This is a genomic window from Streptomyces sp. NPDC055962, from assembly GCF_042270185.1.
In the GTDB taxonomy this organism is placed as follows: domain Bacteria; phylum Actinomycetota; class Actinomycetes; order Streptomycetales; family Streptomycetaceae; genus Streptomyces.
Genome location: NZ_JBHJYN010000023.1, coordinates 1 through 57,671 on the forward strand (window position 1 = coordinate 1; position 57,671 = coordinate 57,671).

At 73.1% G+C, this 57,671-nt stretch carries 37 protein-coding genes, 1 pseudogene and 1 riboswitch (1 of these 39 running past the window's edge); of the genes and pseudogenes, 14 read left to right on the forward strand and 24 right to left on the reverse strand.

The window, feature by feature from the left end; all coding sequences use genetic code 11:
• Positions 1 to 296 (reverse strand): annotated as a pseudogene (locus ACFC51_RS35045) (amidohydrolase family protein); the annotation flags it as partial.
• A 209-nt stretch (positions 297 to 505) separates the two neighbouring features.
• Here ACFC51_RS35045 and ACFC51_RS35050 point away from each other — a divergent pair.
• Positions 506 to 1,174: a GntR family transcriptional regulator gene (locus ACFC51_RS35050; RefSeq protein WP_376532788.1), complete on the forward strand. Its 669-nt coding sequence runs from the start codon at positions 506 to 508 to the stop codon at positions 1,172 to 1,174.
• A gap of 87 nt (positions 1,175 to 1,261) precedes the next feature.
• Here the strand turns inward: ACFC51_RS35050 and ACFC51_RS35055 are convergent, their stop codons facing one another.
• The 6 genes from ACFC51_RS35055 to ACFC51_RS35080 all read right to left on the reverse strand — a co-directional run bounded on the left by ACFC51_RS35055 (position 1,262) and on the right by ACFC51_RS35080 (position 5,615).
• Positions 1,262 to 1,669, reverse strand: coding sequence for an SHOCT domain-containing protein (locus ACFC51_RS35055; protein ID WP_376377417.1), 408 nt, complete (start codon positions 1,667 to 1,669; stop codon positions 1,262 to 1,264).
• 72 nt (positions 1,670 to 1,741) lie between these two features.
• On the reverse strand, positions 1,742 to 2,236 hold the full coding sequence (locus ACFC51_RS35060; protein ID WP_376532790.1) for an FBP domain-containing protein: 495 nt from the start codon (positions 2,234 to 2,236) through the stop codon (positions 1,742 to 1,744).
• A 50-nt stretch (positions 2,237 to 2,286) separates the two neighbouring features.
• Positions 2,287 to 2,787 carry an NUDIX domain-containing protein gene (locus ACFC51_RS35065; RefSeq protein ID WP_376532792.1) on the reverse strand — a complete coding sequence of 167 codons (501 nt, stop codon included), beginning with the start codon at positions 2,785 to 2,787 and terminating at the stop codon, positions 2,287 to 2,289.
• A 63-nt stretch (positions 2,788 to 2,850) separates the two neighbouring features.
• Positions 2,851 to 3,750 carry a hypothetical protein gene (locus ACFC51_RS35070; RefSeq protein WP_376377423.1) on the reverse strand — a complete coding sequence of 300 codons (900 nt, stop codon included), beginning with the start codon at positions 3,748 to 3,750 and terminating at the stop codon, positions 2,851 to 2,853.
• Positions 3,747 to 4,760 (reverse strand): SPFH domain-containing protein, encoded by a 1,014-nt coding sequence (locus tag ACFC51_RS35075; protein WP_376532794.1) that lies wholly within the window; start codon positions 4,758 to 4,760, stop codon positions 3,747 to 3,749. Before ACFC51_RS35075 ends, ACFC51_RS35070 begins: the two co-directional genes overlap by 4 nt.
• 210 nt (positions 4,761 to 4,970) lie before the next feature.
• Positions 4,971 to 5,615, reverse strand: coding sequence for a TetR/AcrR family transcriptional regulator (locus tag ACFC51_RS35080; RefSeq protein ID WP_376532796.1), 645 nt, complete (start codon positions 5,613 to 5,615; stop codon positions 4,971 to 4,973).
• A 167-nt stretch (positions 5,616 to 5,782) separates the two neighbouring features.
• Here ACFC51_RS35080 and ACFC51_RS35085 point away from each other — a divergent pair, with 167 nt between their 5' ends.
• Both ACFC51_RS35085 and ACFC51_RS35090 read left to right on the forward strand, forming a co-directional pair.
• Complete coding sequence (locus ACFC51_RS35085; protein ID WP_376532798.1) at positions 5,783 to 6,595, forward strand: phosphatase PAP2 family protein; 813 nt, start codon at positions 5,783 to 5,785, stop codon at positions 6,593 to 6,595.
• Positions 6,592 to 7,617: a DMT family transporter gene (locus ACFC51_RS35090; protein ID WP_376377430.1), complete on the forward strand. Its 1,026-nt coding sequence runs from the start codon at positions 6,592 to 6,594 to the stop codon at positions 7,615 to 7,617. Before ACFC51_RS35085 ends, ACFC51_RS35090 begins: the two co-directional genes overlap by 4 nt.
• On the opposite strand, the gene ACFC51_RS35095 is transcribed toward ACFC51_RS35090, so the two are convergent.
• From ACFC51_RS35095 to ACFC51_RS35105, 3 genes are all read right to left on the reverse strand, one after another.
• Positions 7,596 to 8,153: a BLIP family protein gene (locus ACFC51_RS35095; protein ID WP_376377432.1), complete on the reverse strand. Its 558-nt coding sequence runs from the start codon at positions 8,151 to 8,153 to the stop codon at positions 7,596 to 7,598. The two genes, ACFC51_RS35090 and ACFC51_RS35095, sit on opposite strands and share 22 nt — an antisense overlap.
• Before the next feature lie 228 nt (positions 8,154 to 8,381).
• Complete coding sequence (locus tag ACFC51_RS35100; protein ID WP_376377434.1) at positions 8,382 to 8,921, reverse strand: PadR family transcriptional regulator; 540 nt, start codon at positions 8,919 to 8,921, stop codon at positions 8,382 to 8,384.
• 33 nt (positions 8,922 to 8,954) lie between these two features.
• Complete coding sequence (locus ACFC51_RS35105; protein ID WP_376532830.1) at positions 8,955 to 10,970, reverse strand: FAD-dependent oxidoreductase; 2,016 nt, start codon at positions 10,968 to 10,970, stop codon at positions 8,955 to 8,957.
• Positions 10,971 to 11,177: 207 nt separating this feature from the next.
• Between ACFC51_RS35105 and ACFC51_RS35110 the strand changes: the two genes are divergently transcribed.
• Both ACFC51_RS35110 and ACFC51_RS35115 read left to right on the forward strand, forming a co-directional pair.
• On the forward strand, positions 11,178 to 11,717 hold the full coding sequence (locus tag ACFC51_RS35110) for a DoxX family protein (RefSeq protein ID WP_376377436.1): 540 nt from the start codon (positions 11,178 to 11,180) through the stop codon (positions 11,715 to 11,717).
• Positions 11,718 to 11,759: 42 nt separating this feature from the next.
• A complete protein-coding gene (locus ACFC51_RS35115) occupies positions 11,760 to 12,602 on the forward strand; it encodes a DUF1206 domain-containing protein (RefSeq protein WP_376532800.1) in 843 nt (280 codons plus the stop codon).
• Positions 12,603 to 12,671: 69 nt separating this feature from the next.
• Here the strand turns inward: ACFC51_RS35115 and ACFC51_RS35120 are convergent, their stop codons facing one another.
• From ACFC51_RS35120 to ACFC51_RS35135, 4 genes are all read right to left on the reverse strand, one after another.
• A complete protein-coding gene (locus ACFC51_RS35120) occupies positions 12,672 to 14,051 on the reverse strand; it encodes a cryptochrome/photolyase family protein (RefSeq protein WP_376377440.1) in 1,380 nt (459 codons plus the stop codon).
• The gene (locus ACFC51_RS35125) at positions 14,048 to 15,559 is read right to left on the reverse strand and encodes an SDR family oxidoreductase (protein WP_376377442.1); all 1,512 of its coding nucleotides are present in this window, start codon (positions 15,557 to 15,559) and stop codon (positions 14,048 to 14,050) included. The genes ACFC51_RS35120 and ACFC51_RS35125 overlap by 4 nt, the downstream gene beginning before the upstream one ends.
• A 130-nt stretch (positions 15,560 to 15,689) precedes the next feature.
• On the reverse strand, positions 15,690 to 15,920 hold the full coding sequence (locus ACFC51_RS35130; RefSeq protein WP_376377444.1) for a twin-arginine translocase TatA/TatE family subunit: 231 nt from the start codon (positions 15,918 to 15,920) through the stop codon (positions 15,690 to 15,692).
• A 137-nt stretch (positions 15,921 to 16,057) separates the two neighbouring features.
• A complete protein-coding gene (locus tag ACFC51_RS35135; protein ID WP_376532802.1) occupies positions 16,058 to 17,032 on the reverse strand; it encodes a sporulation protein in 975 nt (324 codons plus the stop codon).
• Between the two features lie 155 nt (positions 17,033 to 17,187).
• Here ACFC51_RS35135 and ACFC51_RS35140 point away from each other — a divergent pair, with 155 nt between their 5' ends.
• From ACFC51_RS35140 to ACFC51_RS35160, 5 genes are all read left to right on the forward strand, one after another.
• On the forward strand, positions 17,188 to 17,682 hold the full coding sequence (locus ACFC51_RS35140) for a MarR family winged helix-turn-helix transcriptional regulator (protein ID WP_376377448.1): 495 nt from the start codon (positions 17,188 to 17,190) through the stop codon (positions 17,680 to 17,682).
• Between the two features lie 96 nt (positions 17,683 to 17,778).
• Entirely contained in the window at positions 17,779 to 19,908 is a 2,130-nt protein-coding gene (locus ACFC51_RS35145) for an MMPL family transporter (protein WP_376532804.1), read from the forward strand.
• A 128-nt stretch (positions 19,909 to 20,036) separates the two neighbouring features.
• Positions 20,037 to 20,705: a TetR family transcriptional regulator gene (locus ACFC51_RS35150; RefSeq protein ID WP_376377452.1), complete on the forward strand. Its 669-nt coding sequence runs from the start codon at positions 20,037 to 20,039 to the stop codon at positions 20,703 to 20,705.
• Positions 20,702 to 21,478 carry an SDR family NAD(P)-dependent oxidoreductase gene (locus ACFC51_RS35155; protein WP_376377454.1) on the forward strand — a complete coding sequence of 259 codons (777 nt, stop codon included), beginning with the start codon at positions 20,702 to 20,704 and terminating at the stop codon, positions 21,476 to 21,478. Before ACFC51_RS35150 ends, ACFC51_RS35155 begins: the two co-directional genes overlap by 4 nt.
• Before the next feature lie 66 nt (positions 21,479 to 21,544).
• On the forward strand, positions 21,545 to 22,585 hold the full coding sequence (locus ACFC51_RS35160) for an NAD(P)-dependent alcohol dehydrogenase (protein ID WP_376377456.1): 1,041 nt from the start codon (positions 21,545 to 21,547) through the stop codon (positions 22,583 to 22,585).
• Positions 22,586 to 22,656: 71 nt separating this feature from the next.
• Here the strand turns inward: ACFC51_RS35160 and ACFC51_RS35165 are convergent, their stop codons facing one another.
• Both ACFC51_RS35165 and ACFC51_RS35170 read right to left on the reverse strand, forming a co-directional pair.
• Positions 22,657 to 24,153: a SulP family inorganic anion transporter gene (locus tag ACFC51_RS35165; RefSeq protein WP_376373728.1), complete on the reverse strand. Its 1,497-nt coding sequence runs from the start codon at positions 24,151 to 24,153 to the stop codon at positions 22,657 to 22,659.
• A gap of 250 nt (positions 24,154 to 24,403) precedes the next feature.
• Entirely contained in the window at positions 24,404 to 24,685 is a 282-nt protein-coding gene (locus ACFC51_RS35170; protein ID WP_376373726.1) for a hypothetical protein, read from the reverse strand.
• A gap of 1,236 nt (positions 24,686 to 25,921) precedes the next feature.
• On the opposite strand from ACFC51_RS35170, the gene ACFC51_RS35175 reads away from it, so the two are divergent.
• The 3 genes from ACFC51_RS35175 (at position 25,922) to ACFC51_RS35185 (ending at position 48,553) form a co-directional block, all read left to right on the forward strand.
• A complete protein-coding gene (locus ACFC51_RS35175) occupies positions 25,922 to 26,140 on the forward strand; it encodes an MbtH family protein (RefSeq protein WP_376373723.1) in 219 nt (72 codons plus the stop codon).
• A 403-nt stretch (positions 26,141 to 26,543) separates the two neighbouring features.
• Positions 26,544 to 40,982: an amino acid adenylation domain-containing protein gene (locus ACFC51_RS35180; protein ID WP_376532806.1), complete on the forward strand. Its 14,439-nt coding sequence runs from the start codon at positions 26,544 to 26,546 to the stop codon at positions 40,980 to 40,982.
• On the forward strand, positions 40,979 to 48,553 hold the full coding sequence (locus ACFC51_RS35185) for an amino acid adenylation domain-containing protein (protein WP_376532808.1): 7,575 nt from the start codon (positions 40,979 to 40,981) through the stop codon (positions 48,551 to 48,553). Before ACFC51_RS35180 ends, ACFC51_RS35185 begins: the two co-directional genes overlap by 4 nt.
• 30 nt (positions 48,554 to 48,583) lie before the next feature.
• Here ACFC51_RS35185 and ACFC51_RS35190 read toward each other — a convergent pair whose 3' ends face one another.
• From ACFC51_RS35190 to ACFC51_RS35220, 7 genes are all read right to left on the reverse strand, one after another.
• On the reverse strand, positions 48,584 to 49,450 hold the full coding sequence (locus tag ACFC51_RS35190) for an energy-coupling factor ABC transporter ATP-binding protein (RefSeq protein WP_376532810.1): 867 nt from the start codon (positions 49,448 to 49,450) through the stop codon (positions 48,584 to 48,586).
• Entirely contained in the window at positions 49,447 to 50,196 is a 750-nt protein-coding gene (cbiQ, locus tag ACFC51_RS35195; protein WP_376532812.1) for a cobalt ECF transporter T component CbiQ, read from the reverse strand. The genes ACFC51_RS35190 and cbiQ overlap by 4 nt, the downstream gene beginning before the upstream one ends.
• Positions 50,197 to 50,202: 6 nt before the next feature.
• Positions 50,203 to 50,571, reverse strand: coding sequence for an energy-coupling factor ABC transporter substrate-binding protein (locus ACFC51_RS35200; RefSeq protein WP_376373709.1), 369 nt, complete (start codon positions 50,569 to 50,571; stop codon positions 50,203 to 50,205).
• The gene (locus ACFC51_RS35205) at positions 50,568 to 51,281 is read right to left on the reverse strand and encodes an energy-coupling factor ABC transporter permease (RefSeq protein WP_376373707.1); all 714 of its coding nucleotides are present in this window, start codon (positions 51,279 to 51,281) and stop codon (positions 50,568 to 50,570) included. The genes ACFC51_RS35200 and ACFC51_RS35205 overlap by 4 nt, the downstream gene beginning before the upstream one ends.
• A 29-nt stretch (positions 51,282 to 51,310) precedes the next feature.
• A riboswitch (cobalamin riboswitch) is annotated at positions 51,311 to 51,516 on the reverse strand.
• A 444-nt stretch (positions 51,517 to 51,960) separates the two neighbouring features.
• Positions 51,961 to 52,578 (reverse strand): TOPRIM nucleotidyl transferase/hydrolase domain-containing protein, encoded by a 618-nt coding sequence (locus ACFC51_RS35210; protein ID WP_376373705.1) that lies wholly within the window; start codon positions 52,576 to 52,578, stop codon positions 51,961 to 51,963.
• A gap of 202 nt (positions 52,579 to 52,780) precedes the next feature.
• Positions 52,781 to 54,478: an adenine deaminase C-terminal domain-containing protein gene (locus ACFC51_RS35215; protein ID WP_376532814.1), complete on the reverse strand. Its 1,698-nt coding sequence runs from the start codon at positions 54,476 to 54,478 to the stop codon at positions 52,781 to 52,783.
• Between the two features lie 11 nt (positions 54,479 to 54,489).
• Positions 54,490 to 55,818: an NCS2 family permease gene (locus ACFC51_RS35220; RefSeq protein WP_376532816.1), complete on the reverse strand. Its 1,329-nt coding sequence runs from the start codon at positions 55,816 to 55,818 to the stop codon at positions 54,490 to 54,492.
• Positions 55,819 to 55,929: 111 nt separating this feature from the next.
• Here ACFC51_RS35220 and ACFC51_RS35225 point away from each other — a divergent pair, with 111 nt between their 5' ends.
• Positions 55,930 to 56,913 carry a LacI family DNA-binding transcriptional regulator gene (locus tag ACFC51_RS35225; protein ID WP_376532818.1) on the forward strand — a complete coding sequence of 328 codons (984 nt, stop codon included), beginning with the start codon at positions 55,930 to 55,932 and terminating at the stop codon, positions 56,911 to 56,913.
• Positions 56,914 to 56,949: 36 nt separating this feature from the next.
• Here ACFC51_RS35225 and ACFC51_RS35230 read toward each other — a convergent pair whose 3' ends face one another.
• Positions 56,950 to 57,671, reverse strand: partial view of a hypothetical protein gene (locus ACFC51_RS35230; RefSeq protein ID WP_376373694.1) — the 3' portion only. It continues 448 nt past the right edge of the window; 722 of the gene's 1,170 nt are visible here — the last part of the coding sequence; its start codon lies off the right edge, out of view; the stop codon is at positions 56,950 to 56,952.

A 57,671-nucleotide genomic window follows, 5' to 3' on the forward strand; every position in this document is an offset into this window, starting at 1 on the left:
CCGCTCACGCTGAGGCGCTCGGGGCAGGAGACCTTCACCCATACGTCGTGGGAGTCGACGAAGCGGAGGAAGCGGCTGAACTGCGGGCCGCCGACCGGTTGGGTCACGTCCGGACGGCCCAGGTGGTCGATGACGAGGGGCGCGGGCAGGGAGCCGAAGAAGCCCTCCAGCTCGGGGAGATCGGCGCTCTCGAAGTAGAGCACGATGTGCCAGCCGAGCGGGGCGATCTTCTCGGCGACGGCCCTCAGCTCCTCCTTCGGGGAGGTGTCGACCAAACGGCGCAGGAAGTTGAACCTCTTCGAAGCGCCTGCGTGCGGTGCCTGCGCGTACGGAAGGGGAGGCCGGTCCTCCGGGCCCGCCCCGACCGGCCGCCGCCACGCCACCGTAACCGTCGATGAAATTGTTGACAATATGCCTGACGAGAAAGTTTCGGGCATCATCGCTGAGCCGCGGCGTGGAGCCATGCGGCGGCGAGGGTTCTCGACGACGTACGGAGGGTGGAGGGGTGACGTCGGATCAGGTCACGGGCCGGGCGGGCCGGAGCGCGGTCTCCAGCGGTATCCGGGAGGCGCTCGCGGCGGGTGACATGGTGCCCGGGCAGCGCCTCGTCGAGCAGGAGCTGTCCGAGATCTTCCGGGCGACACGGAGCTCGGTGCGCGAGGCGTTGCAGGACCTGTCCGCCGAGGGTCTGGTGGAGCTGATCCCCCGGCGCGGTGCCCGGGTGCGGGTGATCTCCGTCGAGGAGGCGGTCCAGATCACCGAGTGCCGGGCGCTGCTGGAAGGGCTGTGCGCCAGGCGGGCCGCGGAGTACGCGTCGGACGAGGTGCGCCGGGAGCTGAGGGGCATCGGCGCGGCGATGGGCCGGGCCGTGGAGGACGGCGATCCGGACGCCTACTCGGTGCTGAACCGCCGGCTGCACGAGTGCATCGGCGAGGTCAGTGACCAGAAGGTCGCCCAGGCCCTGCTGGAGCGGATGAACGGACAGATGGTCCGGTACCAGTTCCGTCTCGCCCTGCGCCCCGGCCGTCCGGCGCAGTCGCTGCCGCAGCACCTGGCGATCATCGACGCGGTGGTCTCGGGCGACCCCGGCGCGGCGGAGGCGGCGGCGCGCGCGCATGTGGAGAGCGTCGTCGAGGCGCTGCGCGAGACCCCGGCCGCGGTCCGCCTGCACTGACCCGGGCTCCGGTGCGGGCCTCGGCCCGCGGACATGCGGCTCCCGCCCGGTTCGGCTGCTCCGGGCGGGAGGGCGGGGTGTCTCCGGTCAGACGAGGAGCTTGGCCTTGGCCTTGTCGTACTCCTCCTGGCTGAGGTGGCCCTGATCCTTGAGCTCGGCGAGCTTCGCCAGCTCGGACACATGGCCACCGCCGGCGCCCGAGCCGTCCTCCGGCCGGGCTGCCTGCCGTACGTACTTCCGGAAGGCCTCCTCCCGGTCCTCGGCCTGCTTGGCCTCGCGCCGCCCCATGCTCCTGCCTCGGGCGATCAGATAGACGAGCACGCCCACGTAGGGCAGCAGGATGACGAAGACCAGCCAGGCCGCCTTGGCCCAGCCGTTCAGGGAGTGGTCCTGGAAGATGTCGGTCACGACCTTGAAGAGCAGGAAGAACCACAGCACCCAGAGGAACACGTACATCATGGTCAGGAAGAGGTTCAGGAGCGGATAGTCGTCCATGGGCCTACTCCGATCGCGCGGACAGTCCCTTATTCGTACATCTGCTCCCGGCTTGTCGCATGTCTGGGGAAATCAGGCGGACAGCATGTCGAGGAAGGCCGCGAGCTTGTTCCTGGTCCGCTCGACCTGCTGCTCCACGGTCAGCGACTCCTCGAAGCGGCCCCCCGGCGCCGGGGTCTTCTTCCCGCGCACGTACAGCGAGCAGTCGAGGTCGGTGCAGAGGTAGATCCCCACCGAATTCCCGTCCCGGCCCGCCTGCCCCCGCTTGCGGGCGGTCATCAGCGAGACTCCGCGGCCCGGATGCGTGGTCAGGCAGACCGAACACATGCTGCGGTGCAGGAAGCCGCGCTGCGAGGACGGGAAGCGGAGCGTGATGCCGACGAGTTCGCCGCGCAGCTCCGTGACGACGTAGCTCCGGTCGGGCGCGGACAGGTCGCGCCAGCCCAGGAAGTCCAGGTCGTCCCAGTGGCGCTCGTCGAGGTCCCGGGGGAGCGGCAGGCGCTTCGCCTCTCCCTTGGAACAGTTGACGAACGATGCCCGGATGTCCTGCTCACTGACTGCTCTCATGGCATCGACGCTAACGCTGCCTATGACCCCTAGGCAAATAATTATTGCCCCTAGGGCCGTGCCTGGTGTGCCGCGATCCGGAGGACGTGGGCCGGCGGATGGTCCAGGGCGAGACGCGGACGCCAGGCGGCCAGGATCTGGGCCGACGGGTCGAACAACGGGCCGGGGAGGTCGTCGGGGGCGGTCCATCGCCAGGTGCTGATCAGGTGCGGCTCGGTGACCCGGGCGTCCGCCGCCCCCACCTTCACCAGCGCGCCCATGCTGATCCGGTTGATGCCGCCCGCCACGTCGTGCACCATCGCGAACACCTCGACGTCCTCCTCGCGCACCAGCAGCCCCGTCTCCTCGGCCAGCTCGCGGGCCGCGGCCGCCGCGACCGACTCGTGCGTGGGATCGACCTTTCCTCCGGGCAGTTCCCAGGTGCCGTCACGGTGCCGGCCGAGCAGAATCCTGTCCTCCCCGTCCTGCACGACGACACCCACGCCGAACGCGGCCTGGGCGAGCGGTGGGCGAGTGTTGCGGGTCGCCCTGTTCGTGGGTTCGGTGGCCATGCGCTGCTCTTCTCCCGACCGGTGGTTCACGGATCTCACGGACCCGTCATCCTCACACGACGGTCAGGCGACCAGCCGCAGCGAGGTGTCCGAGACGCCGAGGCGGACCGTCTGACCCCATGTCAGCTCCAGTGCGTCGGACTCCATCCCGTCGCCGAAGACCACCATCCGGTCCGACTCCACGGTGAGCCGCAGCCCCTCCCGGCGGCCCAGTTCGCCTGCGACCAGCGAGGTGCCGGTGACCGGCGAGGGCCACGCCTCACGCACGAACCAGACCAGCCGCGGATCGGACGGGGCCGGAAGGCGCAGGGAGCTCCCGCGCTCCAGCCAGAGGGAGCGCAGCCAGCCGGTGGAGCCCGTCCCGGTGCCGACCAGGACGCCCGAGGACGCCTGGGACTCGCCGGCCGACGGTGCGCCGTCCGGGCCGATGCGATAGCGGGCGGTCTGGTGGCCGGGTGCCCCGAGGTAGATCTCGTTGAGCGCGAGCAGGCGCTGCGTGTCGTCGGCGACCGCCTCGGTCATGGTCAGCGCGTCCACCTTCCCGCCGGGTGCGACGGCCGCCCGGCACAGCGCCGCCGTGTCCCGGGCCCGGTGGCGGACGAGGACTCCGGGGTTGCGGCCGGGGTCGGTGTCGATGCCCACGACCGGCTGGCCGGAGAGGTACTTCGCGGCATTGGCGACCAGGCCGTCCTGTCCGACGACGACGACCACGTCCTCGGGGCCGAACAGGAAGCGGTCGAGGTCCGCCCGCTCCACCCGGGTCCTGCGCCACCGCAGCGGCACGGCTGCCGCCACCTCCGTGAGCGCCTGGTCGTTGCGCCGGTGGCGCGCGGCCACCTCCTCGATCGACCTGCCGCGCGCGGCGAGCACGAACGCGGCCTGCCCGTGCGTACCGTGCCGCGCCAGGAGCTCCTCGTACTCGGTCGTGCGGTGCACCAGCACCGCACGTGGTGCCAGACTCACGGCCGCGCCTCCGGCTCCGCCTTGCCGAGCCTGGCGAGCAGGCCTGTCAGCACGTCGGGGGAGAGGGTCAGGCTGTCGATGCGCGGCAGGTTCTCGGCCAGCCGGGTCGCCGCCAGGGCGTGCAGCGTGCCGGGATCCACCTCGGAGTGCGCCCGCAGCCAGGCCGCCTGCGCCTCGGCGCGGGCCGCCCCGACCTCGCGGGCCGCCTCCGCCTCCGCGCGGGCCAGGCGCACGGTGCGGTCCGCCTCGGCCGCCGTGCGCACCCCGTCGGCCGCCGACTTCTCCTCGGCCTCACGCCGGGCGTTGGTCCCGCGCTGGTCGACCAGCTGCTCCTCGCGTCGAGCGAGCTCGATCTTGCTGGCCAGTTCGTTCTCGGCGATGGTCCGCTCACGCTCGACCGCGACGGCCCGGCGCTCGTACACCGACCGGTCGGCCTCCTGCTGGATCTGCTCCCTGGCCGGGGTGCGCAGGGCGCGCTCGACCTCCGCCTCGGGGCGGATGGCGACGACGCGCACGGCGACGACGTCGATCCCGGTGGCGGGCAGCCGGGGCTCGGCCGCCAGCCCCGTGGCGACCCGTTCGCGCACGGATGCGACACCGTCCACCAGGGCGGTGGCGAGCGGGGTGCGGGCCAGGACGTCCAGGGTGTGCTGCTGCGCCGTCTCGGTGAGCAGGGTGGCGATCTGCTCCAGCGGCGCACCCCGCCACACCCCGGTGTCGGGGTCCACCGAGAAGTCGAGACGGGCCGCCGCCTCGGCCGGGTCGCTGATCCGGTAGGTGACCGTGGCCTGCACGGTCACGTCCTGGAAGTCGGCGGTACGGGCGTGGAAGGCCATCGCCAGCTCGCGGTCGTCGACCGGGATCTCGGAGAGCGCCGCGGTGAGCGAGCGGTACCAGAAGCTCAGCCCGGGGCCGTCGTGGACGAGCCTGCCGCGCTTGTGGTGGCGGATGTGGGCGGTGGGCGCGGAGCGCAGGTGCCGCCGGCCGAAGCGGCGGGTGATGTCGGCCATGTCGGGACCCCCTCTTTCTCGTCACGACGACGATAACGAAGGGACCTGAATATCGTCAAGGGGACGAGAAGGGGGGGTTCGGGTACACGTGCGGCCGGCCGGTGGCCTCCGGGGAGACCACCGGCCGGCCGGGGTGTGCGCCGTCCCCGTCCCCACGGTGCGGCGCGCGGGTGGGCCGCCGTCATCCGCTCGGGCGACGGCCCACGTTCATCAGGTCCCGCTTCCCGGAGAGGCGGGCGGGGGCGGGGTGAGGCCGAGTGCGGGAAGTACGGCGCACTCGATGAAGTCGGCGAGGAAGGCGTCCTCCGTGTACCGCCCCTCCAGGAGCGGCCGGGCGCGCATGATGCCCAGCACCTGTGCGGCCACGTAGTCCGCGGCGGGGTTGTCGGCCGTGATCTCGCCGCGCCGTACGGCGCGCGCGACCATCGCGTCGATCGCGGCGATGGCCGGCGTGATCAGGGTGGATCGCATGGCGCAGAGCAGGTCCGGATTCTGCAGTGCGGCGTGGCTGAGTGCGTGCATCAGGGCGGTGTCCTGCCCGGATGCCGCGTCCACCACGCGCGCGGTCTCGTGCAGGTCTCCGCTCAGGGTCCCCGTGTCGATGTCCGAGAACAAGGTCCGGCGGGTGCTGTGCAGCGCGGCGACGACCAGCTCCGGCTTGGAGCCCCACTGCCGGTAGAGCGTGGACTTCCCGCACCGGGTGCGGGCGGCGACGCCCTCCATGGTCAGTGAGTCGTAGCCGCTCTCCCTGACCAGGTCCAGCACGGCGTTGTAGAGCTCCTGCGCCCGTTCCGGTGTGATCTTCGACCGGCGTGGCGCGGATGCGGACTCCTGTGCGGAACCGGGCGACGGCATCTGCTTCCCTCTCTGCGACTCTGCGGCTGGGGACCCTCGATGCGCCAGTGTACCGATACGGGAGTGTACCGATACGCCGCCGTATCGGTACACTGGCGTATCGATACGGCGTGGAACAGCCATGCCGTACGTCGCGACAGCGCACCGTCAGCAAAGGGGCACGGGTGATGCACACCCGCAGTGAGCCTGCGGAGCGGGAGCCGGACATCTCAGCCCGACCGCCCCTCGTCCGCGAACTGCTTCTGGTGGCCGGACTCTTCCTCGTCTACAAACTCGGCCGGCAGGCCGCGAACGGCCACGTCGAGGAAGCCTTCCGCAACGCCGGGCACGTCTGGAGCTTCGAGAGGGCCGTCGGCCTCCCCGGCGAGGGAACCGTGCAGGGCCTTCTGCTGCACAGCCACACCCTCGTGGAGACGGCGAACACCTACTACGCTGCCGTGCACTTCCCCGTGACGCTCGGCTTCCTGGTCTGGCTCTACCTGCGCCGCCCGCGCCACTACGTCTGGGCGCGCCGGATCCTGACCGCGCTCACGGGCGCCGCGCTCGCCCTCCACCTGCTCTTCCCCCTGGCACCCCCGCGGATGCTGCACGCGGCGGGCCTCGTGGACACCGCCCAGGTCTACGGCCCCTCGGTGTACGGAGACACCCCGGCGACGGACTCGATGGCCAACCAGTTCGCCGCCATGCCGTCCCTGCACTTCGGCTGGGCACTCGTGGTGGCGGTCGGGCTGATCGTCGCCACCCGCTCCCGGTGGCGCCTGCTCTGGCTGCTGCACCCGGCGCTCACCCTGTTCGTCATAGTGGGCACCGCCAACCACTACTGGCTCGACGCGCTCGTGGTCTCCGCGCTGCTCGCCGTCGCCTTCGCCGCCCTCAGGCTGCCGCGCACACCGCTCCGCGGGCACCTGACGTGGCCGGCCACTCTCCCTGCCCAGAACTACGCGTCCCCCGCGTACGCACCGTCCGGAGCGCGGCGATGAACGCCACCCTCATAGCCGTCGCCCTCTCCCTCGTCTCCGCCGGGGCCTACGCGGCCGCCGCCGTGGCACAGGCCCGTCTGGCCGGCCGGACGGAACCCTCCGCCGGAGCGTTCCGGATGCTGGGCCGGGGCGCCTGGTGGTCCGCGGTCGGTCTGAACGCGGGCGGCGCGCTCCTGCACGTCGCCGCGCTGAAGTACGGTCCGCTCACGCTGGTCCAGCCGCTGGGCGCACTCACCCTGGTGGCCGCCGTCCCGCTGGGGGCCCGCGCCGCGGGCCGCCGCGTCAGCCGTACGGAATGGCGCGGCACGCTCCTCACGCTCCTCGGCCTCGCCGTCCTGCTCCTGGCCGCGGGCGGCGCCGCGCCCCACGACACGCTGAGCCTCCCCGAGGCCCTCGGGGTCGGCGCCGTGACCATGGCGCTCGTCGCCGGGCTCAGCCGTCCCGGCACCCGTCCGGGCCTCCGGCACGCCGCGGCCTCGGGCATCACCTCCGGGGTGGCGTCCGCCCTCACCCAGACCCTGACGGTGGCGGCGACCGACCACTCCGGGCCGCTGTTCAGCTGGCGGCTCGTGACCGTGGCGCTGCTCGTCTCCTTCTTCGCCCTCGGCGGGCTGATGCTCTCCCAGACCGCCTACCGGGGCGGGCTGGGCGCCCCGCTCGCCGTCGTCACCCTGGCGAACCCGGTCGCCGCCGCCGTGATCGGGCTGGTCCTGCTCGGCGAGCGCCTCCAGGGAGGGCTGCTCGGCCTGGTCCCCGCGCTCATCGGCGCCGCCGCGGCCGTGGAAGGCGTGATCCTGCTCAGCCGGGCCCAGGCGGCCGGCCCGGCCGACGCCACCCCTGCCCCGGCACCACCGGTCCAGCCGTCCCGCGTCGTCATCTCCGGCCCGGGCCCCTCGGTGCCGCGTGCCGCCGAGCCCTTCGTCCTGCATGCGGAACCGGCCGGTGCCCCGGGCGGCTCCCGCTGGGCAGCGCCCGGGGCCGGCCACGCGGCCCCGCCGGATCAGGTCAGCGCGCGCTGGTAGCGGTAGGTCAGGGTGCCGTCGGTGAGGTCGAAGTTGGCCGTGGGCGCGAACAGGCCTGTGCCGGCCGCGCAGAGGTACCTCTCGACGAACCCGGTGCGCGCGGGCCAGCCGGGATAGCTCTCCCCCTGCTTGACGCACGAGTCCTTCGGGACGACCGCCCACAGCTGGGCCTCCGTCATGCCCAGCGAGGTCCGGTTGTAGTGCGACAGTTTCATGGAGGGGGTCTTCGGCTTGTACAGGAACTCGTTGGACTTCCTGTACAACTCGCCGTCGTCGGTGAAGGAGAAGCTTCCGTAGGGGGAGTACTCCGTCCACTCGACGGAGCACAGGATGGAGTCACCGACGACGCCGCCCGTGTCGCAGGCCGCATCACCACCGGCGATCTCCCAGACCTCGTCGAAGGTCATCCCGAACTGGATCTGCTCGTACTTCCCGACGGAGAAGCCGGAGTTCGCCTGAGCGGCCGAAGCCGTCGCGACGACGGCCGCCGCGGCCGCCACGAGGGCGACCCCCGTACGTGCAATCCGTGCCTTCACCACGTGTGTCCTCTCGTCGTCGCCCCGGGTGCGCCGCCGTCACGGACCCGGTGAGAGGTCCGCCCGGTGCGGGGGTCCCCGCGAGCGCGGGCGGGACCACGGGGCCGGAGCGTCGCTGCCCGCCGCTGGGCGCGACGCTATGGTCCGCCGCTCTCCGTCCTGTCTCCCGGCGGCCCCCGCCACGTGCCCCGTCTGCCGGGAGACCGGACCGCCGCCGTGCAGGGGCGCCTACGAGCCCGAGCCGTCCAGGTCCTCGATCGCCCTGCTCAGCCAGCCCGTCCAGAAGGTCTCCAGGTCGATGCCCCCGCGCAGCACCAGGTGCCGCAGCCGGTCCTCCTGCGCCGTCCGCTCCGGCGGGAAGTCCCGCTTCTCGATCTCCAGGTACTCCGCCAGCTGCTCCTCGTGCAGCACGAGGTGCCTGCGCAGCTCCCCGGTGAGGCCGGTGGCGCCCACGACCGCCGCCGCCCGCATCCTCAGGAGCAGCGGATCGCGGACCGGCCGCGGGTCCTCGGCGAGGGAGACCCAGGCCGTCAGCTCCGCCCGGCCCGCGGGCAGCACCTCGTACTCCTTCTTCTGCCCGCGGGCCGGCCGCGCCGCAGGCAGGACCCGGATGTGACCGGCCTGCTCCAGCTTTCCCAGCTCCCGGTAGATCTGCTGATGCGTGGACGGCCAGAAGTAGCCGATCGACCGGTCGAACCTGCGCGTCAGTTCGAGGCCCGACGACGGCTTCTCGAGCAGGGCGGTGAGGATCGCGTGGGGGAGTGACATGGAGTGCATCCTAAGGACGGCGCGACCGGGTGATCACAGCTCCGCGGCCAGCTCCGTGCCCTGGCGGATCGCGCGCTTGGCGTCCAGCTCCGCCGCCACGTCGGCCCCGCCGATCAGGTGCGCGGGGCGGCCCGCGGCGAGCAGCTCCTCGTAGAGCTCCCGGCGCGGTTCCTGACCCGTGCACAGGACCACGGTGTCGACCTCCAGAAGGTGCTGCTCGCCGTCGACGGTCAGGTGCAGGCCCGCGTCGTCGATCAGGTCGTACGAGGCACCTGCGATCATGTTCACTCCGCGGTGCCGCAGTTCGGTGCGGTGGATCCACCCGGTCGTCTTCCCCAGTCCCGCACCGACCTTGGTCGTCCTGCGCTGGACGAGATGCACGGTGCGCGGCGCCTTCGGACGCTCAGGGGCCCGCAGCCCGCCCCGGTCCGCGTACTCCGTGTCCACGCCCCACTGCCGGAAGAAGACCTCGGGGTCCAGGCTCGCCGCGTCCCCGCCGTCCGTCAGGAACTCGGCGACGTCGAAGCCGATGCCGCCCGCCCCGACGACCGCCACCCGCTCCCCGACCGGGGCGCCGTCGCGCAGGACGTCCAGGTAGCTCACCACGCTGGGGTGACCGACACCGGGGATCGCGGGGACGCGCGGCTCGACCCCGGTGGCCAGGACGACCTCGTCGAAGCCGTCGAGCGCGGCGGCCGTGGCACGGGTGCCGAGCCGGAGCTCGACGCCCTCCTCGGCGAGACGGGTACGGAAGTAGCGCAGGGTCTCGTCGAACTCCTCCTTGCCGGGGACCCGCCGCGCCACGTTCAGCTGGCCGCCGATCTCGTCGGCCGCGTCGAACAGGGTCACCGCATGGCCGCGTTCGGAAGCCGTGACCGCACAGGCGAGCCCGGCAGGCCCGGCGCCGATCACGGCGACGCGCTTGCGGGTCCGGGTCGGTGAGAGCACCAGTTCGGTCTCGTGGCAGGCGCGCGGATTCACCAGGCAGGAGGTGATCTGCAGGCTGAAGATGTGGTCCAGGCAGGCCTGGTTGCAGCCGATGCAGGTGTTGATCGCGTCGGCCCGGCCCTCGGCGGCCTTGGCGACGAAGTCGGGGTCGGCGAGGAAGGGCCGCGCCATCGACACCATGTCCGCGCGGCCCGAGGCGAGGACCTCCTCGGCCAGCTCGGGCGTGTTGATGCGGTTGGAGGTCACCAGCGGCACGGAGACCGCGCCCCGCACCTTCTCCGTCACCCACGTGAAGGCGCCCCGCGGCACGGAGGTCGCGATCGTCGGGATGCGGGCCTCGTGCCAGCCGATGCCGGTGTTGATGATGGTCGCGCCGGCCGCCTCGATCGCGCGGGCGAGGTGGACGACCTCGTCCAGCGTGGACCCGCCGGGGACCAGGTCCAGCATCGAGAGCCGGTAGATCAGGATGAAGTCGGGGCCGACCCGTTCACGGACCCGGCGCACGATCTCGACGGGGAAGCGGATGCGGTTCTCGTACGAGCCGCCCCAGCGGTCCTCGCGGTGGTTCGTCGCCGCGACGATGAACTCGTTGATCAGATAGCCCTCGGAGCCCATGATCTCGACACCGTCGTACCCCGCGCGCCGTGCGAGCTCCGCGGCCCTGACGAAGTCCTCGATGGTCTCCTCGACCTCGTCGTCCGTCAGCGCGTGCGGGGTGAACCCGCTGATCGGAGCCTTCAGGGCGCTCGGAGCCACCAGGTCCGGGTGATGGGCGTACCGGCCGAAGTGCAGGATCTGCATCGCGATCCGGCCGCCCGCCGCGTGCACGGCCGCGGTGACCTCGGCGTGCTGGTCCGCCTCCGCCTCGGTGGTCATCTTCGCGCCGCCGGGGAAGGAGCACGCGCGCTCGCCGGGCGCGATCCCGCCGGTGACCATCAGGCCGACCCCGCCCCGCGCGCGGGCCGCGTAGAAGGCGGCCATCCGCTCGAAGCCGCGCTCCACCTCCTCGAGGCCGATGTGCATCGATCCCATCAGCACCCGGTTCGGGAGCGTGGTGAATCCGAGGTCGAGCGGGCTCAGCAGGGTGGGATACGGGCTCATCCGGGTCTCCTCGCAGGTGTCGTCGAGCCAGTTGTAGACCACCCGGCCCTCCTTATGCAACAAGTTGCACAATGGCGTACGTCGCAGTGCTCGCAAGGCGGCGACACGAATGGCGTAACACCTCCCGGCCCCGCTCCGCCGACCGGACGAGAGTGGATTGGTACGGCGCGACGCCGCTGCTCCTCCTCGCTGACGGGAGACACCCCCATGACCTGCATCAACCGACGTGACCTCGGACTCCTCGTGCTCAGGGTGGGCACCGGCGCCGTCCTGGCGGCCCACGGCAGCCAGAAACTGGGCGGGTGGTTCGGCGGCGGTGGCATCGAGGGGACCACCGCGGCCATGGAGGCCATGGGCTTCCATCCGCCGAAGCACAGCGCCCTGGCGGCCGGGATCGGCGAGGCGGGCGGCGGGGTCCTGCTGGCGCTCGGACTCGCCACCCCCGCGGCGGGTGCCGCGGCGGCGGGCACCATGGCGGGCGCCGTCGCCGTGCACGCGCCCGCAGGCTTCTTCGCCATGGGCGGCGGCTACGAGTATCCGGCGTTCCTCGGCTTCACCGCCGCCGCGATCGGACTGACGGGCGCAGGCCGCTACTCCCTGGACCACGCCACCTGCCACGTCCTCGACCGGCCCTGGGTCGTCGCCCTCGCCTTCGCGGGCAGCGCCCTGGCGGCGGCGGCCGTCGTCGGCCGGCGCGCCAAGGGACAGGCGGCGGCCGGGAGCGAGCCGGGTGAAGAGGGCGTGTAGCTCTCCCGCATTGATCGCCGATTCAGGGGCACTCGGCAGTGCATGAATGCGAACGCACTGTCGACGAACGCCCGTGGTCAGGCCAGAAGAGCCGCGCGCAGCCGCGCCATGGATGTGGGGGCCCGCGCCGGGTTCGTGGCACGGGGAGTGATCTACCTGCTGGTGGGCGTGCTCGCCCTGCGCATCGCCTTCTCCGACGGAGGCGGCAAGCAGGCCGACCGCGGAGGCGCCATCGCGGAGATAGCCGAGAAGCCCTTCGGGAACATCCTGCTCTGGGCGCTCGGCCTCGCGCTGGCCGGCATGGCCCTGTGGCGGCTGTCCGAGGCCTGCTTCGGACAGGCGGGCCCCGACGGGGACAAGCCCCACAAGCGGGCCATGGCCGCCGCGCGCTTCGTCTTCTACTCCTTCGTGTCGTACTCCGTGATCTCCTACGCCGCCGGCGACAAGGGCAGCGGCAGCGGATCCAGCGACAAGCAGACCGACGACGTCACGGCACGGGCCCTGGAGTGGACCGGTGGCCAGTGGATCGTCGGTGCCGCGGGCCTCCTCGTGGCCGGCGCCGGCCTCTGGATCGCCTTCCGGGCAGCCGCCCGCAAGTTCCACAAGCACCTGAAGATGGCCGAGATGACGAAGAAGGTCCGTCAGGCCGTCGACGTCACCGGCGTGTTCGGCGGCGTCGTGCGAGGCGCCGTCTTCGCCACGGCGGGCGGATTCGCCGTAGCCGCGGCCGTCCAGCACGAACCGGGCCAGGCCAAGGGCATGGACGACACCCTGCGTTCCTTCACCGAGACCCCCGCGGGCCCCTGGCTGCTCGCGTTCATCGCGCTCGGCCTGGCCGCCTTCGGCCTCTTCTCCTGGGCCAACGCCCGCTACCGCAAGGTCTGAGCCGGGGGCGGCAGCCGGGTCGGCCCGGACTCCGCCGCCCCGACCCGGCTCGTCCCCCGACGGCCCGGCTCAGTCGAGGCCCCGGGCCTCCTTGAACCGGGACAGGCCCTCGGACAGCCCCACCAGCGGCTCCGGGTAGTCGTAGCGCTTCCGCTCCTGCCCGGGGAGCTTCCACGGCTCGTGCACGGCCGCCCCCTCGATCTCCGCGAGTTCCGGCACCCAACGGCGCACGTACGACCCGTCCGGGTCGTACCGCTTCGCCTGCGTCACCGGGTTGAGCACGCGGTTGGGGCGGCTGTCCGTGCCGGTCCCGGCCACCCACTGCCAGTTGAGCTGGTTGTTGGCCACGTCCCCGTCGACGAGCAGGTCCAGGAAGTGGCGCGCCCCGGCCCGCCAGTCCACGTACAGGGTCTTGGCGAGGAAGCTTGCGGCCAGCAGGCGCCCCCTGTTGTGCATCCAGCCCTCGTGGAGCAGCTGCCGCATCGCCGCGTCGACCACCGGATAGCCGGTGCGGCCCTCCTTCCAGGCCGCCGTGTCCTCCTCGGCCTTCCGGCCCGTACGCCAACGGTCCTGCCGTGGACGGTAGTCGGACCGGGCGGCCGCCGGACGGGCCGCCAGGACCTGGTGGTGGAAGTCCCGCCAGCACACCTGCCGCACGAAGGCATCCGCCCCGGGGCCGCCCGCGCCGCGGGCACGGTGGACGACCTCGGCGGGGGAGAGCGTGCCGAAGTGCAGGTGCGGCGAGAGCCGCGAGGTCGCGTCGCCCGCCAGGTCGTCGTGGAGCTCCTCGTACGAGGCGAGCCCGCTGCGGCGCCACGCGGTGAGCAGCCCGCGCCCCTCCGTCTCCCCGCCACCGGCCAGGCCCGGGGAGGTCCCCCGCACGGCGTCCCGCGCGGGCAGCCCGGCGGACGCGGGACCCTCCGGTACGCGCACGGAGCGCGGAGCGTGGAAGGGCCGGCGGAGCCCCTCCTGCGACCAGCGGCGGAAGTAGGGGGTGAAGACCGCGAAGTGGTCCCTGTCCGCGCCGGAGGGGACCACCGCGCCGGGCGCGACCGCGGTGATCACCGCGTCGTGCACGCTCAGCCGGCAGCCCGTGGACGCGAGGGCCTCGCGCAGGCGTTCCTCCCGCCGCTGCGCGAACGCGCTGACACCCGCTGCCAGGTGCACGCTGACGGCCCCGGTCTCCGTGACGACCCTGCCGGTCTCCTCCACCACGTCGCCCTCCCGGACGACCAGGCGCCCGCCGCGCTCGCGGAGTCCCGCGTCCAGGTCGCGGAGGCAGTCGGCAAGGAACGCACGCCGGTTCGGGGTGCCGAAGCCGGTGGCCTCGACGGCGTCGTCGAGCACGAAGAGAGGGACCACCTCGTCGGCCGCGGCGAGTGCGGCGTGCAGCGGCGGATGGTCGTGGAGCCGCAGATCGGAGGTGAACAGGACGACGGCCACGGTCATTTCGTCACACCCTTCGTCCCCCGGACCGCTGCCTGGGCGATGTTGCGCGCCATCCCCCCGAAGACCACCGCGTGGAAGGGGGAGACACTCCACCAGTACGCGTGGCCGAGCAGACCCGCCGGATGGAACACGGCCCGCTGCCGGTAGTGGGACCGGCCGCCCTCGCCCTTCTCCGCGTACATCTCCAGCCAGGCCAGACCCGGCAGCCGCATCTCCGCCCGGAGCCTGAGGAGCCGGCCCGGTTCGATCTCCTCGACCCGCCAGAAGTCCAGGGAGTCCCCGACCCGCAGCCGCTGGGCGTCCCGCCTGCCCCGGCGCAGGCCGACCCCGCCGATCAGCCGGTCCAGCCACCCCCGCACCGCCCACGCGAGAGGGAACGAGTACCAGCCGTTGTCGCCGCCGATCCCCTCCACGACCCTCCACAGGGCCTCGGGGGAGGCGTCCACGTCGAGCTCGCGCACATCGGTGTACAGGCTTCCGCCCGCCCAGTCCGGATCGGTGGGGAGCGGATCGCTGGGGATGCCCGGTGTGGACGCGGAGGACCACCGGGTCGTCACCCTCGCCTCCCGCACCCTCTGCAGGGCGAGGGAGAGAGCCGTGTCGAACGGGAAGGGCTGCCCGGGCGCGTCGGGGACGTGGTGGACGATGTCGTGCTCGTGGCACACGACCTCGTAGCGCAGGGACTCCGCGAGCGGCCGGGCGATCGCGGCCGGCACCGGGGTGACCAGGCCGACCCAGTGACTGGACAGGCCGGGCGACAGCATCGGTACGGGCAGGATCAGCCGGTGGCGGAGGTTGGCGACCGCCGCGTACTTCTGCATCATGTCGCGGTACGTCATGACGTCCGGGCCGCCGATGTCGAAGGTGCGGTTCACGTCGGCGGGCATACGCGCACTGCCCACCAGGTAGCGCAGGACGTCCCGGACCGCGATCGGCTGGATCCGGGTCGACACCCAGCTGGGGGTGACCATGACCGGCAGCCGCTCGGTGAGGTAGCGCAGCATCTCGAAGGAGGCGGAGCCCGACCCGATGATGACGGCGGCGCGCAGCACGGTCGTCGGCACCCCCGAACCGAGCAGCAGGTGGCCGACCTCGGCGCGTGAACGCAGGTGCGGGGACAGCTCCTTCTCGGGGACGTCGGCAGGGGTCAGCCCGCCCAGGTACACGATGCGGCGTACGCCTGCCGCCCTCGCCTGTTCGCCGAAGATCCGTGCCGCCTCACGGTCGGTCCTCTCGAATCCGGGCCCGGAGGCCAGCGCGTGGACGAGGTAGTAGGCGACGTCGATGTCGCGCATCGCCGTGCCCAGGGAGTCCGCGTCGGTCACGTCCCCCTTGACCACCTCCGCCTCGCCCGCCCACGGGTAGTCCCGCAGCTTCTCCGGGGTCCGCGCCAGGCACCGCACCCGGTGGCCGGCCTCCAGGAGCTCCGGTACGAGGCGTCCCCCGATGTATCCGGTTGCGCCCGTCACCAGACACCGCAGCCCACCGCTGTCGTCGTTGCTCTCCATGACCCCTCGCTCCGGCTCGTGTCTCCTTCGACCACCGTGTCCCCGGGAGGGGTGTTCCGCATGCCTGCGGGGGCCGGACACGCCGAAGCCCACCCCTCCGGGTGGCGGGGCGGACAGGCGGGCAGGGGGATCAGTGAGGTCCGGGCTTCTCGGTGGCCGTGCCCCGGATGACGTGCGGGCCACCCGCGCCGTCGGCCCCCGGCCCGGCCGGAGGAACGCCGTCGGACTTCAGGGCGCGCGCCTCGCTCTTCAGGATGCGGGCCGACTTGCCCAGGGAGCGGGCGAGTTCGGGGAGCTTCCTGGCACCGAAGATCAGGACGGCGAGGATGAGGAAGATCGCGATCTCGCTGATTCCGAACATGGCGGTGTCTTCTCCCTGGAGGGGTGAGCGACGGACCCGTCGCTGCCGACGGCTCCGTCATTCTCCCGGGGCCCCGGGAGCGCGCCAAATCTACAGCACTGTAGAAGATGGTGGCAGGGTGCCCGCTGTCGAGGGCGTCAGTCCTCGCCGCCCTCCTCTTCCTCCTCGTCCTCGAAGAAGTCGCCCACCTCGTCGACGACTTCGGCCGCCACCATCCCGCCCACCACGCCGACGGCCAGCCCGGCGGCACCGGCGGCGACAGCGGTGCCCATGCCCGGGCCGGAGTGGTGCGACGGCCGGCCGCCATCGTGTCCGTACGGCTCGGGGGCGCCGTGCGAGGCGTGTGCGTCGGCCATCGACCGGATCCGGTCGTCCAGCTCGGAGGCCCAGTCGCGGCTCTCGACCTCGTGGTGCCCGACGGTGAGGCGGCCGAGCGCGTCGCCGCCCCCGGAGAACAGGCCCGCTCGCCTGTCGGCCTCCAGGACGACCTCCACGCCCGCGGGTCCCGCGAGGAAGGTCACCTCGATCTCCTCGACCCCGCCCGCGTACTGCGGGGCGGGCGAGAGCTCGATCTCCTGGTAGAAGGGCAGGAGTTGACCGCTGCCGCGGATGTGGCCGAGCTCCAGGTCCGCGGACCGGAAGCCGAAACCGAGCCGGCCGAGGGCCTCGAGCACGGCTTCCTGTGCGGGCAGCGGCCTGACCGTGAGGCGGTCGAGGTCTCCCTTGTCCTTGGCGCCCGCCACCGAGAGCTCCGTGCGGACGCCGAGGACGATCCCGAGGTCCTGGCCGTGGAGCTCGGTGACCGGGGTCTCCCAGGGGAGCGTCACGCCGAACGGGATGGCGTGCTCCTCGCCCTCGGGCAGCACGAATCCGCCGGCGACGGTGAAGCGTTCGAAGGCCACGAACCCCTCGGCCTCGCCGTCCTCGTGCTCCGCCTCGACGCGGGCGACCAGTTCCAGGGTGATGTGCTCGATCGTGAAGTCGGCGTTGCCGCCCTTGAGCCGGACCTCGCCGCTCAGCTCGCCGCCGGGCACGGCGCCACCGGACCGCAGCACCGTGTCCACGGTGGGGCCGCCCACACCGAGTGAGCCGAGCAGCTTCTTGAACACCATCGTGGCGTCCACTCCTTCTTCCGTACGCGGAGAACGCGTTCCACCGCGTTTCTACACAACTGTAGAAGTATAGAGGCGGGATGAGCTGCGGAGGCGGTCCTCGCGGAGCCGCGCGGGAGGTCGGTGCGCGGTCGCACGCGCCCTAGTATGGGGCGGTGGACAGTGCTGACGACCCCCGCGACGGATCCGGCGCGGCTGCGACGGGGGTGTCGGAACTCCAGGCGCTCGCCGTGGAGCTGCGCCGTATGAACGGCGAGATCAACCGGCTGGTTCACTCCTTCGCGCACGCGCAGGGCCTGCACGCGACGGATGTGCAGGCGCTCGGCGCCATCCTCGACGCGGATGAGCCGCTGACCCCGGGGCGGCTGCGCGAACACCTCGGTCTGACGTCCGGCGCCGTCACCGCGTGCCTGGACCGGCTCGAACGGGCCGGGCACATCAGGCGGGCCCGGGAGAGCTCCGACCGGCGTGTCGTGAACCTCTACTACGAGTCGGGGGCCAAAGCGGCCGCACGTTCGTTCTTCATGCCCCTCGCGGAGGCGGCGGCCGGTGCGCGCTCCGCGGCCGGGCCCCAGGAGCTGGAGGCCGCGCTCCGTTTCCTCGGACGTATGAACGGTGAGCTCGCCCGTATGCAGGTTCCCAGGCGCTGAACCGCCCGTCCCCGTGCGGAAGCGCGCCACGGGGCATGTAATCTCAATCATTGAGATACATCATGATTGAGAGATAGCGGCCGACCCAGGAGTGCCATGTCCACCGCATCGAAGCCGGTCCGCCGGCTGTTCCTCCTCCCCGTCCTCCTCGTCCTGGCCTGGCTGGTCGTCGGCGGGGCCTTCGGCTCGTACGCCGGGAAACTCGGGGAGGTCGCCACCAACGACCAGGCCGCGTTCCTGCCGCAGAGCGCCGAGTCCACCCGGGTCATCGAGGCCCAGAAGGCGTTCAGCCGGCAGGAGACCGTCCCCGCCATCGTGGTCTGGACGTCGGACGGGGGCGGTGGGGAACTCGGTCCTGAGCAGCGGAAGGCGGCGACGGCCGCCCTCGCCTCGCTCAAGGGCGGCCCGGGCGTGACGGGTGAGGTGAGCCCCGCACTGCCCTCCGAGGACGGGAAGGCACTGGAAGGCGTCGTCCAGCTGCGACCGGATCTGGGAGACGAGCTTCCCGACTCCCTGGAACACATCCGGAGTGCCGCGGAAGGTGTCCCGGGGACGACGGTCGGACTGGCGGGCCCCGCCGCCTCGCAGGCCGACCTGTCGGACGCCTTCGCCGGCATCGACGGACTGCTGCTGGGCGTCGCCCTGGTGACCGTGCTCGTCATCCTGCTGCTGGTCTACCGCAGCGTCCTGCTGCCACTGATCATCATCGTCGGCGCGGTCTTCGCGCTCGGTGTCTCCTGCGCGATCGTCTACGTCCTGGCCGACCACGACATCGTCCGGGTCGACGGCCAGGTCCAGGGAATCCTGTCGATCCTCGTCATCGGAGCCGCCACCGACTACGCGCTGCTGCTCACCGCCCGGTTCCGCGAGGAACTCTCGCGGCAGCCCGACCGGTGGACCGCCATGCGCGCCGCACTCCGCGAGTCGGCGGGGCCGATCACGGCCAGCGCCGCCACCGTGGCCCTGGGGCTCCTCGCCCTCCTGCTCAGCGACCTGACCAACAACCGCGCGCTCGGACCGGTGGGCGCCATCGGCATCGTCTGCTCCGTCCTGAGCGCCCTCACCTTCCTCCCGGCCGTCCTGGTGCTGCTCGGCAGGGCGGCGTACTGGCCCTCCGGGCCGAAGAAGGGGAAGGGCGGGCCGGACTCCGGCTCGACGGGTATCTGGTCGCGGATCGCGGGGCTGGTCGACCGTGCCCCGCGCAAGGTGTGGGCCGTCACCCTGGTGGGGCTCCTGGCCTGCGCGGCGTTCATGCCCACGCTGAACTCCAAGGGAGTGCCCCTGGAGGAGATCTTCGTCAACGACGCGCCGTCCGTCGCCGCGCAGGAGACCCTGGGCCGGCACTTCCCCGGCGGATCGGGCAACCCCGCCGTCGTGATCGCCGGCGCGAACCGGTCGCAGCAGGTCGTCGCTGCCGCCAAGACCGTTCCGGGCGTCGCGGGCGTCTCCGTGATGACGGAGTCCGGACGCCCCGGCGGCGGGGAGCCGCTCGTCGTGGACGGCCGGGTGCGCATCGACGCCACACTGGAGGACGCGGCCGACAGCGACGCCGCCAAGGCGACGGTCACGCGGATCCGTGAGGCGGTCCACGCGGTACCGGGCGCCGAGGCGCTCGTCGGCGGCTACACCGCGCAGCAGTACGACACCCAGAGGACGGCCGAGCACGACCGCAACATCATCGTGCCGGTGGTCCTGGTCATCATCCTCGTCATCCTGATCGGCCTGCTCCGCTCGCTGCTGATGCCGCTGCTCCTCGTCGCGACGGTGGCGCTCAACTTCCTCGCCACACTCGGGATCTCGTCGCTGGTCTTCGAGCACGTCTTCGGCTTCAGCGGCACGGACTCCTCCGTACCGTTGTACGGATTCGTCTTCCTGGTCGCCCTCGGCGTCGACTACAACATCTTCCTGATGTCGCGCGTCCGTGAGGAGTCCCTGATCCACGGCACCCGGCAGGGCGTGCTGCGCGGACTGACCACCACCGGTGGCGTCATCACCTCGGCGGGCGTCGTCCTGGCGGCCACCTTCGCGGCGCTGGGGGTCATCCCGCTCGCCTTCCTGGTCCAGATCGCCTTCATCGTCGCGTTCGGCGTGCTGCTGGACACCCTCGTGGTGCGGTCGCTCCTGGTGCCCGCCCTGGTCAGGGACATCGGGCGCACCGCCTGGTGGCCGGGTGCGCTGAGCCGGGAGCCGAAGGAGGCGCCGGAAGCGGGGCGCCCCCAGGCGTAGGGGACGGCTGACAGGAGGCCCGGGGCGAGATGGCGTCGCCCCGGGCCTCCGTGCGTCGGCGGACCCCGGCCGGATGTCCCGACGGGACAGATGTCCCATCGGGACATTTAAAGGTGTACGGTGCAAGCATGAAGGAAACAGGGAACGTCCCGGAACGGCGCAGCCGCAAGGCGCGCAGGACCCGGGACGCGCTGGCGCGGAGCGCACTCGAGCTCGTACTCGAACGCGGTCTGCGGAGCGTGACGGTCGAGGAGATCGCCCAGGCGGCCGACGTCGACCGGCGCACCTTCAGCCGGTACTTCCCGAACAAGGAGGCCGCCGTCCTCGACGCAGTGCGGGGCGACGGCGACCGGATCAACCGCGCGCTCCGCGAGCGCCCCCCGGCCGAGCCCCCGCTCACCGCCTACCGCCGCGCCGTCCTCGACTGGCTCGACGACCCGGAGGCGGAGCCCTGGCACCGGCGGCCCCGCATCTTCGAGCTGCTGGTCATGGCCGAGGAAGAACCCACTCTGTACGCGGCGTACCACCACATCCGTGTGGACGCCCAGGAGGAGTCGGTGGCCGTTCTCGCTGAACGTCTCGGTGTGGATCCGCGGCAGGACCTCCGTCCCGCCGTGGCCGTCGCCGCAGGAGCCGGAGCGCTCCTCGCGGCCCAGGCGGCATGGGTAAGGGGCGGCCGGCCGGCCGCTCTGCCCGACCTCGTCGTACAAGCCTTCGACGCCCTCTCCACACACCTGTCGGATTCCCGGCAGGACGGGCCGGCGCCCCACAGCACCACGCAAGGAAGCACCACATGAGCACCAACCTCCCCACCGCCCACGAGGCGGAGTTCACCGGCAAGGTCGCCCTCGTCACCGGCGGCGCGTCCGGCATCGGCCTCGCCCTCTCCCGGCGGCTCGCCGCGAGCGGTGCGACCGTCGTCGTCGCCGACCACAACGAGGCGAGCGCCCGCGAGGCCGCCGCCGAGCTGGAGGCCACCGGCGCGCGCGCCGCGGCCGTCGCCCTCGACGTCACCGACCCGGCGTCCGTCGAGGCGGGCGTGCGGTTCGCCGTCGACACCTTCGGCGCCCTGCACCTCGCCGTGAACAACGCCGGCATCGGCGGGCCCGCGCGGCCCACCGGCGACTACGACATCGAGGCCTGGAACCGGGTCGTCGCCACCAACCTCAGCGGCGTCTTCTACTCGATGCGCTACGAGCTCCCGGCCATCCTGGCCTCGGGCGGCGGCGCCGTCGTCAACATGTCGTCGATCCTCGGCACCAACGGCTTCGCGAACTCCCCGGCCTACGTAGCCGCCAAGCACGGTGTCGTCGGCCTCACCAAGACCGCCGCACTCGAGTACGCGGCACAGAACATCCGTATCAACGCGGTCGGCCCGGGCTTCATCGACACCCCGCTGCTCCGCGACACCGACGGACCGGCCCGTGACCACCTGATCTCCCTTCACCCGGCCGGGCGTCTCGGCACCTCGGAGGAGGTCGCCGAGCTCGCGGCCTTCCTCCTCTCCGACCGCGCCTCGTTCATCCACGGCAGCTACCACCTGGTGGACGGCGGCTACTCCGCCTCCTGATCTCCCGGGTGGCGCCGCGCCACCACGAGGGCCACAAAGGAAGCACGGAGAAAACGAAGGAGAGTCATGAAAGCCGTCCAGTACCGCACCATCGGCGCCGCACCCGAGGTCGTCGACATCCCCGAGCCCGTCGCGGGGCCCGGCCAGATCCTGCTCAAGGTGAGCGCCGCAGGTGTCTGCCACTCGGACATCGCCGTGATGAGCTGGCCGGCCGAGGGGTTCCCCTACGAGCTGCCGCTCACGCTCGGCCACGAGGGCGTCGGCACCGTCGCCGCACTCGGTGAGGGCGCGGAGGGCGTCTCGGTGGGGGACGCGGTCGCCGTCTACGGCCCCTGGGGCTGCGGCACCTGCGTGAACTGCGCGGAGGGCCGGGAGAACTACTGCCTGCGCGCCGCCGACCTCGGCATCAACCCGCCCGGACTGGGCAGCCCCGGTGCCATGGCCGAGTACATGATCGTCGACGACGCCCGTCACCTGACGCCGATCGGTGACCTGGACCCGGTCAAGACGGTCTCGCTGACCGACGCGGGCCTCACCCCGTACCACGCGATCAAGCGCTCGCTGCCGAAGCTGCTGCCCGGCGCCACCGCCGTGGTCATCGGCACCGGCGGACTGGGCCACGTGGCCATCCAACTGCTGCGCGCCATGACCGCCGTACGGGTCGTCGCGCTCGACGTGACCGAGGAGAAGCTCGCCCTCGCCAAGGCGGTCGGCGCCCACGAAGCCGTGCTGTCCGACGAGAACGCCGCGGCCAAGGTCCGGGAACTCACCGGTGGCATCGGTGCCAAGGTCGTGTTCGACTTCGTCGGCGCCGAGCCCACCGTGAAGACGGCCGGCGCGGTCGCCTCGATCGACAGCGACGTCACCATCGTCGGCATCGGCGGCGGCACGCTGCCCGTCGGATTCGGTGTCCTTCCGTTCTCCACGTCGGTCACCGCACCGTACTGGGGCTCGCGCAAGGAGCTCGCCGAAGTCATCGAACTCGCCCACGCCGGCGCCGTCGACGTCCACGTCGAGACGTACTCCATCGACGAGGCCCCGCTCGCCTACGAACGACTGCACGCGGGGAAGATCAACGGCCGCGCGGTCATCCTGCCGAACGGCTGACCCGACGGCCCACGGATGGGGACGACTCGCCGGGACGCCCACGGAGGGCGCCCGGCGAGTCGTCCGCGTTCTCAGGGGGCTGCCGTCACCACGTCGTCCCGGGTCAGCCGCACGGGTTCGGTCCCGGACGAACTGTGCCGCTCCGCCCAGTTCTCCAGCGCCGTACGGCACGCGTGGTCCAGGTGCTGCAGGCCGGAGAGATCCAGGTCGATCGGACGGTCCTCGGGCAGCGCCTCCAGGCTGTCGAGTATTTTCGGCAGCCGCAGGAAGGTCGCGTTGCCCGACAGCCGGGCCCGGACGCGGTCGCCCCGGCTGTCGACGACCTCCAGCCTGATGTGGGAGGCGTCCCAGGCGGCCTTGGCCACCGACAGGGCCAGGCCGGTCAGCACACCCTCGAACATGTTCACCGTCACGATCGCCACGGCCGTGACGACCAGGATCACCGCCTCACCGCGGTGTTCACGCCACAGGGGTACGAGCGACCGCAGCGGAATCAGCTTCCACCCGGCGTGGATCAGGATGCCCGCGAGTGCGGGCAGGGGGATGAGTGCCAGCGCGGACGGGAGCAGTGCCGCGAAGAGGAGCAGCCACACCCCGTGCAGCACCCGTGAGGCCCGGGTCCTCGCACCCGCCCGCACATTGGCGGAGCTGCGCACGATGACCGCGGTCATCGGCAGCGCGCCGAGGATCCCGCACACGGTGTTGCCCGTGCCCTGGGCCATCAGCTCCTTGTCGTACCGGGTGCGCGGCCCGTCGTGCAGCCGGTCCACCGCCGCCGCGCTGAACAGGCTCTCCGCAGAGGCGATCAGGGTGAAGGCCGCGATCGTCCCGAGCAGGCTCAGGCTCGCGAGGCCGCCGAACTCGGACACCGGGGGGATCTGTACGGCGTCGAGCAGTCCCTGGACCTGGACCGTCCCGACCGGCAGGTCGAAGGCCGACGTGACGAGTGTGGCCAGGGCGACCGCGGCGAGTGCGCCCGGTACCGCCCGCACCCGTTTCGGCATCCTGCTCCACACCGCCACCAGGACGATGGCCGACGCGGCGACCGCGAGGGAGGTGAGTGCCGCGGGACTCGACACGGCGTCGGCCAGCAGCCCCGGAACACCGGTCATCTTTCCCGTACCGGAGGCCGGCGCCTCGGCGCCGGCGGCCGCGTAGAGCTGGCCGGCGATGAGCACCAGGCCGATGCCGGCCAGCATGCCTTCGACGACCGAGACGGAGATGGCCCGGAACCAGCGGCCCAGCCGCAGTGCGCCCATGGCCAGCTGGAGCAGCCCCGTGGTCAGGACGATGACACCGAGCGCGGGCAGCCCGAAGGACCGGACGGCCTCGAAGACGAGCACGGTCAGACCGGCGGCCGGCCCTGACACCTGAAGACTGCTGCCGCGCATGACACCGGTGACGAGACCGCCCACGATGCCGGTGATCAGACCCAGCTCGGCCGGGACGCCGGAGGCCACGGCGACGCCCACGCAGAGCGGCAGGGCGACGAGGAAGACGACGAGGGAGGCGGCGAAGTCCTGCCGCAGATGAGGGAACTTGGTGAGACGGTCCACGGCGGCCCTCATCCTGTGCGGAAGGGGGCCGAGCGCTCGTCGCCGGGCGGGGGTGCCCAGACCGCGCTGTCGCTGACGCTCAGGTCTTCTGCCGCAGGATCGACGAAACAGTGCATGCCAGTGGTTCCTCCTGGCGCGCCGAAGGAAGGCGCGTCGGTACGCGTACGAGAACAGGGGCCGGAGGGCGCGCCGGGAGGACCCCACCGCCGTCGGGTCGTACAGGACCGCGGGTGGGGGCAGCTCTCCGAGCGCCTCGGTCAGCTCAGCAGCGGAACACCTGGAGCAGTGAGGAGGAGTGGGCGACCGGGGATCTGGACGTGTGGTGCGCGTTGCCCATGGCCGCGACGGCCGCCGGGGCGAGCATCCCAGCGGTGGCACCCGCTACCGCGGAACGCGACGGCGTCTCGGGTGCGGGCACGGTCCCGGAACGATGCCGGTCGCGGTGGCGCAGAACCCCGTTCGGCTCGCCCCCGCGATCGGGGGTGCCGCACGTGCCGAACTCGCCCTGGGCCGTGCCCGTGTCCGGTACGAGGTCCGTCGGCATTCCCGCCGCGGACCCGTGGGGAGCCGGCGGGGAAGTGCCCGAATCCGGAGCCAGAAGGAAGCACATCAGGAGTGCGAGAACGAACCTGACCGCTACTCCTCGCACTCTTCACCTCCTTGCCGACTTCACTCCTTCCCTCGGACGCTAACAGGCCCGATGGCTTATGGAGTTAACCCTTTGTGAAGAGTCTGAAAGTGGATGCATGACGGGTGAAAACATACGCAGGACCCCTGTGGCCTGGGCTTATACCACACGATCGGTTCTCAGTATTTGAGATCGCCGAGGCCTGTGTGGCCTTTGCATATGCCGCGGCGGCGACACTCGAAAAATTCGCACAATGGTTCGCCTCGGGGCGGATGTGTGTCATCCGGAAAGGCGGCCGAGGTGCAGGGATCGGTGGCTGGATCACTGCCCTGCTTCAGGGGCTGGCCCGGGTCTCCGGTATTCGGCTGATTCCGGCTCCTCCGGCCGAATGGGGCCGGAGGAGGGGTGGGCCGGAGGGGGGCCGGTCGCGGGGTGCGCCGGGGGGTGGCCGGCGGTGCCCGCCCGGTTCCCGCCGTGTCCGCCCGTGGCCCCCCGCCCGCATCGCCCACTCGTGGCCTCCATCTGTGGCCCCACCTGTGCCGGCGGCCGGCCCCGGCAGTCGGTTGCTCGGTGAGCTGCTCGTCGGGCGTCGGGCGTCGGGCGACGGGCGACGAGCGTGGGGCGTCGGGCGGCTTCTCGGGTGACGGGTGCCTACTCGGCTGGCGGGATGCATGGGGCGCATGCCCGGCGCACGGGGGCTTGACGCGCATTCAGGATGCATACGGGGAGTGAGCGGGCGCACGCGTGCGACTATCCGGAATTGCATGGGTCATAGTCAGGGATAACGGCGCAATGGGGACATGAGGATGACTCGATGTTTTCGCAGCGAGTCGGTTGGCATATGTCCAGGGCGAAATCTTGCACCGCTGTTTCATTGCATACTCGCGAGTAACAGGGTGAATTTTCCTCTTGGTTCCCCCTGTTCCTCTAAGGTGACTGGCGTGAACAGGCGGGGTCGGGGAAGTCGTGTCTCCGGCGCCGGTTTACCGCCGGTATTCGAACGGGTACGGTGTCGCCGCTCCGTGTGGCCGGAAACGCATGCGGGGGTTGGTGGGGGATAGTGCGACAGCCGTCGGGAACGGCCGGCAGGCAATGTCCGGAGACGGACGACGAGCATTCCGTGGAAAAAGGTGAGAACAGGTGGGGGACGCCGTGACCAACCCTTTCGATGACGAGTCGGGGCGGTTCGTGCCGCTGGTGAACGAGGAGGGCCAGTACTCGCTCTGGCCCTCGCATCTCGACATCCCGGGCGGCTGGCGGGCCGACGGCCCGGAAGGATCGCGTCAGGACTGTCTCGATGCGATCGAACGGTCCTGGAGCGACATGAGGCCTGCCAGCCTGGTCAGGGCCATGGCGGCCGACGCCGGATAGGTGCACGTCCGGGGCGGCGAGGGCGCCGCCCCGGGGCGGGCGATGCCTTGGTGGTCAAACTTAATCAACTTCGCTCTCGTTCTGATCGAAATTGATCACGTTGCGCCAATTACCTGTCTTCAGCACGCGTGTTGATACCCCGTCATGCGTGTTGTTCACGCGTTATTCATCCATCAGCGGCAGGCCTACCGCCGGTCTGCCCTCGACACGTGAAGCCGCGCATGTCTCATTCCGGGTTCCCGCGACCCGGTGCGAGCCCCCGAGGGAGCCCGAGGGGGTATCGGCGGGACAGTTCCGCCCTCGTGTCGGCCGACCGCGCACTGCGGCCGGCGCATAGGTGTGGCCGGTTTTCGACCCGCCTTGTTCGTCGTCCCCGAAATCTCTCCCCAAAGGTGTCGCCGGCATGCAGGAAAATCACACCCCCTCGTCGAATGCGGAGCCCCTGGAGTTCTTCGGGCTGACCGCGGCCCAGCAAGGCGTCTGGTACGGGCAGTTGGTCGATCCGGGCAGTCCCAAATACAACATCGGTGAATGCTTCGAGATTCAAGGAGACCTCGACGAGGGCTTGTTCGCCGCCGCACTCGGCCGTGCGGTCACTCTGTGCGACAGCCTCAACCTCGAGTTCGTCACCACAGGGGAATCGGTTCGTCAGCGGGTCGTCCAGCGCTCCGGAGCCGGACAACCCGACCGGCTCCGCGTGGTCGACGTGTCCGGCGCCGCCGACCCCGCCACCGCGGCCGAGCGCTACATGACGGACGACATGGCGACCGTCGACAGACTCGACGCCCCGCACCACCACTTCGCACTTCTGCGCCTCGGTCAGCGGCTGCGCTACTGGTACATCCGCTACCACCACATCGCCGTCGACGGCCTCGGTGGTGCCGTCTTCGCCCGCACCGTCGCCGACCTCTACGCACGGGCGGTGCGCGGCGAGGACCTCACGGCGGCCGAGCTTCCCGCAGCCCCGCTGCGCGACCTCATAGCCGACGAGGCCGCCTACGACGGCTCGGCACGCCAGGAGGCCGACCGTGCCTACTGGACCGGGAAGTTCGCCGACCTGACCGCCGGGGGGCCGGCGGGTGCCCCCGGTGAGGCGGACGCGCGCGGCGGCACGTCGCTCATCCCCAGGCGGACCGACACCCCGGAGCCGGACGAACCCACCGCGGCCGACACCCGGCTGCACGACGGGGAGACCCTGCCCGTCGCCGTCCTGGACGGCCTGCGGGAGCTCGCGTCCGCAGGCCGCACCAGCTGGACCGCCGTCCTCGTCAGTGCGGTGGCCGCCTATGTGGGCCGGGTCACCGGGTCGCAGGACGTGCGCGTGGGAATCGCCTCCAACGGCCGTCACGGGGGGCTGCGGCACGTCGTCGGGATGACCGCCAACATCCTGCCGCTCCGGCTGACCATCACCCAGGACACCACGGTCGGCGCCCTCGTGCGCGCCGTCGCCGACGAGATGCGAGGAGCCCTGCGCCACCGCCGCTTCTCCCGCGAACAACTGGCCCGCGAACTGAACATGGTCGACGGTGCGGCGCGCCTGACCGACGTCGTCGTCAACATCATGGGCTACGACTACGATCTCGACTTCGGCGGCAGCCCCGCCAGGTCCCGCGTGCTGTCCATCGGTCCCGTCGACGACGTCTCGTTCTTCCTCTCCGAACGGTCCGAGGGCAGCGGGCCGCTGATCGGCTTCGACACCGACGCGCAGCTGTACCGCCCCGAGGACGTCGGGCTGCACCAGCGGGCCGTCGTCTCCTTCCTGTCGGCCCTGTCCGGCGCGGCCTCCGACACGCTCCTCCGCGACCTGCCGTTCCTCGACGACGAGGAGGCCGAGGCGCTGCTCCTGAGCGGGCGCGGCGCCGGACTCCCGGCGCGGGCCGTGGAGCCGAGCCTGACCGAGGTCTTCAGCGGGTGGGCACGCAGGACACCGGACGCCCCGGCGGTCGTCGACGGCACCGTCACCCTCACCTACGGGGAGGTGGCCCGCGCGGCCGAGGATTTGTCACGCGCCCTGGCCGGCTGGGGGATCGGCCCCGAGGACGGCGTCGGCGTCCTCATGGGCCGCACGGCGGCCGTCGTCCCGGCCACGCTCGGCCCGGTCGCGGCGGGCGCCGCCTACGTACCGATGGACGCGGCCTGGCCGCCCGAACGGCTCGACCGCGTCGCGGACATCGCCCGGGTCCGCGCTCTGGTGGTCGACGAGGCCACCGCCGGACAGCCCTGGGTGGCGGAGGCGGCCTCCGTCCTGCCGGTCGTCGTCGTCGACCCGCTCGGCGGCATCGTGCGCGGCGCTCCGCCGCGCACGGGACAGCCACCGCGCGCGGTCCACGCCGGCCGGCTGGCCTACGTCATGTTCACCTCCGGTTCCACCGGCCTGCCCAAGGGCGTCGGCGTCACCCATGCCGATGTTCTCGCGCTGGCGGCCGACACCACCTGGGCGGACGGGGTCTCCGACGCCGTCCTGCTGCACTCGGCCCCCGTCTTCGACGCGTCGACCTTCGAGATCTGGGTGCCCCTCCTCAACGGCGGCCGTGTGGTCGTCGCACCCGGCGGCGTCCTGGAGGCGCGGACCCTCCGGGAGATGACCGGCCGTCACGGGGTGACGGCCCTGTTCCTCACGACGGCCCTCTTCAACCTGGCGGCAGAGACGGACCCGGCGGCCTTCTCCGGGCTCCGTCTGGTCGCCGCCGGGGGCGAGGCCGCCTCGTCCACCCTGATGCAGCGGGTGGCCGCCGCCTCGCCGGACACCCGTGTCCTGCACGTCTACGGCCCCACGGAGACGACGACGTTCGCCACCCGCCATCCGGTGGCGGCCGGCACGGCAGGCGTGCCGCCCATCGGCCGGGCCCTGGACGGGGTGCGCCTGTACGTGCTCGACGGCGCCCTCGCCCTGGTCCCGCCCGGCGTCGTGGGCGAGCTGTACGTCGCGGGCCACGGTGTCGCCCGCGGCTACCAGGGCCGCCCCGCCTCGACCGCCGCCCGCTTCGTCGCCGACCCGTACGACGTCTCCGGCGGCCGCATGTACCGCACCGGCGACCTGGTGCGCTGGACCGCCGGGGGCGACATCGAGTACGTCGGGCGCGTGGACGGCCAGGTCAAGCTCCGCGGGTTCCGCATCGAACCCGCCGAGATCGAGAACGTCCTGCTCACCGACGACGGCGTGCGCGCCGCCTGCGTCCTGGTCCGCGAGGACACCCCCGGGGACCGGAGGCTCGTCGCGTACGTCGTGCCCGCCTCCGGCACCGCGCCGGACGGCTCCGCCCTGGCCCGGCGTGTCGGGAACGCCCTTCCCGCCTACATGGTGCCCTCCGCGTTCGTCGCCCTCGACGCGCTGCCCCTCAACACCAACGGCAAGGTCGACCGCCGCGCCCTGCCCGCGCCCCCTGCCTCCGTCACCGCGGGCCGAGCCCCGCGCACCGCCTACGAAGAGGTCCTGGCCGGGCTGTTCGCCGACGTGCTGGGCGTGGACGCCATCGGCGTCGACGACAGCTTCTTCGCGCTGGGCGGCCACTCCCTGCTCGCCACCCGCCTCACCGGACGGGTGCGGGCGGCCCTGGGCGCCGAACTGACCCTGCGCACCCTCTTCGACCACCCCACCGTCGCCTCCCTCGCGGCCGTCCTCGACACCGCCGCGCCGGCCCGGCCCGCACTCATCCCGCAGCTGCGGCCCGAGGCGGTCCCGCTCTCCTTCGCCCAGCAGCGCCTCTGGTTCCTCAACCAGGCCGAGGGCGCGGGCGACACCTACTCCGTCCCGCTCGTCCTCGAACTCGACGGGCCCCTGGACACGGAAGCCCTGGGCGGGGCCCTGGCCGATGTCGTCGCCCGGCACGAGAGCCTGCGCACCGTCTTCGCCGAACACGACGGTGCGGCCCACCAGGTGGTCCTCGGCGCGGACGCCGCCGCAGCACTCGTCCCGCTGCCCGTCGAGTCCGCACCCCCCGGCCAGGAGGTCACGGCCTGGGCCGAGGCGACGGCTCGCCGCCTCGCCGCTGTTCCCTTCGATCTCAGCGGTGACACGGCGGTCCGCGCCCGGCTGCTCCGCCTGGGCCGCACCCGACACGTCCTCGTCCTCGTCCTCCACCACGTCGTCGCCGACGGCTGGTCGCTCGCCCCGCTCTGCCGTGACCTCGGCGCGGCCTACCGGGCCAGGCTCGCGGGCGGGGCCGCGCCCGACTGGCCCGCATTGCCCGTCCAGTACGCCGACTACACGCTCTGGCAGCGCCGGCTGCTCGGTGACGAGGAGGACCCGGACGGGCCGGCCGCACGCCAGCTCACCTTCTGGCGCGAGGCGCTGCGAGGCGCCCCCGGCCTGCTCGATCTGCCCCTCGACCGGCCACGGCCGGCCGTGGCCGGCCATCGGGGGGACACCGTCCCCTTCGACCTGCCGGCGCCCGCGCACACCGCGCTCGTACGGCTGGCGCGTGAGACGGGCTGCACCCCGTTCATGGTGCTCCAGGCCGGTCTGGCCGTGACGCTGCGGGCGCACGGCGCGGGCAGCGACATCCCGCTGGGCACCGCCGTCGCCGGACGCACCGACGACGCCCTGGAGGACCTGGTCGGGTTCTTCGTCAACACCGTCGTCCTGCGCACGGACGTCTCCGGCGACCCGACCTTCCGCGAACTCCTCGACCGGGTGAAGGAGTCCGGCATCGCCGCCCTCAGCCACGGCGACCTCCCGTTCGAACGGATCGTGGAAGCGCTCAACCCCGAGCGGTCGGCCGACCACCACCCGCTGTTCCAGACCATGCTGGTCCTCCAGAGCCAGGAGCCGGCGGCGCTCGACCTGCCCGGCGTCACCGTCCACGACCGGTCCCGGCACACCGGCGTCAGCAAATTCGACCTGACGTTCTCGCTCACCGAGGTCACCGGCCCCGGCGCGTCCGCCGGGCCGGGGACCGCCACGGAGGCGACCGGGCACGCCGATCCCGCGGGCGACGCCCCCGCAGGCATCGGCGGCTACCTGGAGTACGCCACCGACCTCTTCGACGCCGCCACCGCCCGTGCCCTGTGCGGCCGCTTCGCACACCTCCTGAGCCAGGCGGTGACCGACCCCGACCGTCCCATCGGCGAACTCGACCCGCTCCAGCCGGGCGAGCGCCGACGGCTCCTCGCCCGGGGCCGCGGTCCGGAGCGGATCCACCCCGCCCCCACCGCCCCCGAAGCGGTCCGGGAGTGGGCGTCACGCACCCCCCACGCGGTCGCCGTCCGGGACGCGCACACGCATCTCACCTACGCCGAGCTCGACGCCCGTGCCGACGCCCTCGCCCAGCTCCTGCGCGAGCGGGGCGCGGGCCGTGAACAACGGGTGGCCCTCGCCGTGCCGCCGTCGGTGGACACCGTCGTCGCCATGCTCGCCGTCCTGCGGGCGGGCGCCGCCTACCTGCCGGTCGACCCGCAGTACCCGCCGGCCCGCATCCTGCACATGATCGAGGACGCCCGGCCCGTCCTGCTGCTCACCACCACGGACGTCCGACGGGACCTGCCCGCCTGCGACCTGCCCTGGCTCACCCTCGACGATCCGTCCGTCCGTGCCGCGGGCGGCGTGCCCGCTCCGGGCACGCCCCACCCGGCGGATCCCGCGTACGTCATCCACACCTCCGGCTCCACCGGCCGCCCCAAGGGCGTGGTGGTCCCGCACGCCGCCCTGGCCGGTCACATGGCCTGGATGGCGCGGTACCTCGGCATCACCCCGCAGGACCGGGTCCTGGCCCGTACCTCCACCAGCTTCGACGCCTCCGTGTGGGAGCTGTGGCTGCCCCTGATGAACGGAGCCGAAGTCTGCGTGCTGCCGGCCGACGCCAACCAGGATGCGCGCGCCCTCGTGTCCTGGATGAACCGGTACGGCGTGACGCTCGCCCAGTTCGTCCCGTCGCACCTGGCCCTCGTCCTCGCCGAGGCGGCGAAGGCCGCCCCGCTGCCTGCCCTGCGCGCCGTCCTGTGCGGCGGTGAACCGCTGCCGCGCACCCTCGCCGCCGACGTCGCCGGCGTGTGGGGGACCGAGGTCCACAACCTCTACGGGCCTACCGAGGCGACCATCGACGCGACCGCCCACCGGGCCGCTCGCGGGGACGCCGGGACGCCGTCCGAGACCGTCCCGATCGGCCGTGCCGTCGACACCATGCGCGCCTACGTGCTCGACGGGAGGCTGCGTCCCGTTCCGCCCGGCGTCACCGGCGAGCTGTACCTGTCGGGCCCCCACCTCGCCCGTGGCTACCTGGAGCGCAGGGGGCTCACCGCCGCACGGTTCGTCGCCGACCCGTTCGACGCCACCGGCGCCCGCATGTACCGGACGGGCGACCTCGTGCGAGTGGACCGGGACGGTCTGCTCGACTACGTGGCGCGCGCCGACGACCAGGTCAAACTCCGCGGTTTCCGCATCGAGCTGGGCGAGGTCGAGGCCGCCCTCCTGGCACGGCCCGGTGTCACGGCCGCGTGCGCCGTGATCCGCGAGGACATACCCGGCCGGCCCCACCTCGTCTGCTACGCCGTCGCCGGTGAACCGGCCCCCCGCGCCGCCGCCCTGCGCGACGAGCTCGCGGAGACCCTGCCGCACTACATGGTGCCCGGTGCCGTCGTCGTCCTGGACGACCTCCCGCTCCTGCCCAACGGCAAGACCGACCGCCGCGCCCTGCCGGAACCCGGCCCCGGGGCCGGCGCACCCGCCGGGCGGGGCGGCAGCACCTTCCAGGAGGACCTGCTCGCCGGCATCTTCGCCGACGTCCTGGACCGGCCCCGGGTCGGCCCGCACGACAGCTTCTTCGACCTGGGCGGGCACTCGCTCCTCGCCATGCGCGTCGTCAGCCGCATCCGCGCCGTCCTCGGCGCCGAGACCGGCGTGCGCACCCTCTTCGAGCACCCGACCGTGGCGGAACTGGCCCGCGTCCTCGACACCCGTCGCGGCGCGCGCCCACCGGTGGTGCCCGCGGTACGGCGCCCCGACCGGCTGCCGCTGTCCTTCGCGCAGCAGCGTCTGTGGTTCCTCAACCGGCTGGAGGGCCCGAGCTCCGCCTACAACATCCCGCTCGTCCTCGAACTGGAGGGCGTACCGGACGTCGACGCCCTCCGGGCCGCCCTGCGCGACGTGGTCGGACGGCACGAGGCGCTCCGCACCCTCTTCCCCGAACAGGACGGTGTGCCCTACCAGTCGGTCCTCCCCGTCGACGCCGCCGCGCCCCTCCTCCCTCTCGTGACCACAGCCCCCGCCGACCTGGAGGCGAGCGTCCTGGCCGCCGTGTGCGAGCCGTTCGACGTCGTCACGGATCCGCCGCTCCGCGCGTCGCTGCTGCGCTCCGCACCCGGCCACCACGTCCTGGTGCTGGTCCTGCACCACATCGCGGGCGACGGCTGGTCGCTCGCCCCGCTCGCCCGCGACCTCGGCGAGGCCTACCGGGCGCGCACCGGGGGCGCGGAGCCCTCCTGGGCGGAACTGGACGTCCAGTACGCCGACTACACCCTGTGGCAGCACACGGCCCTGGGGGACGGCGCGGAGCCGGAGAGCGCGCTGCGGCAGCAGCTCGACCACTGGCACACGGCGCTCGCCGGGCTGCCCGGCCTGACCGACCTGCCGCTGGACCGGCCACGCCCGGTCACGACCGACCCGCGAGGCGCCGTCCACACCTTCGAGGTGCCGGCGTCCCTGCACTCCCGGCTGCTGGACCTGGCACGCGAATCGGGCAGCAGCCTCTTCATGGTGCTCCAGGCGGCCGTGGCCACTCTCCTGCACCGTCACGGGGCGGGTGACGACATCCCGCTCGGCTCCCCGGTCGCCGGCCGCTCGGACGAGGCCCTGGAGGACCTGGTCGGCTTCTTCGTCAACACGCTCGTCCTGCGCACGGACCTCTCCGGCAATCCCTCCTTCCGTGAACTTCTCGTACGCGTACGGGAGTTCGACCTCTCGGCCTACGGGAACCAGGATGTGCCCTTCGAGCGCCTCGTCGAGAGCCTCAACCCCGTCCGGGCCCGCAACCACCACCCGCTGTTCCAGACCATGCTGGTCCTGCAGAACCAGGCGACGGCCCGTGCCGACCTTCCCGGCCTGACCGTCGAGGACCGGCTCGTCCACAACGGCCTCAGCAAGTTCGACCTCACCTTCGCCTTCACCGAGGAGCAGGCCGGGGGCGGGCTCGACGCCGGGATCGAGTACGCCACCGCTCTCTTCGACCGCACCACCGTCGAGACCCTGGCCGCCCGTCTCGTCCGCCTCCTGGAGCAGGTCGCCGACGACCCGGGCCTGCCCGTCGCGGGCTACGGCCTGATGACACCCGAGGAGCGGACCGGCGTCCACCGCTGGGGCACCGGCCGGGCCCTGCCCGCCGGTTCCGGGTCCGCCACCCTGCCCGTTCTCTTCGCGGCCCAGGCCCTCCGCACCCCGGACGCGGTGGCCGTCACCGGCGACGGCACCACCCTCACCTACGCCGAACTGGACCGCCTGTCCGGCGAGCTGGCCGGCGCCCTGGCCGGCCTCGGCCTCGCCCCCGAAGACGGGGTCGGCGTGCTGATCGGCCGCTCGCCGGCCCTGGTGCCGGTGTCCCTCGGAGCGGTCCGTGCGGCCGGCGCCTACGTCCCGCTGGACGCCCGCTGGCCCGAGGAACGGCTCGAACAGGTCGCCGGGGCCGCGTCGGTACGGGTCCTCGTCGTCGACGAGGACGCCTTCGCCTCCCCCTGGGTGACCGCGACCGCCCGCCGGACACCGGTCGTGACGGTCGACCGGAGCGGCCGGATCCTGCGGGGAGCACCCGAGCGGCCCGGCGCGCCCGCCGCCGTACCCGGCCCCGCCGCCCTCGCCTACGTGATGTCCACGTCCGGCTCCACCGGCCTCCCCAAGGGTGTCGGCGTCACGCACGCCGACGTCGTCGCACTGGCGGCGGACTCCGCCTGGGACGACGGGGCCGCCGACGCCGTCCTCATGCACTCGGCGTACGTCTTCGACGCCTCCACCTTCGAGATCTGGGCCCCGCTGCTGCGCGGAGGCCGCATCGTCGTCGCGCCGGAGGGGGTCCTGGAGGCCCGGGTCCTCGGCGACGCCGTCCAGGAGCACGGGGTGACCGCCGTCTTCATGACCACGGCTCTGTTCAACGTGATCGCGGAGACCGGTCCGGGCGCGTTCTCCGGCCTCCGCCTCGTGTGCGCCGGAGGGGAACTGGCCTCCCCGGACGCCATGCAGCGGGTGGCCGGCACCGCGCCCGGCGTACGCGTCCTCCATGTCTACGGCCCCACCGAGACGACCACGTTCGCCACCCGCTACTCCGTGACGCCCGGCCTGCCCCCGGGCCCGCCGCCCATCGGGCGCGCCCTGGACGGGATGCGCCTGTACGTCCTCGACAACGCGCTGGGACCCGTTCCGCCGGGCGTCGTGGGGGAGCTGTATCTCGCCGGACGCGGTGTGGCACGCGGATACACGGGACTTCCGGGCCTGACCGCCACACGCTTCGTGGCCGATCCGTACGACCCGGCGGGCGGGCGCATGTACCGCACCGGCGACCTCGTGCGCTGGACCGGCGACGGCCAGATCGCGTACGTCTCCCGCGCCGACGGCCAGGTGAAACTGCGCGGCTACCGCATCGAACCGGGCGAGATCGAATCCGTGCTGGCCTGCCTCGACGGCGTCGCCGACTCCTTCGTCGTCGTACGCGAGGACGTCCCCGGCGACCGGCGGCTCGTCGCGTACGTGGTCCCCGGGCCCGGCGCGCGCCCCGACGCGGGCGAGCTCGCCCGGGCGGTCGGCCGGTCCCTGCCCGCCTACATGGTGCCCTCCGCCTTCGTCACGCTCGACGCGCTGCCGCTGACGGTCAACGGCAAGGTCGACCGCCGGGCCCTGCCCGCACCCGGCCTTCACGCTCCGGACCGGGGGCGAGCCGCGCGCACCGCCCGCGAGGAGATCCTCTGCGCGGTCTTCGCCGACGTGCTCGGCCTGGACGGCGCCGGGGTCGACGACGACTTCTTCGCGCTGGGCGGCCACTCCCTGCTCGCCACCCGGCTCGCCGCCCGGATCCGTACCGCGCTCGCCGTGGAGGTCCAGGTCAAGGCGGTCTTCGAGCACCCCACCCCGGCCGCGCTCGCCGCCGCGCTGGACGGTGCGGAAGGGGCCAGGAGACCCCTGGAGCGGGCCCCGGCCCGCCCCGTGCCGCTGCCGCTGTCCTTCGCACAGCAGCGCCTCTGGTTCCTCGGCCGGCTCGAAGGGCCCGGCGCCACCTACAACGTGCCCCTCCTGCTCCGCCTCGAGGGACCGCTCGACGTGGACGCCCTGGAGAGCGCCCTCGCGGACGTCGTCGACCGCCACGAGAGCCTGCGCACCGTCTTCCCCGACACCGACGGCGTGGCGCGCCAGGTCGTCCTCGGTGCCGAGGACGCCGACCTCGACCTCACGCCGTACGACGCCGAACCGGGGCGCCTCGACGCGGTCCTGGCCGCCGAGGTGGCGCACCCCTTCGACGTGAGCACCGAACTCCCCGTGCGCGCACGGCTGGTGCGCACCGGTCCGGAGAGCCACGTCCTGGTGCTCGTCCTGCACCACATCGCGGGCGACGGCTGGTCGCTCGCGCCGCTCGCCCGCGACCTCGGCCAGGCCTACCGGGCACGGACCGAGGGCGTGGAGCCCCCCTGGACGGAACTCGGCGTCCAGTACGCCGACTACACGCTGTGGCAGCGGGCGCTCCTCGGCGACGAGGACGACCCGTCCAGCCAGGCGGCCCGTCAGCTCGACTTCTGGCGCACCGCGCTGGCCGGCGCCCCCGGCCTGCTCGCCCTGCCCCACGACAAGCCCCGCCCCGGCGTCACGGCGTACCGCGGGGACGCGTTCGGCTTCCCCGTCGACGCGGAGACCCACCGGGCCCTGACGGACCTCACGCGGGCCCGCGGGTGCAGCCTGTTCATGGTGCTCCAGGCGGCCCTCGCGGTGCTCCTCTCCCGCCACGGCGCCGGCGACGACATCCCGCTGGGCACCGCGGTCGCGGGGCGCACCGACGAAGCCCTCGACGACCTGGTGGGCTTCTTCGTCAACACCCTCGTCCTGCGGACCGACCTGACCGGGGATCCCACCTTCGGCGAGGTCGTCGACCGCGTCCGGGAGTTCGACCTGGCCGCCTACGCGCACCAGGACGTGCCCTTCGAGCGGCTCGTGGACGCGCTCGGCCCCGTCCGCGCCCAGGACCACCACCCGCTCTTCCAGACGATGCTCGTGCTCCAGAACCAGGCGGACGCCGCCGTCGACCTGCCCGGTCTCACGGTGACGGAAGAACACGTGCACACCGGGATCAGCAAGTTCGACCTCACCTTCACCTTCACCGAGCGGCGCGACGCCACGGGTGGTCCGGCCGGCCTCGACGGCGTCCTGGAGTTCTCCACCGACCTCTTCGAACCGGACACCGCCCGGACCCTGGCGGCCCGGCTGACCCGTCTGCTCGCCTCGCTCGCCGCCGACCCCGGCCAGCGGGTCCACGCCGCCGACGTCCTGGACGCGGCCGAGCGGCGCAGCCTCGACCGTGCCGCGCACGGCCCGGTCCGGCCCGTCCCGGCGCGCACGGCTCCCGAGGCGTTCCGCGCGCAGTGCTCCCGGACCCCCGGGGCGACTGCCGTGCACGACGGCGCGCACACCCTCACCTTCGCCGCGCTCGACACGCTCTCGGACGACCTGGCGCACCACCTGCACGGCCGGGGCATAGGCGGGGGCGACCTCGTCGCCCTCGCTCTGGAAGGCGCCGCGGACCAGGCCGTGGCGATGCTGGCGGTGGCCAAGGCGGGCGCCGCCTACCTCCCCGTCGACCTGGAGTACCCCGCGGCGCGCATCGCGTACATGCTCGACGACGCGCGCCCCGCGCTCCTCCTCACCCATGGCACGGCCCGTGCCGCGCGGCTCGCGCCGTCCGTCCCGTGCCTCCCGATCGACGACCGGGCCGCCTGGGCCACCGGCGGCACCCCGCCCGCCGACGCGGCGCCGGACCCCCGCGACGCGGCGTACGTCATCTACACCTCGGGCTCCACCGGACGGCCCAAGGGCGTCGTCGTGACCCACCGCTCCCTGACGAACCACATGGCGTGGATGGCGGACCACCTGGGCCTCACCGACGACGACCGCGTCCTCGCCCGCACCTCGCCGAGCTTCGACGCCTCGGTCTGGGAGACCTGGCTGCCCCTCCTGCACGGCGGTGCGACCTGCCCCGTGCCCCAGTCCGCCAACCACGACCCCGCCGGGCTGCTGGCCCGGATGCGCGAAGCGGGCGTCACCGTCGCGCAGTTCGTGCCCGCGCACCTCTCGCTCGTCCTCACCGAGACCCGCGCCGACGAGGCACCGGAGGCCCTGCGGGCCGTCCTCTGCGGCGGTGAGCCCCTGCCCCGCTCCCTGGCGGAGCGCGTCGGGGACGCCTGGCGGGTCGAGGTGCACAACCTGTACGGGCCCACCGAGGCCACCGTCGACGCGACCGCCCACCACCACCGGCCGGGTGACGGGGAGAGCGCCGAGGGGGAGGGGAGCGTGCCGCTCGGCCGCCCCGTCGACAACACCCGCGCCTACGTCCTGGACGCCGGTCTCCGGCCGGTCCCGGCGGGCGTCACCGGTGAGCTGTACCTCGCGGGGGACGGACTGGCGCGCGGCTACCTCGGACGCCCCGGTCTGACGGCCGGCCGGTTCACCGCCGATCCGTCCGGGCCTCCCGGCAGCCGCATGTACCGCACCGGCGACCTCGTGCGACGGGACGCCGACGGCCTGCTCACCTACGTCTCCCGCGCCGACGACCAGGTCAAGCTCCACGGCTTCCGTATCGAACTCGGGGAGATCGAGGCGGCGCTCACCGCTCTCGACGGGATCGCCGCCGCCTGCGCCCTCGTCCGCGAGGACCGCCCGGGCGAGCGGCGCCTGGTCGCCTACACCGTCCCCGGCCCGCAGGACGGAGCCCCGGCTCCCGACGACGGCGAGATACGGGCCCGCCTGGCCTCGGCGCTGCCGCCGTACATGGTGCCCGCCGTGCTCGTCACCCTCGACGCGCTGCCGCTGACACCGAACGGCAAGACCGACCGCCGCGCCCTGCCCGCCCCGGAGCGCCCTGCCGCCACCCGGCCGGGCGGGGAGCCGCGCACCCCGCAGGAACGCCTCGTACGCGACGTGTTCGCCTCGGTGCTGCGCGCCCCCGTCGTGCGCACCGACGACGACTTCTTCGCCCTCGGCGGTGACAGCATCCTCTCCATCCAGCTGGTCAGCCGGGTCCGCGAGGCCGGACTCGGCGTCACCCCGCGCGACGTCTTCGTCCACCGCACGCCCGAGGCCATCGCTGCCGCCGCCACCCCGCTCGACCGGGACGTCGCCCCGCAGGCGGGGCAGGGCACGGGGGAGATGCCGCCGACCCCCATCGCCGCGTGGTTCCTGGAGCGTACCGGCGCCACGGACGGCTACAACCAGTCCGGGGTGCTGCGCACACCGGCGGGGGCCGACGAGGACTCGCTGGTCGCCGCACTCCAACTCCTCCTCGACCACCACGACATGCTCCGCCTGCGCGTCATCCGCCCGGAGGACGGCGGACCCGTCCTCGAAGCCCTGCCTCCCGGCACCGTGCCGGCGCGCCGGCGCTTCACCCGGATCGACGTCGCCGGTCTCGGCGCCGACGAGGTGCGCGCCGCGGTCACCGAGGCCGGCGAGGAGGCCCGCAGACGGCTGCGTCCCGCGCAGGGCGACGTCGTCGAGGCCGTCTGGTGCGACGCCGGCCCGCACGCCCCCGGGCGGCTGCTGCTCGTCGTGCACCACCTCGCCGTCGACGCGGTCTCCTGGCGCGTCCTCGCCGACGACCTGGCCGCCGCCTGGCGGGCCGTCACCGCTCCTGCGGCCTCCGGCGGGAAAGCCCCCGCCCTGTCCGCCGTCACCACGTCCTACCGGGACTGGGCACGGCTCCTGTCCGAGCAGGCGACGGAGGCCGCGCGTGAGGCCGAACTCCCGTTGTGGGAGGCGGTGTCGAGGACACCGGACCCGCAGCTGGGCTACCGGCTCCTCGACCCGCACCTGGACACCGCGGACCGGACGCGCACCCTGACCACGCACCTGCCCGCGGACCGGACGGAACCGTTGCTCACCACGGTCCCCGCGGCCTTCCACGCCGGGGTGGACGACGTCCTGCTCACGGCGCTCGCCCTCGCCGTCTGCTCCTGGCGCGCGGAACGCGCCGCCGCGTTCGGCGGACCCCCGCCGGGCCACACCGGGGTCCTCCTCGACCTGGAGGGCCACGGCCGTGAGCAGCTCGCGGACCACATCGACCTGACCCGCACGGTCGGCTGGTTCACCAGCCTGTACCCCGTACGGATCGACCCCGGCCCCGTCGACGCGCGCCATCCCCGCGTCTTCGGCCCCGAGCTGGTCGAGCGTGCCCTCAAGCGCGTGAAGGAGCAGCTGCGGGCCGTCCCCGACCACGGTGTCGGCTACGGGATGCTGCGGCACCTCAACCCCGCCACCCGGCCCCGGCTCGCCGGTACCCCGGAGCCGCAGATCGGCTTCAACTACCTCGGACGGTACGCGGCTTCGCCGGAGGGGGAGGGCGCCGACTGGGACGTGGTGCTCGACGGCGGCGGGCCGCGCAGCCAGGACCCGGACATGCCCGTCCACCACGTCCTCGACATCAACGCGCACACCGAGGACCTCCCGGACGGGCCACGCCTGGTGACCCGCTGGACCTGGCCCAGCGACCTCCTCAAGGAGGAGGACGTGGAGGCGCTGTCCGACGCCTTCACCCGGGCCCTCGGCGCCATCGCCGAGCACACCGGACAGCCGGGCTCGGGCGGCTGGACGCCCTCCGACCTTCCCCTGGTCTCGCTCGACCAGGCCCAGATCGACCGACTTCAGACCATGTGGGGTGGACGCAAGTGACAGGGTTCCAGCTGGAGGACGTACTGCCGCTGACGCCGTTGCAGTCAGGCATGCTCTTCCACGCGCTGTACGACTCCCGTGCCGTGGACGTCTACACCGCGCAGTTCGTCTTCGACCTCGAGGGGACCGTCGACGTCCCCGCGCTGGAGGCCGCCGTCGCCGGCCTGCTGCGGAGGCACGCCAACCTGCGGGTCGGCTTCCTCCACGAGGGCCTGGACGAGCCCGTGCAGGCCGTCGCCGCGCACGTCCCGGTGCCGCTGGAGGAGCTGGACCTGACCGGGGCGCAGGGCACGCGCACGGCGGAGGAGCGGCTCACCGCGTTCCTCGCCGCCGACCGGACCCGCCGCTTCGACCTCACCGCTCCGCCGCTGATGCGCTTCACCCTGGTGCACACCGCGCCGCTGCGTCACCGGCTGGTCATGACGAGCCATCACATCCTGCTCGACGGCTGGTCGATGCCCCTGCTCGTGCGGGAGCTCTTCGAGCTGTACGCACGCCGCGGGGACGACACCGCCCTGCCGCGCGTCGCCCCCTACCGCACCTACCTCGCCTGGCTGGCCCAGCAGGACCGCGGGGCCGCTCTGGACGCCTGGCGCACCGCCCTGGCCGGGATCGAGGCGCCGACCCGGCTCACCGGGCACGGCGGCCCGCAGGTGCCGGACTCCGGCGAGCTGCCCGGAACCCTCGTCCTCACCCTGGACGAGGCCACCACGCACAGGCTGCGCGAGACGGCCCGCGCCCACCGCCTCACCCTCAACACCCTGGTCCAGGGCGCCTGGGGACTGCTCCTCACCCGGCTCACGGGGCGCCCCGACGCCGTGTTCGGGACGACCGTGTCCGGCCGTCCGCCCGAGATCCCCGGCATCGAGTCGATGGTCGGCCTCTTCATCAACACCGTGCCGGTACGGGTCCGCCCGGAGCCCGGCGACACCCTGTCCGCGTTCCTGACCCGGCTCCAGGAGGAGCAGGGCCGGCTCCTCGGCAGCCAGTACGTGGGCCTGACCGAGATACGCGACGTCACCGGACTCGACGAACTCTTCGACACACTCCTCGTGTTCGAGAACTACCCCCTGGACGCCGAGGCCCTGCGCACCGCGCAGCAGGGGCTGCCGGGGCTCGCCGTCACGGGGTTCAGCGGGTCGGACGCGGCCCACTACCCGCTCACCCTCACCGTCGCCCCGGGTGACACCCTGAGGATCACCTTCGGTTACCGGGCGGCGGTCCTCGGCCGCGACGAGGTGACCCGTACCGCCGCCCGCATGCAGTGTCTGCTGACCGCGATGGCGGAGGGGCTCGACCGCGGGGCCGATGCCCTCCCCGTCCTCCTGGACGGGGAACACGACGCGCTGATCGCTCAGGGCGCCGGAGCCGGACTCGCCCGCCCCGCCACCGAGGTGAGCGTGCCGGACGCCGTCGCCCTGCATGCCGCACGTCACCCGGACGACGTGGCGGTGACCGGTGAGCGCGACGTCCTGACGTACCGCCAGCTGAACGATGCGGCGGCGGAGTCGGCGGGAGCCCTGGCCGGTCTGGGAGTGGGCGCCGAGGACGGTGTCGGCATCCTCGTGGGACGCTCGGCAGCGCTGGTCACCACCTCGCTGGCCGTCCTGCGCGCCGGAGGCGCCTATGTGCCTCTCGACCCGGACTGGCCCGTCGAACGCCTGGCCCGCGTCACCGAGGTGATCACCCCGCGCGTCCTGATCGTCGACGAGTCGACCAGCACACACCCCTGGGTGCGCCGGCTCGGCCCCGATGTGCCCGTGGTGTGCGTCGACGGCGCCGGACGGGTCCGCAAGGGCGGCCCCGACGCCCCCGGAGTCCCCGCCCCCGTCCCGGGCGGGGACCGGCTCGCGTACGTGATGTTCACGTCCGGCTCCACCGGCCTGCCCAAGGGCGTCGGCGTCACCCACGCCGACATCACCGCGCTCGCCGCCGACCGCACCTGGGAGGGCGGCGCCGTCGACGCCGTCCTCATGCACTCGGCGTACGTCTTCGACGCCTCCACCTTCGAGATCTGGGCCCCCCTCCTCAACGGCGGCCGCGTGGTCGTCGCCCCCGAGGGCACCCTCCAGCCCGCCACGCTCCGCGACCTCGTGGCCCGGCACGGTGTGACGGGGGCGTTCCTGACGACTGCCCTCTTCAACGTCTTCGCCGAGACCGACCCCGGTGCCCTCGGACAGCTGCGCCTGGCCGCCACCGGAGGCGAGGCCGCCGCGCCCGGCGTGCTCCAGCGCCTGGCCGTCGACCACCCGGACACCGCGTTCCTGCACGTCTACGGCCCGACGGAGACCACCACCTTCGCCACCCGCCGCCGCATCCTGCCCGACGACACCCCCGACGGCGTCCCCGCCATCGGGCGGCCGCTCGACGGCGTGCGCGCCTACGTCCTGGACGGATCACTGCGGCCCGTACCGCCCGGCGCCGAGGGCGAACTGTACGTCGCGGGCCCCGGAGTGGCGCGTGGCTACCTGGGGCGCCCGGGCCTCACCGCGACCCGGTTCGTCGCCGACCCCTTCGCGGGCGACGGGGCCCGCATGTACCGCACCGGAGACCTCGTGCGCCGGAGCGCCGAGGGCACCCTGCACCACGTGGCCAGGGCCGACCAGCAGATCAAGCTCCGCGGTCACCGCATCGAACCCGCCGAGATCGAGGCGGTGCTCCGCGCCGAACCGTCCGTGCGCGCCGCCTGCGTGCTGGTCCGGGAGGACCTGCCCGGTGAACGCACCCTCACCGCGTACGTCGTCCCCGCCGCCGGGCACACCCCCGACCCCGACCTGCTCGCGGCCCACGTGGGCCGCCACCTGCCCGCCTACATGGTGCCGGCCGTCGTCCAGCCCCTCGACACGCTGCCGCTCACCCCCAACGGGAAGCTCGACCGGGCGGCCCTCCCCGCGCCCGCCGCCCCGCCGGCCGCCGTGCACCGGCTGCCGCGCAACGCGTACGAGGAGATCCTCGCCGGGCTGTTCGCGGAGGTGCTCGGCGTGGCCCGCGTCGGTGTCGACGACAGCTTCTTCGCGCTCGGCGGCCACTCCCTCACCGCCACCCGGCTGGCAGGCCGGGTCCGGGCCGCCCTGGGCACCGAGACCGAGATCCGCACCCTCTTCGAGAACCCCACCGTCGCGACACTGGCCGCCGCCCTGGCGCACGCGGACCGTGCCGCCCGCCCCGCGCTCGTCCCGCAGGAACGCCCCGCCGCGCTCCCGCTGTCCTACGCCCAGCAGCGGCTCTGGTTCCTCCACCGGCTGGAGGGCCCCTCCGCCACCTACAACATCCCCTTCGTCGTACGCCTGGACGGGCCGCTCGACACCGAGGCCCTGCGCAAGGCGCTCCACGACGTCGTCGTACGGCACGCCGCCCTGCGCACCGTCTTCCCCGAGCACGACGGAGGCCCGGTCCAGCACATCATCGGTGCGGACGACGTCGACCTCCCGCTCGCCGTCGAATGCGTCGCCGAGGACCGGCTCGCCGACCGGATCGCCGAGGCCGCGACCGCGCCCCTGGACATCGAACGCCGTCCCCCGGTCGAAGCGACCCTGCTGCGCCTGGCCGACGACGCACACGTCCTGGCCCTCGTCGTCCACCACATCGCCGCCGACGGCTCGTCGCTGGCACCGCTCGCCCACGACCTCGGCGCCGCCTACCGCGCCCGTACGCGCGCCGAGGCCCCCGTGTGGGCCGGACGCCCCGTCGACTACGCCGACCACACCCTCTGGCAGCGCCGCCTGCTGGGTGACGAGCACGACCCGGAGAGCCTGGTGTCGCAGCAGCTCGCCCACTGGAGGAAGGCGCTGGACGGGCTGCCGCAGATGGTCGACCTGCCGTGGGACCGGCAGCGGCCCGCCGTGCCCCGGCACCTCGGCGCCACCCACGACTTCGCACTCGACGCCGACACCGCACGGCGGATCACCACACTCGCCCGTGAGCGGGGGTGCAGCGTCTTCATGGTGCTCCAGGCCGCCCTGTCACTCCTGCTCTCCCGCCACGGCGCCGGCGACGACATCCCCCTGGGCACGGCCGTCGCCGGACGCACCGACGAAGCCGCCTCGGACATCGTCGGCCTCTTCGTGAACACGCTCGTGCTCCGCACGGACCTCTCCGGAGACCCGACCTTCCTCGAACTACTCGACCGGGTGAAGGAGTTCGACCTCTCCGCCTACGCACACCAGGACGTGCCCTTCGAGCGCCTGGTGGAACTCCTCAACCCCCCGCGCTCGCAGAACCACCATCCGCTCTTCCAGACGATGCTCGTCCTCCAGAACCACACCCCCGCCGCACCCCTGGACCTCCCCGGCCTCACCGCCCGGGGAGTACCGCTCGACCCCGGGGTCGCCAAGTTCGACCTGTCGTTCACCTTCACCGAGACGTACGACGACAGCGGCACGCCCGCCGGCATGGGAGCCGCCCTCGACTACGCGACGGAACTCTTCGACCCGGCCACGGTCCGCGCCCTCGCCGACCGGCTCGTCCGCCTCCTCGGCGAGGTCACGGCCGACCCCGGCCGCCCCCTGCGCGCCTACGACGTCCTCACTTCCGGCGAGCGCACCCTCCTTGCCGAACGGGGCACCGGGCCCGCCCGGGACCTGCCCGGTGGGACGGTCCCCGCGCTCTTCGCGACATGGGCACGGCGTACCCCGGACGCCCCCGCGGTCCGTGACGCCGACACGACACTCACCTACGCCGAACTCGACGCCCGCGCCGACGCCCTCGCCCACCACCTCACGGCGATGGGCATCGGCCCCGAGGACCGGGTGGCCGTCGCCCTGCCCCGCACCCACGACCTCGTCGTGACCCTCCTCGGCGTCCTCAAGGCGGGGGCGGCGTACGTGCCGCTCGATCCGGACTACCCGGCCCGGCGCCTGTCCTACATGCTCGACGACGCCCGGCCGCGCCTGCTGCTCACGACGCCCGCCGTCCACCGCCGCCTGCCGGTGTCCCCGGTGCCCCACCTTCACGTCGGCGACCTCGGGGCCGTCCCGGCGGCCCCGAGGGCCCGGCCCGCCCCCGCACTTCGCCCGGCGAACCCGGCGTACGTCATCTACACGTCCGGCTCCACCGGCCGCCCCAAGGGCGTCGTGGTCACCCACCAGGGCGTCGGCGCCATGGTCAGGACCCAGACCGAGCGGCTGCGCGTCGCCCCGGGCAGCCACGTCCTGCACATGGCCTCCGTCAGCTTCGACGCGGCGTTCTGGGAGCTGTGCATGGGGCTGCTCTCGGGGGCCTGCCTGGAGATCGACGAACGGGACGCCCTGCTCCCCGGCCCCGCCCTCGCGGCCCTGGTCGAGGAACGGGGCGTCACCCACCTCACCCTGCCGCCCGCGGTCCTCGCGGTGATGCCGCAGGACTCCCTGCCCGCCGGGACGACGATGGTCCTCGCCGGCGAGGCGTGCCCGCCCGGCCTCGTGCACGACTGGGCGGGGGACCGGTTCCTGGTCAACGCCTACGGCCCGACGGAGACCACCGTCTGCGCCACCATGAGCGGCTTCCAGCACGAGGACGGCCGGCTCGCCCCCGACCGCACCGTGCCCATCGGGGTCCCCGTCGACGGCACCCGGGTCCATGTCCTGGACCACCGGATGGAACCCGTGCCGCCCGGCGTCGTCGGCGAACTGTACGTGTCCGGAGCGGGTGTCGCCCGCGGCTACCACGGCCGGGCGGCCCTGACCGCGTCCCGCTTCGTGGCCGACCCCTTCGACCGCGCGGGCGGCCGGATGTACCGCACGGGGGATCTGGTGCGATGGACCGCGGACGGAGAGCTCGTCTACGTGTCCCGCGTCGACGGCCAGGTCAAGCTCCGCGGCTTCCGCATCGAACTCGGGGAGATCGAGGCCGCGCTGACCGCCCTGCCCGGCGTCGCGGCGGCCTGCGCCGTCGTCCGCGAGGACCGGCCCGGCGACCGCCGGCTCGTCGCGTACACGGTGCCCGCGGACGGCGCGACGGGCCCGTCCGAGGCCGAGGCGCGCTCCCACCTGGCCACGGTCCTGCCCGACCACATGGTTCCCGCAGCCTGCGTACGTCTCGACGCCCTGCCCCTCACGCCCAACGGCAAGACGGACCGGCGCGCCCTCCCCGCGCCCGACCACGGCGCACCGTCCGGAGGGCGCCCGCCCCGCACCGCTCGTGAACGCGCCCTCTGCGAGGTGTTCGCCCGGACCCTCGGCGTGCCCGAGGTCGGTGTCACGGACGACTTCTTCGCGCTCGGCGGCCACTCCCTGCTCGCCGTCACCCTGGCCCGCCGCATCGACGAACGCTGCGGCCGGCGGCTCAGCCTCCGGGCCCTGTTCGCCGCACCGACCGTCGAGGGCGTCGACCGCCTCCTGGGGCGCGCCGCCGGGGATGAGGACCCGGACCACCCCGTCACGCCCGATCTGGCGGCCGAGGTCGTACTGCCCGCGGACATCACGGGTGCGGGCCGCGCCGTCGCCGCCCCGGAGGGGCCGGCGGGCCGCAGAACCCTGCGCCCGGGCACCCGGCCCTTCCTGACCGGCGCTTCGGGCTTCCTCGGTGCCTTCCTCCTGCGCGATCTCATCGAGACCACCGACGGCCCCGTCGACTGCCTCGTACGGGCCGGGGACGAGCGGCGCGCGGCCCACCGGCTGCGGACCAACCTGGAGCACTACGGCCTCTGGCACCCCCGGTACGCCGCGCTGATCCACCCCGTCCCCGGCGACCTCGCCGCCCCCGGGCTGGGACTGTCCCCCGGGACCCGGGCCGCCCTGGCCCGCCGGCTGGGCCCCGTCCTGCACAACGGCGCGCACGTCAACTTCGCGGCCGGGTACGGAGACCTGCGCGCTCCCAACGTGGCCGGCACGGAGGAACTGCTGCGCCTCCTCGCCGACTCCGCCTCGCCCGGGATGCACTACGTCTCGACCACCGGCGTCTACGCCCCGGAGGGCGGGACGGGGAACGCCGCCCTCACGGAGGAGAGCCCGACGGGGCCGCCGTCCGGCCTTCCGGACGGGTACGCGCAGAGCAAGTGGGTCGCCGAAGGGCTGGTCGCGCTGGCCCGCGAGCGCGGTCTGCCCGTGACCGTCCACCGCCCCGGCCGCATCAGCGGCGACACCGTCACCGGTGCCTGCCAGGACCGCGATCTGCTGTGGCAGCTCATCAAGGGGTGCCTCCAGGCGGGAGCGGTGCCCGACCTGCCGTACGGGTCGACGGACTGGGTGCCCGTGGACCACGTCAGCGCGGCCGTCGTCGCGCTGGCCCTGACCGGGCGGGACGGCGTGGAGACGTACCACTTCACCAACCCGGACGCGCCCGGCCTGGAACGCGTCTTCGAGGTGGCGGGCCGGCTCGGGCACGACCTGCGCACCGTCCCCGCGTCCCGGTGGCAGGACCTCGTCGCGGGACAGCACGACAACGCCGCGCAGTTGTTCCTCGGCGAGACGGGGCGGCCCCGGACCGGCACGCACGACCGCCGCCGCTTCGACTCCCGGCGTACGGCGGAGGCCACCGCGGCTCTGGGAGTCCACCTGCCCCCGCTCACCGACGAGGTCGTGACCCGCTATCTGACGTACTTCCACGGGACGGGCTTCCTGCCGGCCCCGAGCGGGGCGCCGGCCGGGCGGTAACCCCGTGCGCCGGTCCTTCCGGGCGCGCCGTCAGGACTCCGCCGGGGTCCTGACGGCGACGGCCGGCGGGACGAAGTCCGCCGCGAGCTGCTCCGGGGTCCTGGGGCCCGTCGCCGTCGCCGCCAACAGCCCGTGAGCACGCAGGAGCTGAGTGGTCGCGACACCCCACGGCAGCCGGAGTCCGGCCTCCCGCAGCAGATCCGTGCGGGCCAGCGTCTCGGGCGCGGACCCGGCCCGGACACCGGACGGGGTGAGGAGCGCGACGTCGTCGGCCCACCGCAGCGCGAGGTCCACGTCGTGCGTGGCCATCACGACGGTGGTGCCACCACCGCGCAGGGTGCCGAGCGTGTCGAGCAGCCGCTCCTGACCGTCCGGATCGAGCCCGGCGGTCGGCTCGTCGAGGATCAGCACACGGGGACGCATCGCGACCGCGCCCGCGATGGCGGTCCGTTTGCGCTGCCCGTAGGAGAGGAGGTGGGTCGGCCGGTCCGCCAGAGCCGTGATGTCCAAGGCGGCGAGCGCCTCGTCCACCCGCGCTCGGACCTCCTCGGTGGACAGGCCGAGATTGAGCGGCCCGAACGACACGTCCTGGGAGACGGAGGCGGCGAACAACTGGTCGTCCGGGTCCTGCACCACCAGCTGGACCGTCGTACGCAGCCGGGTCAGCCCCTTCCGGTCGTACGTGACCGGACGGTCCTCGACGGTCAACCGCCCTTCCTTCGGACGCAGTCCACCGCTGAGGAGCCGCATCAGCGTCGTCTTGCCACTGCCGTTCCTGCCCAGCAGGGCGAGCGCGCGCCCTTCGCGCGCCTCGAAGTCGAGGCCGCTGAGCACGGCGGGACCGTCCTCGTACGCGAAGGACGCGCCCCGAAGGGCGAGCAGCACGGAATCGCTCATGACAGCGGCCTTTCCAGGGCGAAGGTCAGTGCGGTGAGGGCCGCGAGCAGCAGCGCACTCGCGGCCGTGAACCGGGCGGAGACACGCGCCTCGGGCACCAGGACGCGCAAGGTGCCGTCGTAGCCGCGCCCGGCCAGCCCCGACTGGAGCCGTGCCGCGCGGTCGAAGGCCCTGATGAAGGCGGTGGCTCCGAGCCCGGCCAGGGAACGCCAGGACGCCGCCCGGGTGGTGTGGCCGAGCCGGGCGGCCTGGGCCTCCCGGATCCGGCGCATCGAGTCGAGGAGCAGGAAGCTCATGCGGTAGGTCACCAGGGCGACGTCCACCACCGCAGCGGGCACCCCCGCCCCGACCAGCCGGGGCAGCAGGTCGGACATCGGTGTGGTGAAGGCGAACAGCAGGACACCGAGGGACGCGGCCGAGGTGCGCAGCAGCAGTTCCCCGGCACGGACCGGCCCGCCGTCGGCCAGACCGACGAGCCCCTCCGGCCCGCCGACCTGGACGAGGAGTGTCACCGCCCCGGTGACGCAGAAGCCCAGGGGCACCCGGTAGGCCCGCCACAGATGGCGGGCCGGCACGCCGGCCGGACCCAGGAGTACGCAGACCGCGGTGACGAGGACCAGGACGGCACCGGGCCACGGTGGCAGCGAGATCGCCAGCACCGTCAGCCCCAGTCCGAGCACGGCCTTGTCGACGGGGTGGCGGCGGCGCCAGCGACTGCTGTGCGCCGCCGCGTCGATCGGCAGCACGTGGGCTCAGGCCCCCCGCGCCGGTGACTCCCCGGTCCCGGCAGGGGCACCCCCGCCGTCCTGCGCTTCCCCCGCGCGCAGTTCGCCCTGACGGCGCCCGCGCCGCAGACCGAAGTAGTAGGCGAGGACGCCCGCGCCGAGCGCCGCCTGGAGCGCGAACAGCGCCGACTCGATCTCACCGGAGGGCGGTTCGTACAGCGGGGAGAACCAGGGTTCGTACCCGGGATCGATCTCGGTGATCGCCGTCTCCGCCTGGGCGTCCGCGCCCGCGAACGGCTCCTCCTTGTCGTCGCCGAGCCCGAGGACGAGCGGCAGGACGGCCAGGGCGGCCACGACGAGCAGCAGAAGGGCGTTGATCTTCGTGTTCTTGTTCATCGGGCCATCGCCTCGGTCTTCTCGTCCGTCGTGGTCCGGGCCCGCTTGCCGGCGAGGAACACGCCGAGCCGGGTCAGATCACCCTTGCTGGACTGCACGAGGAGCCGCATGACCAGCACGGTCAGGAGCCCTTCGCTCACCGCGAGCGGGATCTGGGTGACCGCGAAGATGGAACCGAACTTCCCCAGCGCGCCGAGGAACCCGGTGCCCGGGTCGGGGAAGGCGAGCGCGAGCTGGACACTGGTGACGCAGTAGGTGGACAGGTCGGCGACGAACGCGGCGAAGAAGACCGCGACCATCAACGGCACGTCGTACCGGCGCAGCAGCCGGTACACCGCGTAGCCGGCCCAGGGGCCCACGATCGCCATCGAGAAGACGTTGGCCCCGAGCGTGGTCAGCCCTCCGTGCGCGAGCAGCAGCGCCTGGAAGAGCAGTGTGATGGTGCCCAGCACCGCCATGATCGGCGGCCGGAACAGGATGGCGCCCAGCCCTGTGCCGGTGGGATGGGAGCAACTCCCCGTGACGGAAGGGATCTTCAGGGCGGATAGGACGAAGGTGAAGGCTCCGGAAGCGCCCAGGAGCAGGGTGCTCTCAGGGTTCTCCCGGACCTCACGTGTGAGTGACCGGACTCCGTGTACGACAAACGGCGCGGACGCGACGCCCCAGGCGATCGCGTGCGCCGGAGGCAGAAAACCCTCGGCTATGTGCATGGCTCAGCAGACCCTCTCCAGCACCTCGTGGATGGTTGAAGTGCCCTGGCCGGTCTCCTGGCTGACGGGTGACACCGTCCGACTCCGCCTTCCCGGGTCACAAGGACCCAGTGGCTGCCCGCGAGGGCCGGAGCCGGACTTCCCGATCACAGTGGCGAGGGCCGCACCGGCATCACACCGGATTTCCCGTTCACCAAGGCGTGGCGACAGTAGTGCCAGGTGGGGGGCGATGACAAGCACGCCCATCCGCCCGCGACCGCGGGGCTCCACGGCCGCGGCCGGGTTCACCGCGGCCGCCGTACGTCCGCCGCCCCGGGACGGAGCCGCCCCGCCCGCCCCTGGCCCGGCCCGTGCCCCCGGCCGCTCCACGCACGAGCCGGCCGTCACGGCCCACCGGCGGGGCGGCGCGATCCGGCGGTGTGGACAAACTCACCATCCTGAACGGTGGATGCCGGCTGCCGGTGCGCCGCCGCCCCGGCAGCCGGCCGGAGGTCCGGTGCCCCGCCCGCCCGGACGGCTCACGCCGTGTCCTCGGACCGGGTCGGCGCAGGGCAGGCGGCGGCCGTACCTCTCCGGTTCGTCGAGCGCGGCGTGCGTCATGTGTCGAACTGACCGCCCCGGCCCGCAAACGCCGTGCGCGATGCGGCCCTTACGCCCGTACCGGCAGGGTGCAGAGCGGTCAGAGACCGGCGAGCAGGCTGTCGAGCGGGGCGGGCACACGCCCGGAGCCGAGCGCCTCGACCAGCACATGGCCGTAGCGGATCTTGCGGCCCTTCTTCGTGCCGAGGAAGCGCCGCAACTGCTGCTGCGGTGCGCGACCCTGCTGCGCGGGCTGGTTCAGGAAGGTCTGGAGGGGGCGCAGATCCCCCTCCGCCTGTACGAGCTCCTTCACCCGGGCCACGCCCAGCGCGCGTATGAGCTCGTCCTCCAGATCCGCCGCGCAGACGAAGAAGCCCTCCCGCGCCGCACCGGCCCGCTCCAGGCCGCGGGCGAAGCAGCCCGATTCGTTCTCGTCGCACAGCCCGGTGAGGGCGAGGTCCAGGCCGGGCGGTCCGAGGAGGCGGGCGTAGCGTCCGATGTTCATCGCGCCGCCCATCGGCAGGACGCAGATCCCCTCGGCCGCCAGGTCCCGGCCGTGCGCCGCGGCCAGTGCGTCGACCGCGGCGACGTCGCTCGGGCCTTCGAGCAGGACCGCGGTCCGGACGGGCAACCGCGCGGCCAGACCCCGCGCGGCCTCATCGGGGCCACCGGCGGCCCACGCCGTGACCGCCTCCCGGAACGCATGCATGTCGGACACGGGGCGAGTCTCCGCGATTCCCGGCCACCGCGCGAGGGATTATCCGCCGTCCGACGGCCCGTCCGGCCAGGGCGGGCCGTCGCAACATGCGGAGCCGTGGGTCCGTCTCCCGCCCGTTCGCCTTGCGACACCCGGCACGACGCGCCGGACACCGTGGACGCACGGACCCACGGGAGGTCGGGAGCCGGCGGGCCGGGTGCCGTCAGTGGCAGCCGTCCAGGACCTGCGCGGTCCAGTCACGGGCGAGGACGTCCACCAGGCCCAGGTCGGTGATCTTCATCGTGGGGGAGACGGCCAGGGTGAGCGTCGAGACGCTCATGAACGGGTTGCGGTGACGCCATCCCCATGTGCCGAGTTCGTCCCGCACCCGGCGGGAGGCGTCGGCGACCTCGGCGGCCGGGGCCGTCGACATCACCCCGCCGACGGCCAGGGGCAGTCGGGCGGTGACGGCGCCGTCACGGGCCACGGCCACGCCGCCGTCGTCGTCCAGCACCGCCGAGGCGGCGGCCCGCATCGAGCGCCGTGCGGTGCCGAGCGTGACGAGGTTGTGGCTGTCATGGGCGTACGTCGTGGTGACCGCGCCGTCGCCGAGGTCCATCCCGGTCACCGGCACACAGGCCGTGTGGTCGCGGCCGTGCCGGTTGCGCACCCAGCACAGGGCGGTCCGGCCCTCCCACGCGACCTCACCGCCGGTGACATCGAGTTCGATCTCGGTGGGCTCGGTGTACGTGTCGACCGGGTTGACGCGCAGCGCCCGGAAGCGGTGGCGCCCGTCGGGCAGGTCCACCCGCCACGTGTACTCGTCGTCCGGGAGCCCGGGCACGTGGACGGAGCCCGCGAACGGGTGGCCGCCCGGGTGCGGTTCCTCGTACACCGGCCGTCCTCCGGCCGCGACGAGCCGGCCGCCCGCGATGACGGAGTCGACGGCGAAGTCCTCCAACGGCCCTTCGAGCAGCACGAGGTCGGCGCGCCTGCCCGGCGCGACGACGCCCCGGTCGGGCAGCCGGAGCCGCTGGGCGGGCGTCCAGGTCAGCGCGCGCAGCGTGTCGAGCGCGGGCAGCCCGGCCGCGACCGCCGTACGGGCGATGTGGTCCAGATGCCCCTTCGCCGTGATGTGGTCGGCCGCCAGGTCGTCGGTGACGAGGCAGACGGGCGGCAGCTGCGGCAGTGCGATGAGGGCCCGGACGACCTCGGGCTCCAGGCACTTCTCCTGGAGCATCACGGTCATGCCGAGACGGGCCTTCTCGACCACGATCTCGGGGGTGTTCTTGGTGTGGTCGGAGTCGATGCCGGTGGCCATGTACCGGCTGAGCTCCTCGCCGGACAGGCCGGGGCAGTGCCCGTCGAGGATGGCACCCTGGTCCCGGGCGGTCGCGATGATGGAGTGCATCCGCTCGTCGCCGGAGACCACTGCGCGGTAGTCCATGACCTCGGCGAGTGCCCGTACGCCGTCCCAGCGCAGCAGATCGCCGACGTCGGCGGCGTCCAGGTGGGCGCCGGAGTGCTCGAACCCGGCGAGCGCCGGCACGCACGACGGCACGCCCCACAGCTGCGTCTGCGGGGTGGACCGCCCCGCCTCGATCATCCACCGCATCGCCGCGCGCCCGGCGACGTTGACGATCTCGTGCGGGTCCGCGAGCACGGTGGTCGTGCCGCGCGGCAGCGTCAGCCACGCGAACGCGGCCGGGGTGAGGAAGGAGCTCTCGACGTGCATGTGCGCGTCGAGGAACCCGGGGACGATCAGCCGTCCGGTGGCGTCGACCAGGCGGGCGGCCTCGCCACCGGTGCCCGGCGGCACCACCCCGCTGATGACCTCGCCGGTGACGAGGACGTCAGCGGTGAAGACCTCGCCGGTGAAGACGGAGACGACACTGCCCCCGAAGATGCGGACGTCGTGCACGAGATTTCCGATCAGTGGATGGAGTTGTAGAAGAAGTAGCCGAGGAAGGGCAGCAGGACCCACATCCCGACGTGGATGTCCCTGAAGCGCCCGGACGCCGCCTTGACCAGCACGTACGAGGTGAGACCGGCGGCGATGCCGGTGCCGAAGTTGCCCCAGAACAGGGTGCAGGCGACGGTGAGGGCCGCCGGAAGGGCGTCGGTGACGTCGGACATGTCGACCTTGCGCAGCCCGGCGAGCATCGACAGGCCGATGAACATCAGCACCGGGGCGGTCGCCGCCTCCGGGATCATGGTCGCGACCGGGGTGAAGAGCAGCAGCAGGGCGAACAGGCCGCCGGTGACGACCGAGGTCAGCCCCGTACGGCCGCCGCTGTCGGAGCCGGCCGCCGACTCCAGGTACGTCGTCACGCTCGGGCCGCCCATGGCCGAACCCCCGATCACGCTGACGGAGTCGACGAGGAACGGCTTGTTGATGTCCTTCATCTGCCCCTGGTCGTCGGTGAGCCCGATCCGCTCGCCCACCGCCATCACGACGCCGGTGGTGGAGAAGAACTCGGCGGCGAAGAGGGCGAACAGGTAGGGCAGGTAGTGCGGTTCGAGCGCGCCCCACAGGTCGATGTCGAACGCCACCGGGCCCATGCCTCCAGGGGCCTCGAAGAGGGAGCCGGGCACCTCGGCGACGCCGAGGGGGATCGCCGCGACGGTCAGCACCGCGATGGCGATCAGCAGCGTGCCGGGCACCTTGCGCGAGGAGAGGGCGGCGATCAGCACCAGGCCCGCGAGGGCCAGCAACGCGGCCGCGGAGCCGAGGTCGCCGAGTTCGAGCCCCTTCCTGCCCACACCGATGAGTCCGGCCGAGCGGAAGCCCAGCATCGCGATGTAGAGGCCGATGGCGGGCCCGATCGCCAGTCGTACGCAGTCAGGGATGATGCGGGTGACGAGCTGGCGGATGCCGAGCAGGGTCAGCAGCAGGAACGCCACACCGGACCAGAAGACCATGCCCATGGCCACCGGGTACGGCACCTTCTCCTGCCCGATGAGGGTGACCGCGACGAGCGCCACGCCGCCGAGTCCGGGCGCCAGGACGAACGGCAGGTTGGCGTAGAGCCCCATGAAGAGCGTCGCGAGCACCACCGTCACGATCACCCCGGTGGTCGCCGCCGCGTGCGGCACCCCGGCGCCGGCGAGCATCCCGGGCACCACGACGACCACGTAGGCGGAGGCGAGGAACATGCTCACACCCGCGAGCAGTTCCGTGCGGACGGACGTCCCCCGCTCACTCAGCCGGAAGAACCGGTCCACCTTCGGGACGCTCTCCGCGGTCGTATCGGTCGCCATCGCCGCTCCTCATCAATGCAATCGCTTGCAGCATGCGTTTGCACGGTAGGGTACGGACCGGCTCGCGCAGATGTAAAGCCGCGGGGGAACGACGCAGAGGAGGGGGACGCGATGGCGCGACTCGAGGACGTGGCCCGGGAGGCCGGGGTGTCGGCGTCCACCGTCTCCCGCGCGCTGAGCCGGCCCGACATGGTCTCCGAAGCCACGCGTGCGCGTGTGGTGGCCGTGGCCGAGAGGCTCGGCTACCGCCACAACTCCGCCGCCCGCGCCCTGGTCACCGGCCGGACCGGGCTGCTCGCCTTCAGCGTCCCCTCACTGGCCAACCCGTTCTACGCCCCCGTCATCGCCGGCGCCCAGGAGGCCGCGGAGGAGGCGGGCTGCGAGCTCATCGTGGTGGTGACCAACGGGTCGTCCGCGCGCGAGCAGGCACTCTACGACCGCTTGGCCGAACGCGTCGACGGCTTCGCGGCCGCCGCCCCGCTCGCGGCCGGACCGCTGCTGACGGACGTCGCCCGCAGGCTGCCGCTGGTCACCCTCGACCGCCGTGTCCGCGGGGTCAGTTCCGTCGTCATCGACACCCCCTCGGGCCTCGGGGAGATCGGCGCCCACCTGTCCGGCCTCGGCCACCGCCGGATCGCCTACCTGGGCGGGCCCGAGGGCTCCTGGCTCGACCCGCGGCGGCTGCGCGGCCTGCGCGAGGCGGCCGCCGACTGCGAGGTGCGGGCCATGGGCCCCTTCCCACCGGAGTTCGAGGCCGGCGTCCGCGCCGCCGAGGCGGTCCTCGACTCCGGCTGCACGGCGGTGGTCGCGTACAGCAGCACGCTGCTCCTGGGCCTGCTGCACCGCATGGCCGTGCTGGGGGTGACCACCCCCGGAGACATCAGCCTGGCCTGTGCGGACGACCTGTCCGCGGCGGGACTCGCGATGCCGGACGTCACGGCGCTGCGGGTACCGGCCGCGGACGCGGGGCGGCACGCGGTGGAGCGTCTCCTGCACCTGGTCTCCACAGGGGCCGAGGGGGCCGGCCACCAGCTGCTGCCCGTCGAACTGCGTGCCCGTGCCTCGACGGGACGGCCGCCGCGCCCACGGGCCTGACGGCCGGGTGGAGGTGACCGCGGCCGACGTGCGCCGTCAGCCGACGGGTGTGAACGGGCCCGGGGTTCCGCCCGTCCAGCGGTGCAGACGGATCTCGCCCGCCTGCTTGACGACGCCGTCCTCCTCCACGGTGCGGGCCTCCGCCACGTAGTACCGTCCGCCGCCCAACGCGTCGAAGCCGTAACTGCCCTGGAACTCCCAGCCGCGGATCCCGGTCGCCGCATCGCGCAGCCCGGCCTCGCGGAGCGGGAGGAGAAGGCCGGTCTCCGGCGTGGGCTGCCCCTCGATCGCGCCGCGCACCGGGCGGGCGGACCCGTCGACGGCGAACAGGGAGTAGTTGGGGAACCCGTCCTTCCTGCCCTTGTAGACCGCCATGAACCAGTTCCCGGTGTACGGGTCGTACTGGAGGTTCTGCACACCGTAGGTGGTGTTGCCGGTGCGGACGAAGAAGGTGTTGTCCGGGTGTGCGGGGCCGCTGTGGTGCGGGGCGTCCTGGGACAGCGGTCGCGCGTACCGGGCCCAGCCGCTGATGTCGTAGTCCAGGATCACCTGGTGGTCGTTGTCGCTCCTCCCGGTGTGGGAGTAGACGCCGTACGCGACCTTCAGCGTCTGCTTGCCGCCGCGCCTGCCGAACGCGGGGCCGAACGACACGCCGTCGATGCCGCTGCATCCGTAGCGGTGGTCGGCCGTGTCGGCGGTGTCGCCGTCGAAGACGCCGTCACCGTCCATGTCCGCGCTGAAGTCGGCGGCCACCTTGC

Bases quoted from the DNA above. Each gene is read 5' to 3' on its own strand.
- ACFC51_RS35150 (WP_376377452.1), top strand. From the start codon at position 20,037: ATGAAGGAAACAGGGAACGTCCCGGAACGGCGCAGCCGCAAGGCGCGC.
- ACFC51_RS35190 (WP_376532810.1), bottom strand. From the start codon at position 49,450: ATGAGCGATTCCGTGCTGCTCGCCCTTCGGGGCGCGTCCTTCGCGTAC.
- ACFC51_RS35135 (WP_376532802.1), bottom strand. From the start codon at position 17,032: ATGGTGTTCAAGAAGCTGCTCGGCTCACTCGGTGTGGGCGGCCCCACC.
- ACFC51_RS35055 (WP_376377417.1), bottom strand. From the start codon at position 1,669: ATGGACGACTATCCGCTCCTGAACCTCTTCCTGACCATGATGTACGTG.
- ACFC51_RS35205 (WP_376373707.1), bottom strand. From the start codon at position 51,281: ATGCACATAGCCGAGGGTTTTCTGCCTCCGGCGCACGCGATCGCCTGG.
- ACFC51_RS35065 (WP_376532792.1), bottom strand. From the start codon at position 2,787: ATGGCCACCGAACCCACGAACAGGGCGACCCGCAACACTCGCCCACCG.
- ACFC51_RS35120 (WP_376377440.1), bottom strand. From the start codon at position 14,051: ATGACCGTGGCCGTCGTCCTGTTCACCTCCGATCTGCGGCTCCACGAC.
- ACFC51_RS35115 (WP_376532800.1), top strand. From the start codon at position 11,760: ATGAATGCGAACGCACTGTCGACGAACGCCCGTGGTCAGGCCAGAAGA.
- ACFC51_RS35080 (WP_376532796.1), bottom strand. From the start codon at position 5,615: ATGCCGTCGCCCGGTTCCGCACAGGAGTCCGCATCCGCGCCACGCCGG.
- ACFC51_RS35110 (WP_376377436.1), top strand. From the start codon at position 11,178: ATGACCTGCATCAACCGACGTGACCTCGGACTCCTCGTGCTCAGGGTG.
- ACFC51_RS35085 (WP_376532798.1), top strand. From the start codon at position 5,783: ATGCACACCCGCAGTGAGCCTGCGGAGCGGGAGCCGGACATCTCAGCC.
- ACFC51_RS35130 (WP_376377444.1), bottom strand. From the start codon at position 15,920: ATGTTCGGAATCAGCGAGATCGCGATCTTCCTCATCCTCGCCGTCCTG.
- ACFC51_RS35165 (WP_376373728.1), bottom strand. From the start codon at position 24,153: ATGAGGGCCGCCGTGGACCGTCTCACCAAGTTCCCTCATCTGCGGCAG.
- ACFC51_RS35145 (WP_376532804.1), top strand. From the start codon at position 17,779: ATGTCCACCGCATCGAAGCCGGTCCGCCGGCTGTTCCTCCTCCCCGTC.
- ACFC51_RS35220 (WP_376532816.1), bottom strand. From the start codon at position 55,818: ATGGCGACCGATACGACCGCGGAGAGCGTCCCGAAGGTGGACCGGTTC.
- ACFC51_RS35170 (WP_376373726.1), bottom strand. From the start codon at position 24,685: ATGCCGACGGACCTCGTACCGGACACGGGCACGGCCCAGGGCGAGTTC.
- ACFC51_RS35200 (WP_376373709.1), bottom strand. From the start codon at position 50,571: ATGAACAAGAACACGAAGATCAACGCCCTTCTGCTGCTCGTCGTGGCC.
- ACFC51_RS35100 (WP_376377434.1), bottom strand. From the start codon at position 8,921: ATGTCACTCCCCCACGCGATCCTCACCGCCCTGCTCGAGAAGCCGTCG.
- ACFC51_RS35180 (WP_376532806.1), top strand. From the start codon at position 26,544: ATGCAGGAAAATCACACCCCCTCGTCGAATGCGGAGCCCCTGGAGTTC.
- ACFC51_RS35060 (WP_376532790.1), bottom strand. From the start codon at position 2,236: ATGAGAGCAGTCAGTGAGCAGGACATCCGGGCATCGTTCGTCAACTGT.
- ACFC51_RS35225 (WP_376532818.1), top strand. From the start codon at position 55,930: ATGGCGCGACTCGAGGACGTGGCCCGGGAGGCCGGGGTGTCGGCGTCC.
- ACFC51_RS35125 (WP_376377442.1), bottom strand. From the start codon at position 15,559: ATGGAGAGCAACGACGACAGCGGTGGGCTGCGGTGTCTGGTGACGGGC.
- ACFC51_RS35105 (WP_376532830.1), bottom strand. From the start codon at position 10,970: ATGAGCCCGTATCCCACCCTGCTGAGCCCGCTCGACCTCGGATTCACC.
- ACFC51_RS35155 (WP_376377454.1), top strand. From the start codon at position 20,702: ATGAGCACCAACCTCCCCACCGCCCACGAGGCGGAGTTCACCGGCAAG.
- ACFC51_RS35075 (WP_376532794.1), bottom strand. From the start codon at position 4,760: ATGGCCGACATCACCCGCCGCTTCGGCCGGCGGCACCTGCGCTCCGCG.
- ACFC51_RS35090 (WP_376377430.1), top strand. From the start codon at position 6,592: ATGAACGCCACCCTCATAGCCGTCGCCCTCTCCCTCGTCTCCGCCGGG.
- ACFC51_RS35160 (WP_376377456.1), top strand. From the start codon at position 21,545: ATGAAAGCCGTCCAGTACCGCACCATCGGCGCCGCACCCGAGGTCGTC.